At 67.4% G+C, this 55,844-nt stretch carries 55 protein-coding genes and 1 pseudogene (1 of these 56 running past the window's edge); 26 read left to right on the forward strand and 30 right to left on the reverse strand.

Going from position 1 to position 55,844, the window contains the following annotated elements:
- Positions 1–1,521 (reverse strand): annotated as a pseudogene (locus FHD67_RS13630) (hypothetical protein); the annotation flags it as partial.
- Positions 1,522–1,722: 201 nt separating this feature from the next.
- Here FHD67_RS13630 and FHD67_RS13635 point away from each other — a divergent pair.
- On the forward strand, positions 1,723–2,733 hold the full coding sequence (locus FHD67_RS13635; RefSeq protein WP_139599010.1) for an SIMPL domain-containing protein: 1,011 nt from the start codon (positions 1,723–1,725) through the stop codon (positions 2,731–2,733).
- Between the two features lie 50 nt (positions 2,734–2,783).
- Here the strand turns inward: FHD67_RS13635 and FHD67_RS13640 are convergent, their stop codons facing one another.
- Both FHD67_RS13640 and FHD67_RS13645 read right to left on the reverse strand, forming a co-directional pair.
- Entirely contained in the window at positions 2,784–4,070 is a 1,287-nt protein-coding gene (locus FHD67_RS13640; RefSeq protein WP_176695133.1) for an O-acetylhomoserine aminocarboxypropyltransferase/cysteine synthase family protein, read from the reverse strand.
- Positions 4,071–4,175: 105 nt separating this feature from the next.
- Positions 4,176–5,018, reverse strand: coding sequence for an AAA family ATPase (locus FHD67_RS13645; protein ID WP_045999093.1), 843 nt, complete (start codon positions 5,016–5,018; stop codon positions 4,176–4,178).
- Positions 5,019–5,192: 174 nt separating this feature from the next.
- Between FHD67_RS13645 and dksA the strand changes: the two genes are divergently transcribed.
- Together dksA and FHD67_RS13655 are read left to right on the forward strand one after the other, a co-directional pair.
- Positions 5,193–5,615 (forward strand): RNA polymerase-binding protein DksA, encoded by a 423-nt coding sequence (gene dksA, locus FHD67_RS13650; protein ID WP_045984066.1) that lies wholly within the window; start codon positions 5,193–5,195, stop codon positions 5,613–5,615.
- Between the two features lie 67 nt (positions 5,616–5,682).
- A complete protein-coding gene (locus FHD67_RS13655; protein WP_139599012.1) occupies positions 5,683–6,801 on the forward strand; it encodes an FAD-dependent oxidoreductase in 1,119 nt (372 codons plus the stop codon).
- 72 nt (positions 6,802–6,873) lie between these two features.
- On the opposite strand, the gene glmM is transcribed toward FHD67_RS13655, so the two are convergent.
- The 7 genes from glmM to FHD67_RS13690 all read right to left on the reverse strand — a co-directional run bounded on the left by glmM (position 6,874) and on the right by FHD67_RS13690 (position 14,867).
- The gene (glmM, locus tag FHD67_RS13660; RefSeq protein WP_139599013.1) at positions 6,874–8,217 is read right to left on the reverse strand and encodes a phosphoglucosamine mutase; all 1,344 of its coding nucleotides are present in this window, start codon (positions 8,215–8,217) and stop codon (positions 6,874–6,876) included.
- Positions 8,214–9,203, reverse strand: coding sequence for a dihydropteroate synthase (gene folP, locus FHD67_RS13665; protein ID WP_139599048.1), 990 nt, complete (start codon positions 9,201–9,203; stop codon positions 8,214–8,216). The genes glmM and folP overlap by 4 nt, the downstream gene beginning before the upstream one ends.
- Positions 9,204–9,212: 9 nt before the next feature.
- Complete coding sequence (locus FHD67_RS13670; RefSeq protein WP_246071299.1) at positions 9,213–10,010, reverse strand: dihydroneopterin aldolase; 798 nt, start codon at positions 10,008–10,010, stop codon at positions 9,213–9,215.
- A 41-nt stretch (positions 10,011–10,051) separates the two neighbouring features.
- Entirely contained in the window at positions 10,052–10,648 is a 597-nt protein-coding gene (locus FHD67_RS13675) for a cell wall hydrolase (protein ID WP_052714635.1), read from the reverse strand.
- A 324-nt stretch (positions 10,649–10,972) separates the two neighbouring features.
- Entirely contained in the window at positions 10,973–13,516 is a 2,544-nt protein-coding gene (locus FHD67_RS13680; RefSeq protein WP_127898610.1) for a putative PEP-binding protein, read from the reverse strand.
- Positions 13,517–13,690: 174 nt separating this feature from the next.
- Positions 13,691–14,368 (reverse strand): peptidylprolyl isomerase, encoded by a 678-nt coding sequence (locus tag FHD67_RS13685; RefSeq protein ID WP_139599016.1) that lies wholly within the window; start codon positions 14,366–14,368, stop codon positions 13,691–13,693.
- The gene (locus FHD67_RS13690) at positions 14,361–14,867 is read right to left on the reverse strand and encodes a peptidylprolyl isomerase (RefSeq protein WP_042251774.1); all 507 of its coding nucleotides are present in this window, start codon (positions 14,865–14,867) and stop codon (positions 14,361–14,363) included. Before FHD67_RS13690 ends, FHD67_RS13685 begins: the two co-directional genes overlap by 8 nt.
- 176 nt (positions 14,868–15,043) lie before the next feature.
- Between FHD67_RS13690 and FHD67_RS13695 the strand changes: the two genes are divergently transcribed.
- Positions 15,044–16,246, forward strand: coding sequence for a phosphoglycerate kinase (locus FHD67_RS13695; RefSeq protein ID WP_139599017.1), 1,203 nt, complete (start codon positions 15,044–15,046; stop codon positions 16,244–16,246).
- 28 nt (positions 16,247–16,274) lie between these two features.
- Here FHD67_RS13695 and FHD67_RS13700 read toward each other — a convergent pair whose 3' ends face one another.
- The gene (locus FHD67_RS13700; protein ID WP_127898607.1) at positions 16,275–16,535 is read right to left on the reverse strand and encodes a hypothetical protein; all 261 of its coding nucleotides are present in this window, start codon (positions 16,533–16,535) and stop codon (positions 16,275–16,277) included.
- A gap of 204 nt (positions 16,536–16,739) precedes the next feature.
- On the opposite strand from FHD67_RS13700, the gene FHD67_RS13705 reads away from it, so the two are divergent.
- The gene (locus tag FHD67_RS13705) at positions 16,740–17,672 is read left to right on the forward strand and encodes a class I fructose-bisphosphate aldolase (protein WP_045999101.1); all 933 of its coding nucleotides are present in this window, start codon (positions 16,740–16,742) and stop codon (positions 17,670–17,672) included.
- An 82-nt stretch (positions 17,673–17,754) separates the two neighbouring features.
- Here FHD67_RS13705 and FHD67_RS13710 read toward each other — a convergent pair whose 3' ends face one another.
- The 4 genes from FHD67_RS13710 to scpA all read right to left on the reverse strand — a co-directional run bounded on the left by FHD67_RS13710 (position 17,755) and on the right by scpA (position 22,750).
- Positions 17,755–19,044: a homoserine dehydrogenase gene (locus FHD67_RS13710; RefSeq protein ID WP_045999102.1), complete on the reverse strand. Its 1,290-nt coding sequence runs from the start codon at positions 19,042–19,044 to the stop codon at positions 17,755–17,757.
- Between the two features lie 107 nt (positions 19,045–19,151).
- Entirely contained in the window at positions 19,152–19,670 is a 519-nt protein-coding gene (locus tag FHD67_RS13715) for a hypothetical protein (protein ID WP_139599018.1), read from the reverse strand.
- Complete coding sequence (locus FHD67_RS13720) at positions 19,667–20,491, reverse strand: hypothetical protein (RefSeq protein WP_045999103.1); 825 nt, start codon at positions 20,489–20,491, stop codon at positions 19,667–19,669. The genes FHD67_RS13715 and FHD67_RS13720 overlap by 4 nt, the downstream gene beginning before the upstream one ends.
- Positions 20,492–20,617: 126 nt before the next feature.
- Positions 20,618–22,750: a methylmalonyl-CoA mutase gene (scpA, locus tag FHD67_RS13725; RefSeq protein ID WP_139599019.1), complete on the reverse strand. Its 2,133-nt coding sequence runs from the start codon at positions 22,748–22,750 to the stop codon at positions 20,618–20,620.
- Between the two features lie 57 nt (positions 22,751–22,807).
- Here scpA and FHD67_RS13730 point away from each other — a divergent pair, with 57 nt between their 5' ends.
- Both FHD67_RS13730 and FHD67_RS13735 read left to right on the forward strand, forming a co-directional pair.
- Positions 22,808–23,395, forward strand: a complete 588-nt coding sequence (locus tag FHD67_RS13730; protein ID WP_246071300.1) for a DUF4174 domain-containing protein — start codon at positions 22,808–22,810, stop codon at positions 23,393–23,395.
- Positions 23,396–23,488: 93 nt separating this feature from the next.
- Entirely contained in the window at positions 23,489–23,680 is a 192-nt protein-coding gene (locus FHD67_RS13735) for a hypothetical protein (RefSeq protein WP_045984253.1), read from the forward strand.
- Here FHD67_RS13735 and FHD67_RS13740 read toward each other — a convergent pair.
- On the reverse strand, positions 23,646–24,323 hold the full coding sequence (locus FHD67_RS13740; RefSeq protein WP_139599020.1) for a hypothetical protein: 678 nt from the start codon (positions 24,321–24,323) through the stop codon (positions 23,646–23,648). The genes FHD67_RS13735 and FHD67_RS13740 overlap by 35 nt on opposite strands.
- Before the next feature lie 47 nt (positions 24,324–24,370).
- Between FHD67_RS13740 and FHD67_RS13745 the strand changes: the two genes are divergently transcribed.
- The gene (locus FHD67_RS13745; RefSeq protein ID WP_139599021.1) at positions 24,371–24,757 is read left to right on the forward strand and encodes a DUF4174 domain-containing protein; all 387 of its coding nucleotides are present in this window, start codon (positions 24,371–24,373) and stop codon (positions 24,755–24,757) included.
- Positions 24,758–24,767: 10 nt separating this feature from the next.
- Here the strand turns inward: FHD67_RS13745 and FHD67_RS13750 are convergent, their stop codons facing one another.
- The 7 genes from FHD67_RS13750 to FHD67_RS13775 all read right to left on the reverse strand — a co-directional run bounded on the left by FHD67_RS13750 (position 24,768) and on the right by FHD67_RS13775 (position 30,330).
- Positions 24,768–25,136: a hypothetical protein gene (locus FHD67_RS13750; protein WP_139599022.1), complete on the reverse strand. Its 369-nt coding sequence runs from the start codon at positions 25,134–25,136 to the stop codon at positions 24,768–24,770.
- A complete protein-coding gene (locus tag FHD67_RS13755; RefSeq protein WP_139599023.1) occupies positions 25,133–27,178 on the reverse strand; it encodes an acetyl-CoA carboxylase biotin carboxylase subunit in 2,046 nt (681 codons plus the stop codon). Before FHD67_RS13755 ends, FHD67_RS13750 begins: the two co-directional genes overlap by 4 nt.
- 99 nt (positions 27,179–27,277) lie before the next feature.
- On the reverse strand, positions 27,278–27,490 hold the full coding sequence (locus FHD67_RS13760; protein WP_042246739.1) for a hypothetical protein: 213 nt from the start codon (positions 27,488–27,490) through the stop codon (positions 27,278–27,280).
- A gap of 75 nt (positions 27,491–27,565) precedes the next feature.
- On the reverse strand, positions 27,566–27,808 hold the full coding sequence (locus FHD67_RS13765; protein WP_045999109.1) for a hypothetical protein: 243 nt from the start codon (positions 27,806–27,808) through the stop codon (positions 27,566–27,568).
- A 127-nt stretch (positions 27,809–27,935) separates the two neighbouring features.
- Entirely contained in the window at positions 27,936–28,349 is a 414-nt protein-coding gene (locus tag FHD67_RS13770) for a hypothetical protein (RefSeq protein ID WP_139599024.1), read from the reverse strand.
- Between the two features lie 87 nt (positions 28,350–28,436).
- Positions 28,437–28,592: a hypothetical protein gene (locus tag FHD67_RS20480; protein WP_157001723.1), complete on the reverse strand. Its 156-nt coding sequence runs from the start codon at positions 28,590–28,592 to the stop codon at positions 28,437–28,439.
- A gap of 205 nt (positions 28,593–28,797) precedes the next feature.
- Positions 28,798–30,330, reverse strand: a complete 1,533-nt coding sequence (locus FHD67_RS13775) for an acyl-CoA carboxylase subunit beta (protein WP_139599025.1) — start codon at positions 30,328–30,330, stop codon at positions 28,798–28,800.
- A 170-nt stretch (positions 30,331–30,500) separates the two neighbouring features.
- Here FHD67_RS13775 and alr point away from each other — a divergent pair, with 170 nt between their 5' ends.
- From alr to FHD67_RS13805, 6 genes are all read left to right on the forward strand, one after another.
- Positions 30,501–31,517: an alanine racemase gene (gene alr, locus FHD67_RS13780; protein ID WP_139599026.1), complete on the forward strand. Its 1,017-nt coding sequence runs from the start codon at positions 30,501–30,503 to the stop codon at positions 31,515–31,517.
- Entirely contained in the window at positions 31,514–32,272 is a 759-nt protein-coding gene (locus FHD67_RS13785) for an MlaE family ABC transporter permease (protein ID WP_139599027.1), read from the forward strand. Before alr ends, FHD67_RS13785 begins: the two co-directional genes overlap by 4 nt.
- Positions 32,269–32,991 carry an ABC transporter ATP-binding protein gene (locus FHD67_RS13790; RefSeq protein ID WP_139599028.1) on the forward strand — a complete coding sequence of 241 codons (723 nt, stop codon included), beginning with the start codon at positions 32,269–32,271 and terminating at the stop codon, positions 32,989–32,991. The genes FHD67_RS13785 and FHD67_RS13790 overlap by 4 nt, the downstream gene beginning before the upstream one ends.
- 135 nt (positions 32,992–33,126) lie before the next feature.
- On the forward strand, positions 33,127–34,203 hold the full coding sequence (locus FHD67_RS13795) for a PhoH family protein (protein ID WP_045999114.1): 1,077 nt from the start codon (positions 33,127–33,129) through the stop codon (positions 34,201–34,203).
- The gene (gene ybeY / locus FHD67_RS13800; RefSeq protein WP_246071301.1) at positions 34,196–34,693 is read left to right on the forward strand and encodes an rRNA maturation RNase YbeY; all 498 of its coding nucleotides are present in this window, start codon (positions 34,196–34,198) and stop codon (positions 34,691–34,693) included. Before FHD67_RS13795 ends, ybeY begins: the two co-directional genes overlap by 8 nt.
- Entirely contained in the window at positions 34,690–35,619 is a 930-nt protein-coding gene (locus tag FHD67_RS13805; protein WP_084693645.1) for a hemolysin family protein, read from the forward strand. The genes ybeY and FHD67_RS13805 overlap by 4 nt, the downstream gene beginning before the upstream one ends.
- A 37-nt stretch (positions 35,620–35,656) precedes the next feature.
- Here FHD67_RS13805 and FHD67_RS13810 read toward each other — a convergent pair whose 3' ends face one another.
- A complete protein-coding gene (locus tag FHD67_RS13810; protein ID WP_139599029.1) occupies positions 35,657–36,595 on the reverse strand; it encodes an alpha/beta fold hydrolase in 939 nt (312 codons plus the stop codon).
- An 8-nt stretch (positions 36,596–36,603) separates the two neighbouring features.
- Positions 36,604–36,888, reverse strand: a complete 285-nt coding sequence (locus FHD67_RS13815; protein WP_042246766.1) for an SCP2 sterol-binding domain-containing protein — start codon at positions 36,886–36,888, stop codon at positions 36,604–36,606.
- A 130-nt stretch (positions 36,889–37,018) separates the two neighbouring features.
- Between FHD67_RS13815 and FHD67_RS13820 the strand changes: the two genes are divergently transcribed.
- The 11 genes from FHD67_RS13820 (at position 37,019) to FHD67_RS13870 (ending at position 46,884) form a co-directional block, all read left to right on the forward strand.
- Complete coding sequence (locus FHD67_RS13820) at positions 37,019–37,531, forward strand: tetratricopeptide repeat protein (protein WP_232303246.1); 513 nt, start codon at positions 37,019–37,021, stop codon at positions 37,529–37,531.
- 9 nt (positions 37,532–37,540) lie between these two features.
- Positions 37,541–40,471 (forward strand): helicase-related protein, encoded by a 2,931-nt coding sequence (locus FHD67_RS13825; protein ID WP_139599030.1) that lies wholly within the window; start codon positions 37,541–37,543, stop codon positions 40,469–40,471.
- A 1-nt stretch (position 40,472) separates the two neighbouring features.
- A complete protein-coding gene (locus tag FHD67_RS13830; RefSeq protein ID WP_045999117.1) occupies positions 40,473–40,766 on the forward strand; it encodes an RNA-binding S4 domain-containing protein in 294 nt (97 codons plus the stop codon).
- Positions 40,767–40,797: 31 nt separating this feature from the next.
- A complete protein-coding gene (fdxA, locus tag FHD67_RS13835; RefSeq protein ID WP_045999118.1) occupies positions 40,798–41,136 on the forward strand; it encodes a ferredoxin FdxA in 339 nt (112 codons plus the stop codon).
- A 292-nt stretch (positions 41,137–41,428) separates the two neighbouring features.
- Positions 41,429–41,938, forward strand: coding sequence for a CarD family transcriptional regulator (locus tag FHD67_RS13840; protein WP_042246772.1), 510 nt, complete (start codon positions 41,429–41,431; stop codon positions 41,936–41,938).
- A gap of 138 nt (positions 41,939–42,076) precedes the next feature.
- Entirely contained in the window at positions 42,077–42,994 is a 918-nt protein-coding gene (locus FHD67_RS13845) for a manganese-dependent inorganic pyrophosphatase (RefSeq protein ID WP_139599031.1), read from the forward strand.
- Positions 42,994–43,863, forward strand: coding sequence for a TIGR01459 family HAD-type hydrolase (locus FHD67_RS13850; RefSeq protein WP_139599032.1), 870 nt, complete (start codon positions 42,994–42,996; stop codon positions 43,861–43,863). The genes FHD67_RS13845 and FHD67_RS13850 overlap by 1 nt, the downstream gene beginning before the upstream one ends.
- Positions 43,864–44,004: 141 nt before the next feature.
- Complete coding sequence (locus FHD67_RS13855) at positions 44,005–44,448, forward strand: MaoC family dehydratase (RefSeq protein WP_045999618.1); 444 nt, start codon at positions 44,005–44,007, stop codon at positions 44,446–44,448.
- Positions 44,449–44,477: 29 nt separating this feature from the next.
- Positions 44,478–45,407, forward strand: a complete 930-nt coding sequence (locus FHD67_RS13860; RefSeq protein WP_127898587.1) for a bifunctional riboflavin kinase/FAD synthetase — start codon at positions 44,478–44,480, stop codon at positions 45,405–45,407.
- The gene (locus tag FHD67_RS13865; RefSeq protein ID WP_139599033.1) at positions 45,407–45,847 is read left to right on the forward strand and encodes a YcgN family cysteine cluster protein; all 441 of its coding nucleotides are present in this window, start codon (positions 45,407–45,409) and stop codon (positions 45,845–45,847) included. Before FHD67_RS13860 ends, FHD67_RS13865 begins: the two co-directional genes overlap by 1 nt.
- A complete protein-coding gene (locus FHD67_RS13870) occupies positions 45,844–46,884 on the forward strand; it encodes a threonine aldolase family protein (RefSeq protein WP_139599034.1) in 1,041 nt (346 codons plus the stop codon). Before FHD67_RS13865 ends, FHD67_RS13870 begins: the two co-directional genes overlap by 4 nt.
- On the opposite strand, the gene FHD67_RS13875 is transcribed toward FHD67_RS13870, so the two are convergent.
- From FHD67_RS13875 to FHD67_RS13895, 5 genes are all read right to left on the reverse strand, one after another.
- Positions 46,881–47,351 carry a CinA family protein gene (locus tag FHD67_RS13875; RefSeq protein ID WP_139599035.1) on the reverse strand — a complete coding sequence of 157 codons (471 nt, stop codon included), beginning with the start codon at positions 47,349–47,351 and terminating at the stop codon, positions 46,881–46,883. The two genes, FHD67_RS13870 and FHD67_RS13875, sit on opposite strands and share 4 nt — an antisense overlap.
- Positions 47,348–47,845 (reverse strand): phosphatidylglycerophosphatase A family protein, encoded by a 498-nt coding sequence (locus FHD67_RS13880; protein ID WP_127898585.1) that lies wholly within the window; start codon positions 47,843–47,845, stop codon positions 47,348–47,350. Before FHD67_RS13880 ends, FHD67_RS13875 begins: the two co-directional genes overlap by 4 nt.
- Positions 47,842–48,984, reverse strand: coding sequence for a bifunctional 2-C-methyl-D-erythritol 4-phosphate cytidylyltransferase/2-C-methyl-D-erythritol 2,4-cyclodiphosphate synthase (locus FHD67_RS13885; protein ID WP_139599036.1), 1,143 nt, complete (start codon positions 48,982–48,984; stop codon positions 47,842–47,844). The genes FHD67_RS13880 and FHD67_RS13885 overlap by 4 nt, the downstream gene beginning before the upstream one ends.
- The gene (gene purL / locus FHD67_RS13890) at positions 48,981–51,161 is read right to left on the reverse strand and encodes a phosphoribosylformylglycinamidine synthase subunit PurL (protein WP_139599037.1); all 2,181 of its coding nucleotides are present in this window, start codon (positions 51,159–51,161) and stop codon (positions 48,981–48,983) included. The genes FHD67_RS13885 and purL overlap by 4 nt, the downstream gene beginning before the upstream one ends.
- Before the next feature lie 303 nt (positions 51,162–51,464).
- Positions 51,465–52,370 (reverse strand): LysR family transcriptional regulator, encoded by a 906-nt coding sequence (locus tag FHD67_RS13895; protein ID WP_139599038.1) that lies wholly within the window; start codon positions 52,368–52,370, stop codon positions 51,465–51,467.
- Between the two features lie 161 nt (positions 52,371–52,531).
- On the opposite strand from FHD67_RS13895, the gene FHD67_RS13900 reads away from it, so the two are divergent.
- On the forward strand, positions 52,532–55,844 hold the 5' portion of the coding sequence (locus FHD67_RS13900; RefSeq protein ID WP_139599039.1) for an indolepyruvate ferredoxin oxidoreductase family protein. Its footprint extends 77 nt past the window's final position; only the first 3,313 of its 3,390 coding nucleotides appear in the window; it begins with the start codon at positions 52,532–52,534; its stop codon lies beyond the right edge, outside the window.

Below are 55,844 nucleotides of genomic sequence, written 5' to 3' on the forward strand. Positions count from 1 at the left end.
CGGGACCGTCGGCTGGCGGTCGGGCGTGGCAGGTACGGAGGCCGCAGCCGGGGTCGCCCGGGGCGGACGGGCCGACCGCGCCAACTGCTCGGCCTGCGCGGCGGCGGTTTGCGCGGCGGACGGGGTCGGCGCGGTTGCAGCGGGTGTCGGCGTCGCGGGTGCCGCGGCGGTCGCCATGGTCTCTGCGGGTGCAGGTTCGGCGGGCGTCGGCTCCGCGGCGGGCGCAACTTCGGTGGTCGCGGTTGCAGCCGGGGTGGCCGTCAGATCGGCGATCATCGATGCTGCGGGCGGCACGGCGACTGGTGTCGATGCAGGGGCAGGCGCACGGGCCTGGGCCAGCGCCTCGGCCAGGGCCTGATCCAGGGCGTCGGGCTGTTCGGGCGTCGTCTGCGCGGTCTGCGGTTCCTGTGCCACAGGGACGGGGTCGACCGGCGTCGTGGTCGTAGGTGCAACCGGGATGGCTGCTTGCGGGGCGGGTGCCGTCTGCTGCGGCTCTGCCGCGACGGGAGCCTGCTGGACAGGTGCCTGCTGAACGGGGGCCTGCGGAACGGGGGCTTGGGCCAGTTCCTCCTGCGGCGCGGGGCGGCCAAGGAACAGCAGCGCCATGACCAGCAGCAGGGCCAGCCCGCCCAACAGGACAGGCAGACGCGCCGGGTCCAGGGCGCGTAGGCGGTCGGACAGCGTCGGCGCGACGTCTTCGGCGGGTGCGGCCGCGTCGCGTTCCGCCCGGGCGGCGGCGGCGCGGCTGTGCACGGCCTCGGCCCGCGGCGACAGGCGCTTTGCGGTCAGCGGCCCGCTGCCGTGGCGGATCACCGCGGCAGGCGTCTCACCCGTCGGGGGCGCGACGGTGTCGGTGGCGGGCGGGACCGAGACCGCTGCCGGGACCGCGACCACATGCGGGATGATGCGCGAAATGACCGGCACCGCCGCGACGACGGGCTGTTCGATCTCGATCTGCGGGGCGGTCACGCGCGCCTGGCTGAGGACCGGCTCGCTGAAGGGCCGGCGGTTGTACTGTTCCTGCACCAGCCGCGAGGGGCCGAAATCGGGATTGCCCTGGAACCGGTCGTCGCCCGGCCGCGCCTGAAATCCGGATGGGCGAAAGCCCTGGGCGCGGGCGAAATCCTCGGCCTCGTGCAGGGTGCGGCGGGCGACGGCGGCCACGCGCAACGTCTCGATGTCGCCGTTCGTGGCGGGGCACCAGTCGAAGGCCAGATCCTCGGCGCGATAGGGGGTCGACGCCTCCAGCGCGCGCGCAATGGTTGCAGCGGTGTCCGAGCCGAAGGGGACCGTCAGCACCGTGTACAGGATCTGATCGTCGGGGATCACCAGGACCGTGTCCAGTTCCCCGGCCTGGCCGCCCGCCTGCTCGCGCAGCCCGTTCAGCACGGCGGCCATGTCGCCGCCGGCGAAGCGGGCATGGCCCAAGGGCCGCCAATCCGGGCCGTTGCGGCATTCCAGCCGGACCGCCTCCTGGGTGAAGCTCATGGCGAATTCGGGTGGCGCGGCGTGCTGGTTCATGGCTGTCTTCACTGCTCGGGGTGCGTCGCGTGGTCGTGCCCGCGACGTCATTGTTCACCAATCACCACTACCGCAAATTGTGGAACGTTGAAAGAAGAACTGCCATATCTGTGATCGGTTTTGCGCGTGAAAGGGCTAGGAAGCGGGCATCGGGCAGGGCATCAACGCCTGAGCGAACACGCGATCAGAAAGGATCCCCTGATGCGACCGATCTTCCGTGCCCCCCCTGCAAGACGGCTGGCCCTGTCCGTGGCCATGACCGCCCTGATGGCCGCACCCGTCCTTGCCGCGCCCATGGCCTGCGGTCCGGCCGGTCCGTCGCGCCTGACCGTCACCGGCGAGGGGCAGTCGCGCATCGCCCCCGACATGGCGACCGTCCAGCTGGGCGTGACCACGCAGGCCGACAGCGCCGCCGCCGCGATGGAGCAGAACAGCACCCAGCAGAGTGCCGTGATCGAGGCGCTGACCGGTGCCGGGATCGACGAGGCGCAGATCCAGACCTCGGGGCTGAACCTGAACCCGCTGATGCAGTATGGCGAGAACCAGGCCCCGACCGTCACCGGCTATCAGGCGACGAACACCGTTGCGGTGCGCGTGTCCGACCTGGCCCGTCTAGGCGAGGTTCTGGATGCCATCGTCACCGCGGGCGCCAATGAGATCAACGGCATCACCTTCAGCCGCGAGGATGGCACCGAGGCGCAGGATCAGGCCCGCCGCGATGCCGTGACCGACGCACGCCGCAAGGCCGAGCTGCTGGCAGAGGCCGCGGGCGTCGACCTGGGCCCGGTGCTGACGCTGCGCGACATTCAGACCGGCACGGGCGGACCGCGCCCGATGATGCGCATGGAGGCCGCGATGGCCGATGCCGTGCCCGTCCAGGCCGGAGAGGTCGAGATGGCCGCCCAGGTCGAGATCGAATACGCGCTGGCCGGAGAGGATGCCTGTGCGCCGATGCCGCCGCACGGTATGGGCATGCATCACGGCGACCGCGGTCATGGCGGCCCCGAGCATGGTGGGCCTGAGCATGGTGGGCCTGAGCATGGTGGCCCCGAACATGGAGGTCGGGAGCATGGCGGCCCCGCCGGTGGTCCGGCGAGCGGGCCTGACGGCAGCCCCGTTCATCCGCCGATGCCCGGCGACGGTGCGCCTGCGCCGGACGAACCGATCGTGCCCGGCATCGTCGAGCCACTGCCCGAGACCCCGGCGAACTGATCGGATGACATTGCAGAGACGGGCCGGGGGGCGACCCCCGGCCCGTTTCGTCAGGCCGTGGCCTTGGTCAGGGCCTGATCCAGGTCGGCGATCAGGTCGTCCGCATCCTCGATGCCCACCGACAGGCGAACGACCTCGGGGGCGGCACCGGCGGCGCGCTGCTGATCCTCGGTCAGTTGGCGGTGGGTGGTGGAGGCCGAATGGATCACCAGCGACCGCGCATCGCCCAGGTTCGCCACATGGCTGAACAGCGACAGCGCATCGACCAGCTTGACCGCCGCCGCATAGCCGCCCCTGATCGCGAAGGTGAACAGCGCCCCGGCGCCCTTGGGATACAGCCGGCGCGCCGTCGCGTTCCACGGAGAGCTGTCCAGGCCGGCATAGGTCACCCGCTCCACCCGGTCGTCGGCCTCCAGCCAGGCGGCGACCTTCTGCGCGTTGGCGACATGGCGTTCCATCCGCAGGCCAAGCGTCTCGATCCCCATCAGCGTGTAATGCGCGCCCTGCGGGTTCATGGTCATGCCCAGATCGCGCAGCCCGATGGCGATGCCGTGGAAGGTGAAGGCCATGTTGCCGAAGGTCTCGTGGAATTTCAGCCCATGATAGGCGGGTTCCGGGGCAGACAGGCTGGGGAACTTGTCGCTGGCGGACCAGTCGAAGGTGCCGCTGTCCACGACCACGCCGCCGGTGACCGTGCCGTTGCCGGTCATATATTTCGTCAGGCTGTGCACGACCAGCGTCGCGCCCATTTCGATCGGGCGGCACAGATAGGGGGTGGCCAGCGTGTTGTCGACGATCAGCGGGATCCCCGCCGCATCCGCGATGGCCGCGACCGCCGGGATGTCGGTGACCGACCCGCCGGGATTGCTGATCGATTCGCAGAAGACCGCGCGCGTGTCGTCGTCGATCGCCGCGCGCAGCGCCTCGGGGTCGTCGAAATCGACAAATTTGGCCGACCATCCGAATCGCCGGATCGTGTGGCTGAACTGGGTCACGGTGCCGCCATAGAGCCGGGTCGAGGCCACGATGTTGCGCCCCGGCGCCATCAGCGGAAACAGCGCCATGATCTGCGCCGCATGGCCCGACGAACAGCAGACCGCGCCCGCACCCCCCTCCAGCGCCGCGACGCGCGCTTGCAGCGCCGCGACGGTCGGGTTGGTCAGGCGCGAATAGATGTATCCGACCTCCTGCAGGTTGAACAGGCGCGCGGCGTGGTCGGCGTCGCGGAAGGCATAGGCCGTCGTCTGATAGATCGGCACCTGCCGCGCCCCGGTCGCCGGGTCGGCAGCCGCCCCCGCATGGATCGCCCGCGTGTCGAAACCCTGTTGATCGCTCATGATGTCCTCCCTCCGATGTGGCGCAAGCCTAGTCGCCGGGCCGGGCGGGCGGCAATCGGGAAAAGGCTTCCCCGACGGGGGACCGGGGCAGGGGAAATCCTCTCCTCAGCGGCCCTGGCGGCGCGCCATGAAGGCCAGCTTCTCGAACAGGGCCACGTCCTGTTCGTTCTTCAGCAGCGCGCCGTGCAGCTTGGGCAGCATCGTCGCAGGATCGCGGGCCAGATCCTCGGGCGACAGGTCCTCGGCCAGGATCAGCTTCAGCCAGTCCAGGAATTCGCTGGTCGAGGGCTTCTTTTTCAGCCCCGGCACGTCACGCAGTTCCATGAACTGGGACAGCGCGCTGTCCAGCAGGCGCGGTTTCAGCCCCGGGTGGTGCACCTCGACGATGGCGCGCAGGGTCGCGGCATCGGGAAACCGGATGTAATGGAAGAAGCACCGCCGCAGGAACGCGTCGGGCAGCTCCTTTTCGTTGTTCGAGGTGATGATGACCACGGGCCGGTGCGCGGCGCGCACTGTCTCTCCGGTTTCGTAGACGTGGAACTCCATCCGGTCCAGTTCCTGCAGCAGGTCGTTCGGAAACTCGATATCGGCCTTGTCGACCTCGTCGATCAGCAGCACGACCCGCGCGGGGGCGGCAAAGGCCTGCCACAGCTTGCCCCGCCGGATATAGTTCGACACGTCGTTCACACGCGCGTCGCCCAGCTGGCTGTCGCGCAGCCGACTGACCGCATCGTATTCGTAAAGCCCCTGCTGCGCCTTGGTCGTGGACTTCACGTGCCATTCGATGATGGGCATGCCCAGGCTGGCGGCGACCTGCCGGGCCAGCTCCGTCTTGCCGGTTCCGGGCTCTCCCTTGACCAGCAGCGGGCGTTCCAGCGTGACGGCGGCGTTCACCGCCAGGGCCAGATCGGGCGGGGCCACATAGCGGTCGGTTCCCGTGAACTGCATGAAAACTCTCCTTTAGCGCAAGGTGCTTGCCCGCAACTGCCCGCAAAGTTGCGGCGAATTGCACGCCGCGCATCATTAGCGCCCTGAACCCTAGTGACAAGCAGCACGTCATACTTTAAGGGACCGCGCAAGGTGCCGGTAATTTTGCTCCGCCCGGCGCCGCCGGAGGACGTAATGAAAGCCCAGACCTTCCTTCCCCAGGATTATCGTCCCGCCGAGGACGAACCCTTCATGAACGAGCGTCAGCTCGAATATTTCCGGCGGAAGCTCGAGGCCTGGAAGCAGGAACTGCTCAGCCAGTCGGCCGAGACCCTGGAAGGACTGCAGGACAGCGCCCGCAGCGTTCCCGACCTGGCCGACCGCGCCAGCGAGGAGACCGACCGCGCGCTGGAACTGCGTACCCGCGACCGTCAGCGCAAGCTGGTCAGCAAGATCGACGCCGCGCTGCGCCGCATCGAGACAGGCGATTTCGGCTATTGCGAGATGACCGGCGAGCCGATCAGCCTGCGTCGTCTGGATGCCCGTCCCATCGCCACCATGACGCTGGAAGCGCAGGAGCGTCACGAGCGCAAGGAACGCGTTCACCGCGACGACTGATCCATCCGTCAGCGCCGCGCCAGGCCCCGCCCGGTGCGGGGCCTTGTCATATCCGGAGGTCCGATCCATGTCCGCGCTTGAGAACCGCCCCGTGACCGTCATCGGCGCCGGAATCGGCGGCCTGACGGCGGCGCTGGCCCTGGCGCGACGCGGGGCGCAGGTCACGGTCCTGGAACGCGCGCCCGAACTGGGCGAGGTCGGTGCGGGGATCCAGATCTCGGCCAATGCGGTGCGGGTGCTGGATGCGCTTGGCCTGGGAACCGCGCTGGATGGCGCCGCGCTGCGCACGGACGCGGTGCAGCTGAACGACGAACGCGGGCGGCGCGTGCTGCGCATGGACCTTCGGGCGCATCGCCCGGAGGCGCGCTTTCTGCTGATCCACCGCGCCCGCCTGATCGGTCTGCTGGCCGATGCGGCACGGCAGGCGGGCGTGACGATCCAGCTTGGCGTGACGGCGGCTGATGCCGATGGCCTGACCATCGCCGCCGATGGGCTGCGCAGCACGTATCGGGCAGCGCTGAACGGCCAGCAGGTGCCATTCTTCACCGGCCAGACCGCATGGCGCGCCCTGATCCCCGATCCCGGAGGCGCGCCCGTCGCGCAGGTCTTCATGGCCGCGCGCAGGCATCTGGTCAGCTATCCGCTGCCCGGCGGCCTGCGCAACATCGTGGCCGTCGAGGAACGCCCGGACTGGCAGGACGAGGGCTGGTCCCACCCCGGCGACCCCGACCGCCTTCGCGCGGCCTTTGCGGGCATGGGCGGGCCGGTGCCGGGCTGGCTGGCCCAGGTGGACCATACGCATTTGTGGGGTCTCTTCCGCCATCCGGTCGCGGCGCGCTGGCATGACGACCGGCTTGCCCTGCTGGGCGATGCGGCCCACCCGACGCTGCCCTTTCTGGCCCAGGGCGCGGGCATGGCCATCGAGGATGCCTGGACGCTGGCCGCCTGCCTGCACACGATCCCGGATCAGCCACAGGCCCTGGCCCGCTATCAGGCGCTGCGCCAGCCGCGCGTGACCCGGATCGTCGATGCGGCGAACGCCAATGCCCGCAACTATCATTTCGGGGGTGTCATGCGGATCGGCGCGCATTCAGTGCTGCGCGTGGCGGACCGCCTGGCGCCGTCGCTGATGCCCGGCCGTTTCGACTGGCTCTATGACTTCGATCCGGCGGAACAGATACCCTGACCTACCATCGGCACCCCTCCGCGACTGGGGGTCCGGGGGGCGCATAGCCCCCCGGCCGCCGCGGGACGCAAATCAGGCCGCGCGTTCGACCGCCGCGACGATGCCGTCGACGACCTCGCGCAGGACGGCCTCGTCGTCCGCCTCGGCCATCACCCGGATCAGCGGCTCGGTCCCCGATTTCCGGATCAGCACCCGGCCAGACCCGGCCAGCCGCGCCTCGGCATCTGCGATCATGCGCTTGACCGGCTCGGCCGCCAGCGGATCGGCACCCGCGGCATAGCGGACGTTCTTTAGCATCTGCGGCACGGGTTCGAACTGCGCGACCAGTTCGCTTGCCGCCCGACCCGTCTCGGCCATCGCGCCCAGCACCTGCATCGCGGCCACCAGCCCGTCGCCGGTGGTGGCATAGTCGGTCATCACGATATGACCCGACTGTTCGCCGCCCAGGTTGAACCCGCCCTCGCGCATGCGCTCGACCACATAGCGGTCGCCGACCTGCGTCCGCTCCAGCCGCAAGCCGCGCGCGGTCAGGTAATGCTCCAACCCCAGGTTAGACATGACCGTGGCGACCAGCGCGCCGCCTGCAAGCCGGCCCTGTTCGGCCCACCGCCCGGCCAACAGCGCCATGATCTGGTCACCATCCGCCACGCGGCCCGTCTGGTCCACGATCACCACCCGGTCGGCATCGCCGTCCAGGCTGATTCCCAGATGCGCGCCATGGGCACGGACCGCATCGGCGCAGGCCTGGGGATGCGTGCTTCCGACGCCGTCGTTGATGTTGAATCCGTCCGGCTTGACGCCCAGGGGGATCACATCCGCGCCCAGTTCCCACAGGACGTCGGGCGCGGCGCGATAGGCGGCGCCGTTCGCGCAGTCCAAGACCACCTTCAGCCCGTCCAGCCGCAGCTTGGCCGGGAAGGTCGTCTTGGCATATTCCATGTAGCGGCCCCGACCGTCGTCGATCCGCTTGGCCCGGCCGATGCTGGCCGGGGCGACGGGGTCCAGCGCGCCCGCGACCAGCGCCTCGATCTCGGCCTCGGCCTCGTCGGACAGCTTGAAGCCGTCGGGACCGAAGAACTTGATGCCGTTGTCCTCGGCAGGGTTGTGGCTGGCCGAGATCATGATCCCCAGATCGGCCCGCATCGACCGCGTCAGGAACCCGACGGCCGGCGTCGGCACCGGGCCCAGCAGCAGCACGTTCATCCCCGTGCTGGTCAACCCCGCCGTCAGCGCGTTTTCCAGCATGTAGCCCGACAGGCGCGTGTCCTTGCCGATCACCACGCGGTGCCGGTTGCGCCCGTCGCGGCGAAAGTAACGGCCGGCGGCGGCGCCAAGGCGCAGCGCCATCTCGGCGGTCATCGGATAGGTGTTGGCGCGCCCGCGGACCCCGTCGGTGCCGAAAAGCTTTCTGCTCATGTCCCTGCCTTCCCGTTCTTGTTGAGGGCCGCGATCAGGCGCAGCCCCTGTGCGTGTTCCGCGACATCGTGGACGCGGTGGATCTGGACCCCCTGGGCCACGGCCGCGACCGTCAGGGCCAGCGTGCCGGGCATGCGCTCTGCCGCCAGGTCGGCCCCGCCGATCCGGCCGATGAAACGCTTGCGCGACACGCCCAGCAGGATCGGGCAGCCCAACCCATGATACAGCGAAATCCGCCGCAGGATCGCCAGATTATGCGCCTCCGTCTTGCCAAAGCCGATGCCCGGATCGATCACGATGCGATCAGCGGGAATGCCCGCCCGGACCGCCCGGTCGATGCGTGCGGCCAAGGCATCATAGACGTCCAGCAGCACGTCGTCGTAACGCGGGTCGTCCTGCATCGTGGCGGGCAGCCCCTGCGCATGCATCAGGCAGACAGGCACCCCGGCACCGGCCACCAGGGGTGCCAGTCCCGCATCGAAATCGAAGCCCGACACGTCGTTGACCATACCGGCCCCGGCGGCAAGCGCCGCCTGCGCGACCGCGGCCTTGCGCGTATCGACCGATATCGGCAACAGGCCGCGGGCAGCCTCGATCGCGGGCAGGATGCGGGCAATCTCGTCCGGGACGGCGATCTCCTCGGCTCCGGGACGGGTGGATTCGCCGCCGATGTCCAAAAGGTCCGCCCCATCCGCCGCCAGGGCACGCACGTGGGTTGCAGGATCGTACCGGCCGCCGTCCGAGAAGCTGTCGGGGGTCGCATTGACGATGCCCATCAGCCGCGGCCGGTCCAGCGTCAGGCCCAGAACGGGCGGCCGCGGGGCCGTCAGAGCCGCCATCACGCGATCGGGTGCGCTGTCGACGATGCGCGGCGCCGCGCCGCGCTGCAGGCATTCCAGATGCGTGAACCCCGTCCACCCCCCGGCGAGGGGCCAGCGGCCGCACTGATCCTGCGGTATCGGGCGATAGTAGAGGCCGTCCTGCATCATCGGATGTCAGGCGGTGCGCAGATGCGCGACGCTGACCGCCAGCCCGTCCGGTACAACCGGCAGCGGCCTGTGGGCGGGGCCAGCGAAATCAATGTGATGGGCCCCAAGACGCCCCGCAAGCCACAGCGCAAGGTTGTCGGGACCATCGCCTGCATCCGGGGCATCGGCGGCAAGACGCGTGGGCGCCCAGATCACCGGCTGGCGCAGCTGGATCGCGGCGTCCAGTTCGGTACGGGTCTCTGCCACCTCGATGCCCAGGTCGCCGCCAAGCCGCCATGCGGCCTGATCCAGCGACAACAGCGCCAGGCGGCGGGCATGCGGGCCGTTATCGGTGATGGGCAGGGCGCCCGGAACGATCACGACCGCCCCCGGGGCCAGCGTAGCGCCGGGGGCGTGCACCAGGATCGCCACCTGTGCCGCCACGCCCGTGGCGGGAACGCGGCCCCGATGACGGATGATCGACACGCCAAGGGCGCCCGGACCGCGGTCCAGCTTTTCGACGCTGACGGTGATGCGGGCGGCGCGGGGATGGGCCAGAACCTCGGCGGCGATGCGTTCGGCCAGCGTCTCGACCAGGTTGTAGCGCTGATCGGCCAGCGCCGTATCCACCGCCTGCGTCAGTACGTCATAGGACAGAACGGCGTCGACATGATCGCCGCTGCCTGCAACGGTCTCTCGCAGATCCACGGTCAGGTTGAAGCGCAGGCGCTGATCCAGGCCGCGTTCCGATTGAAAGGCGCCGATCTCGGCCGAAAGGACGTGGTCGCGCAGAAAGATGCGGTCGGGATGTTCCATATCCGCCATTCACAGCAAATCCGCGGCGCGGGCAACCCCCGCCGCAGACCTCAGTTCGAGGCGACGCGCTGATTGGTGCGATAGAAGATGTGGCGGCCGATCTGGACGGTGCGCTGGAAACGGCGCGACCAGGACGGGCTGACCGCCGGGGTGTGGAAATAGGTGGCGCCACCGGTCAGCTGGCGCGGTGCGCCGGCCAGGGCTTCGGCCGCGATGTCCTGGGCACGCAGATAGGCGGCCTTGTTGCGGATCGGCTTGGCGCCGCCGATGGTATAGCTGAACTGGCTGGGCTGGTTGATCACGCCGCAGACGGTGCGGGGAAAGGCGCCGCTGTCGACGCGGTTCAGGATGACCTCGGCCACGGCCATCTGACCCTGGCGGCCCTCGCCGCGGGCCTCGTGGTAGAGGGCCTCTGCCATGCAGTCCAGATCGGCGCGGGAAATCACCTTGCGCGTGTTGGCCAGATGCAGGGTTTCGACGGGCTCATCGGGAGTGATCTCGACCGTGACGGGCATCGCGTCGGTATAAAGCAGCGGCGTGGGCCGCGGCGCGTTCGCGGCGGCTTGCAAAGCGCCGAACATGCCGGTATCGGCGGAAAAAAGCGATCCGTTTCCCCCGGCAAGGGCAGTGGTCGTCAGAAGGGGCATGGCTGTTGCCGCACATAAAAGAGCGTGCGCCAGCCGTTTCGACAGCTTGGGCATGTACAGTCCTATACAAGGTCCCGTGTTGACGGGGCATTAATGCCCGGTCGACAGGGATGGTCTGTCACGCCGGGCGGGCTGACGATGTGATTAGGATTTTCGGCATCTGCTGTGCCATCCCACTTCGGCGTGAGGCCCGGAACCGGCCCGTTCGGGGCAGTTTTGGGCAGCAATCCGCCACGCCGTTGCGCGGAAACCGGCAACTTCCGGCACATGGGTGTAGGGGTCAGATGTTATGTCCAGCCAAATCAGCAACTTGCAGTTGCAGAATCACGACCGGGGCACAGGCGGGCGATTTCTGATGGCCGATTGCGCCGCCGCAAGCCGCGCGACCGGCACGCGGAAGGGTGAACAGGACACGTAATCCACGCCCGCCTGATGGCAGAACGCGATGGATTCGGGGTTGCCGCCATGCTCTCCGCAGACGCTCAGGGTGATGCCCGGAGCCTGCGCGCGGGCGCGCTGCACGCCGATCAGCAACAGCTCTCCGACCCCGTCCTGATCCAGGACATGGAAGGGATCCTCGGCATAGACCCCCTGGCCCACATAGGTCCCCATGAAGCGCCCGGCATCGTCGCGCGACAGGCCATAGGTCATCTGCGTCAGATCGTTCGTGCCGAAGGACAGGAAGGCGCTGTGGGCCGCGATGTCGCCGGCACGCAGGGCGGCACGCGGCGTTTCCACCATCACGCCGAGGCGATAGGTGAAATCGGTGCGCATCTCGTTCCTGACGGCGGCCGCGACGGCGTCGATGCGGGTCTTGACCAGCTCGACCTCGCGCATGGCGCTGACCAGCGGGATCATGATCTCGGGGACGACGGGGTCGCCCTTGCGGCTGGCCTGGACGGTCGCCTCGAAGATCGCACGGGCCTGCATGTCATAGATTTCTGGAACGGTGATCCCAAGACGGACCCCCCGCATGCCCAGCATCGGGTTGAATTCGGTCAGCGCCTCCACGCGCCGGGTCACGTCCGACAGCGGCAGGTCCAGCGATTCTGCCAGTTCGCGCAGCCCCTCGCGGTCATGGGGCAGGAATTCGTGCAGTGGCGGGTCGAACAACCGGATGGTGACGGGAAGTCCTGCCATGATCTCGAACAGGCTGGCGAAATCCTGGCGCTGCATGGGCAGGATGCGGTCCAGGGACAGGCGCCGGTCCTCGGGCGTGTCGGCAAAGATCATCTCGCGCATGGCGGGCAGGCGTTCGGCGTCGAAGAACATGTGCTCCGTGCGGCACAGGCCGATGCCCTGGGCCTGGAACCGCCGGGCGGCGCGGGCGTCCTCGGGGGTGTCGGCATTGGCGCGCACGCCCATGCCGCCCGCATCCGCGGCCCAGTCCATCAGCTGTGTGAACGCATCGTCCAGCGCGGGGGGCAGCAGGACGGCCGCGCCTGCCAGAACCTCACCAGAGCTGCCGTCGATGGTGATCTCATCACCCTCGTGCAGGATGCGGGATCCGGCACGCACGGTGCGGGCGCGGGCGTCGATGGTCAGGCCGCTGGCGCCCACGATGCAGGGCAGGCCCAAGCCGCGGGCGATCACCGCCGCATGGCTGGTCGTGCCGCCCCGCTCGGTCAGCACCGCGACCGAGGCGTGCATGCCGCGGATGTCCTCGGGCACGGTTTCGCGCCGCACCAGGATACAGGGTTCTCCCCGTGCATGGGCAGATTGCGCGCTGGCGGCGGAAAAGACGATGCGCCCGGTGGCGGCCCCGGGGCTTGCATCAATGCCGCGCGCGATCACGTCGCGGGGCGCGCGCGGGTCGACCTGATGGTGCAGCAGGTCGGCCAGGGCGCGCGGCTCGACGCGCATCAGCGCCTCCTCGGGGGGGATGATCCCGTCGCGCGCCAGGCTGACCGCGATGCGGACGCCGGCGCGGCTGCCGCGGGCCACGCGGGTGGCGTCGATGACGCTGATCCGGCCCTCGGTCACGACGAACTCGATCTGCATCTCCTCGCGCAGGCGCTCGCGGGCGGCAATGCCGAAGCGGACCAAGTCGGCAAAGATCTCGGGCGCAGTGTCCTCCAGCGCGGGGCCGCGGTCGTCGCGGGTCAGGAACAGCGTCTCGGCACCCGCCCCGACGGTCGCGCCGTGGCGCTGGCCTCGAAAGCGTCCGGTGACGCGCGGGGTGCCGGTGACGGGGTCGATGAACTGGATCGTGCCCGATCCGCAGATGCCCGGACCAAGCGCCAGCGCCATTTCCTGCACCACCAGACCCAAGGGCGCATCGGCGGGCGCACCCTTGGCCTGACGCAGCAGGCGGGCGGTTGGCCCGTCCCATGCACGCGCCATGCTGCGCAGCACCTCGGACAGCTGTTCCGTGGGGTCCTGGGGGAAGGGCTGGTCCATCTCGTCCTGGTAGTGGCGCAGGCTGGCCGCCAGGGCATCGGGGCCATCCTGCGTGAACAGGTCTGGGTCCAACCGCGCGATATGGATCGCATAGCTTTGGACGAAGGACAGATAGACCGCGTCAGCATTATCGCGCCCGATCACCTCGGCCAGCCGCGCGTGCAGCGCATCGTTGATGCCGACGTTCAGGACGGTTCCGGGCCCGCCCCATTCCGGCATCGCGGCCGAGGGGCGCACGCTGACCAAGCCGCTGCCCGCAAAGATGTCCAACAGGGCGTCGGGCTGGATGCGCCGCCCCTGGGCGATCATGCGGACGGTGTCGGCAGGGATCGCAAAGCTGCGCGGGACGGGAAGCTGCATCCGGACCAGCCGCTGCAGGCATTTCGCACGCCACCCATGCAGCTCGCGGCTGATCGGGGCCGAGGGCGTGATCTGCAATGCGGTGGCGGGTGGGGGTGCGCTGGTCATGACCCCGGCATCCTAGGGGCGGCGACCGCAGTCCCGCAAGGCCATTATGCGGCAGTGCAGCAGAGGACCATGCGGCGCGTCCGCGCATGGCGCCGGATCGTCGATAAAAGAAGGAATATCCCCGCAAGGAGAGGGATCAGGGGACCGGGGCCCCCTGATCGGATCGCATGGGGATCAGCCCTCGGCGTCTTCCGCAGGGGCTTCCTCGGCCGGGGAGTCGGCAGCGGGTGCCTTCTCAGCGGGGGCGGCCGTGTCACCGTCCGCGATGGTCACGGTCATCATGTAGTCGGGCTCGGTCACCGATCCATTGGTGGCGGCGTCGCCCTTCTTGATGGAGTCCAGCACGTCCCAGCCTTCGATCAGCTGACCCACGACAGTATATTCACCGTCCAGGAACGGCGCCGGGGCCAGGTCGATGAAGAACTGGCTGTTCGCGCTGTTGGGGTCCATGGCACGGGCCATGCCAACCGTTCCGCGGTCGAAGGTCTGTTCGGTGAACTCGGCCTCCAGGTCGGGCAGGTCGGAACCGCCCATCCCGGCCATCGCCGTGTCGCCGTCCTGACGGCCGTTCTCGACGTCGCCGGTCTGAGCCATGAAGCCGTCGATGACGCGGTGGAACACCACGCCGTCATAGGCACCCGAATTCGTCAGCTCGACCAGGCGGGCGACGTGGTTGGGCGCCAGATCCTCGCGGAGGTCCAGCACGATCGTGCCCTTGGACGTGCCTTCGGCATCGGCAACCTCGATGACCATGTTCGGGCCGTCGGTATCCTCGACCTGCGGGTTGGTCCCCTGCGCGGTCGCGGCGGTGCCCAGCATCAGCAAGGCCGGGATCAGCGCGGCCTTACGCATCGGCGGCCACCTTGACGCTGATCATGCGGTCCGGGTTCACCGGCGGCTCTCCGCGGGCGATCTTGTCGACATGCTCCATCCCCTCGATGACGCGGCCATAGACGGTGTACTGGCCGTTCAGGAAATGGTTGTCCTTGAAGTTGATGAAGAACTGGCTGTTTGCGCTGTTCGGGTTCTGCGACCGCGCGGCGCCGATGGTGCCACGGTCATGGGGCAGCTTGGAGAACTCGGCCGGTAGGTCCGGCTTGTCCGATCCGCCCGTGCCGGCGCGGCCGGGGTTGTAGTCCTTTTCCATGTTCGCATGGGCTACGTCGCCCGTCTGGGCCATGAAGCCCTCGATGACGCGGTGGAAGGCCACGTTGTCATAAGCGCCGGCGCGGGCCAGTTCCTTCATGCGCTCGGCATGCTTGGGGGCCACGTCGGACAGCAGCTCGATGACGACGGGGCCGTCCTTGAGCTGGATGACGATGGTGTTTTCCGGGTCCTTGATCTCGGCCATGAGGCCCTCCTTTGTCAGGTGCGACCCCTGATCTAGGGTCTGTCGCTGCCCTGCGCAACGCGCGAAACCGTTATGGGGTCCGACCGGCAGGGCGGCGCGCATCCACCGGGCGCGGTTGACGCCGCGCCTGCCATGCGGGACAAGTTCGCCAACTCTTGGACCCTGAAGGATGCGACATGGCAAAGTTCAACACCATCGACGACATGGATCTTGACGGAAAGGTCGTGCTGACCCGGGTCGACGTGAACGTCCCCGTCGAGGACGGCCAGGTCACCGACACCACCCGCATCGACAAGATCGTACCGACGGTCAAGGACATCCAGGCCAAGGGAGGCATCCCCGTGCTGCTGGCACATTTCGACCGCCCCAAGGGACAGCGCGTCGAGGGCATGAGCCTGCGCCAGATCGTTCCAGCGCTAGAGGCGGCGCTGGGCCAGCCGGTCGTCTTTGCCGACGACTGCATCGGCGGTCCAGCCAAGCGCGTCGTCGCGGCGCTGCAGCCGGGGCAGGTGGCCCTGATGGAGAACACCCGCTTTCATGCAGGCGAGGAACAGAACGATGGCACGTTCGCCGCATCGCTGGCGGCGCTGGGCGGTGCCTATGTGAACGATGCCTTCTCGGCGGCCCATCGCGCCCATGCCTCGACCGAGGGGCTGGCGCGGCTGATGTATGCAGGTGCGGGTCGCCTGATGGAAGCGGAGCTGAAGGCGCTGGACGCGGCGCTGGGCGATCCGCAACGGCCGGTGATGGCGGTCGTGGGTGGTGCCAAGGTCTCGACCAAGCTGGATCTGCTGACGAACCTGGTCGAGAAGGTCGACCATCTGGTGATCGGCGGGGGAATGGCCAACACCTTCCTGGTGGCCAAGGGCGTCGAGGTCGGCAAGTCGCTGGCCGAGCGCGACATGGCCGATACCGCCCGTGCCATTCTGGAAAAGGCCGATGCCACCGGATGCAAGATCCACCTGCCGGTGGATATCGTCGTGGCACGCGAGTTCAAGGCAGGCGCGGCATCCGAGACGCTGCCCGTCGATCAGTGCCCGGCCGATGCGATGATCCTGGATGCCGGCCCCGAGACGGTCGAGGCGTTGCGTCAGGCGATGACCGCCTGCAAGACGCTGATCTGGAACGGCCCGCTGGGGGCCTTCGAGATCGAGCCCTTCGACGCCGCCACCAATGCCGCCGCGCGCGCCGCGGCCGAACTGACCGCGCAGGGACAGCTGGTGTCGGTCGCGGGCGGGGGAGACACCGTCGCGGCGCTGAACAAGGCGGGTGCGGCGGAGGGCTTCACCTTCATCTCGACCGCCGGAGGCGCGTTCCTGGAGTGGATGGAGGGCAAGACCCTGCCGGGCGTCGCAGCACTGGAAGCCGCCAAGCGCTGAGCGAATGGCGCGCCGGTGGCGGCGCGCCTCAGCCTCCGGTCTGGGCGGCCTTGGCGCCGTCCTCATAGGCCCAAAGCATCTTGAGCCACTGGGCATAGGCCATCGGCGGGGTGACGCGTTCCGCCGATTGCACCGTGGACGCGGGCAGCAGTTCGGTCTGGCTGGCACCCGCCGTGATGGGGCGCATCCAGACCGTCCGCTGGTCCGCGCCGATGCGGGTTTCCAGCGCGCTGGACCCGATGCCGAAGATCGGCAGCTGATAATGCGCCAGGGTCGTGGTCATGAACATGGCATCCTCCTGTCGGGGTCTGTCCCTGCCATGCAGGATGCGGACAATTCGTCAGAAAATCGATTCATCTGTGATTAAGCTTTTAGGGATCGCCCGCGCCGCGACGCGGCGGAAAACCGCATCTGCCTGAATTTGTTAGCGTAACCAGCATTGCCGCGGGTCCGGCGCATGCTATCCAGCACCCGACAATGATAGGAGAGACCCATGCAGATGACCGACACGGTGCGCCGCATCCTGGCCAATTACGAGGGCGAGACGCCGGGCGTGAAGGCGCAGCTGGCCCGCATGATGATGACCGGAAAGCTGGCCGGCACCGGCAAGATGATCATCCTGCCCGTGGACCAGGGGTTCGAGCATGGTCCCGCACGGTCCTTTGCGCCGAACCCGGCCGGCTATGACCCGCATTACCATTATCAGCTGGCGATCGATGCCGGGCTGAACGCCTATGCCGCGCCGCTGGGGATGATCGAGGCGGGTGCGGACACCTTTGCAGGCCAGATCCCCACCATCCTGAAAGTAAACAGCGCCAACAGCCTGATGTCGGGCACGGCGGGCAAGAACCAGGCGATCACCGCATCGGTGGATGACGCGCTGCGGCTGGGCTGCGCGGCGATCGGCTTCACGATCTATCCGGGGTCGGACATGGCACTGGACATGTTTGAGGAGATCGTGGCCATGCGCAAGGAAGCCGCCGCCAAGGGCGTGGCGACCGTCATCTGGTCCTATCCGCGCGGCGAGGCGATCACCAAGGACGGGGAGACCGCCATCGACGTGGCTGCCTATGCCGCCCAGATCGCGGCACTGATCGGCGCGCATATCATCAAGATCAAGCTGTCGACCGACCACCTGATGCTGCCCGAGGCCAAGAAGGTCTACGAGGAGAAGGCGATCGACGTGTCCAGCCAGGCCAAACGGGTCGAGCATTGCATGCAGGCCAGCTTTGGCGGACGCCGCATCGTGGTGTTCTCGGGCGGGGCGGCCAAGGGGACCGATGCGGTCTATGACGACGCCCGCGCGATCCGCGACGGCGGCGGCAACGGCTCGATCATCGGGCGCAACAGCTTTCAGCGGTCGCGCGAGGATGCGCTGGCGATGCTGGGCAAGCTGGTCGACATCTATCTGGGCAAGGACGCCTGACCAAACGGACGCGCCCCCGAAAACGGGGGCGCGACGCGATCAGCGCCTTGCGGCGCGGGACGGGGGCCGGTGGCCCCCTTTTTCATACTTCCTCGATGCGCAGCTCGACCGGGTCGCTGACCAGGACTCCGGTGCGGGGCAGGGCCTCGATGGCGTAGTCGATGGCTTCGGGCGTGGTCTTGTGGGTCACGACCAGGACCGGGACGCTGGCTGGGCTGTGCTGGCCGTACTGGCGCATCCGGTCGATCGAGATGCCGGCATCGCCCAGGACCGTCGCGACCTTGGCCAAGGCACCGGGTTTGTCCTGCAGCTCCAGACGGATGTAATAGGCTGCGGGCACGGCCGTGCGGGCGGGCTGGGCCGCGGTCAGCGATCCGGCAGGCTGTCCGAAGACCGGCATGCGGACGCCGCGCGCGATCTCGACGATGTCGGACATGACCGCGCTGGCGGTCGGGCCTTCGCCCGCGCCCGCGCCGCGCAGGACGATCTGGCCCACGCTGTCGCCCTCGATCACGACCATGTTGGTGCCGCCCACCAATTGCCCCAGGGGGCTGTCGGCGGGCACCAAGCAGGGCGACATCCGCTGTTCCAGGCCGCGGGCGGTCATCTGCGCAACGCCCAGCAGCTTGATGCGGTAACCCATGTCGCGGGCGCGGTGGATGTCATCGATGCTGACGCGCTCGATCCCCTCGATCTCGACCGCGTTGAAGTTGACCTGGGTGCCGAAGGCGATCGACGACAGGATCGCCAGCTTGTGGCCGGCGTCGATCCCGCCTACGTCCAGCGTCGGGTCGGCCTCCAGATAGCCCAGCTGGCGGGCCTCTTCGAAGACGGCGTCATAGGGCAGGCCCGCGCTCTCCATCCGGGTCAGGATGTAGTTGCAGGTGCCGTTCATCACGCCCATCACGCGGGTGATGCGGTTGCCGGCCATGCTCTCGGTTATCGACTTGATCACCGGGATGCCGCCCGCGACGGCGGCCTCGAACCGGATCACGCGGCCCAGATCCTCGGCCAGCTTGGCCAGGTGCTGACCGTGCATGGCCAGCAGCGCCTTGTTCGCGGTCACGACATCCTTGCCGGACCGCAGTGCAGCCTCGATGCTGTCGCGCGCGACGCCCGCATCCCCGCCGACCAGTTCGATGAAGACATCGACGTCATCGGCGGTGGCGACCGCCATCGGGTCCGCCTCCCACCGATAGGACGACAGGTCCGCGTCGCGGTTCTTCATGCGGTCGCGTGCGCTGACGGCGGTGATCGCCACCGGGCGACCCGACCGCATCGCCAGCAGGTCGGCGTGTTTCTGAACGATCTTGACGACACCGATCCCGACGGTGCCAAGCCCGGCGATGCCGAGGCGGAGGGGGGACGACATGAGTGCCTCTCATCCTTGATTTTGCGGGTGTTAGCGCGCCGGGCCGCGTGTTGCAACGCGCGATGCGGTCGCGGCGCGGTCCTGTGGCATGCGTGCCGACGAACCGATCACGGGTCGGCGCCCGCCCATTCCCCATCGATCCCGGTCCGCCGCATCACCGACACGACCTGACGTGCCGCCTGCAGGGTCCGGTCGCGGACCTGCAGGACGTCTTCTGCCCCCATGTCATGAGGATGGCGTTCCCCGCGGGTGTTGATGAAGGTCGGGTGCCACATGCCGGGCCGTGCCCCCGGCCGCCAGGACGCATGGCACAGCAGGTTGCGCATCCGCCGCAGGTCGGTCAGCGTCGATGGCAGCGCGCCCAGCTCGACCCCCTCGCTGCGGCGGGCGGCGGCCAGAAAGCTGTCGATCAGCGTGCCCAGGGTGTCGTCGGCGATTTCCTCCATGCGGCGCAGCCAAGCCTCCAGGGCGTGGTCCTGCGCATCCTGGCCCAAACCCTTGCGGGTCAGCGAAAAGATCGCGCGCTTCAGCGCCTCCTCAAGAAAGCCGAAGGCCGCGACGGCATGGCCCAATGCCGCGGCCATCTCATCGGGCAGACGATCGGGCGCGCGGGGCAGGGGCATCATTCACGCCAAAGCTGCGCCACCCACGGGGTCGGCCGGACATAGTGGCGCAGATGCTTCAGGAAACCCTCGCGCCGCTGGCCGGTGAAGGCCGCGCGCAGGTGATCCAGCGGGGCGCGGGCCTCGTCGGCCTCGTCCCATCGGCCAAGGATCGCATCGGGCGGGTTCAGGCTGCCGGGGAACATCACGATGCGCGTCCCGCGCGGAATCTTGGGATCGCGCAGATAGTTCAGCGGGAATGTCGGCACGCAGTGAAAGCGGAAATGGGCCAGCCACCCGCGCGGCCAGAACTTGACCCCGCCCGGCGCGTTGCGGGTGACAAAGCGCTGTTCGTACTTGTACTTGTCAGCGGCGGCCTGTGGGTCGGCGGCAAAGATCTTCTGCAGCGGGGCCAGGTTGCCGACCCGCATCCGATAGACCGAGGTCTGGCCCATCTTCTCGAACGGCGTGTTGGGATTCAGGCCCAGGATCGTGTCGTCCGGATCGCCATGTTCGAAGAACGCGTCCAGGCTGCCGGTGACGATCACGTCCAGGTCCAGGAACAGCACGACGCCCGTGACGTCGCCCAGATCCCCCCACAGCCGCGACTTGGGCCACTTGCCGCGGGTGTTGACCGGGGCCTGATAGGCGAAATCGGGCAGCGGGCGCACAGCGACATCCGGATGCAGACCTGTCCCGTCATCGGTGAAACAGAACAGCCGGAAAGGCGGCGTAATGTTGCGGGCGATCATCGCATGCAGGCGGTTGACATATTCGGGACCGAACTTGGCACCCCACTTGATGCAGATGATCTGCTTGACCGATCCGTTGCGCCCGTCGTCCATGTCTCACCCATTCGCTTTGGGTGCAGGGTTTCACAGCCCGCACCGCGAGGCAAGCAGGCCTCACGGTTCCGCGCAGGCCACGGGGGGTGCGGGGGGCTGGCCCCCCGCCGTCGCGGGACGCAAATCTCAGGGTCGCGTCTCTCGGATCAGCCGCAGGATGTCAGCGGCCGCGGATGGGATGTTCGTGCCGGGGCCGAAGATCGCCTTGACCCCCGCACGGCGCAGGAAGTCGTAATCCTGCTGCGGGATCACGCCGCCGCAGATGACCAGGATATCGCCGGCGCCCGCATCCTTCAGGGCCTGGATCAGCTTGGGTGCCAGCGTCTTGTGGCCGGCGGCCTGGCTGCTGATTCCGATCACGTGGACGTCGTTGTCGATGGCGTCCTGGGCGGCCTCTTCGGGCGTCTGGAACAGCGGTCCCACGTCCACGTCGAAGCCGATATCGGCAAAGGCCGTGGCGATCACCTTGGCACCGCGGTCATGACCGTCCTGGCCCATCTTGACGACCAGCATGCGCGGGCGTCGGCCTTCCTCCACGGCGAATGCCTCGACGTCGCGCTGGATCTGGGCAAAGCCCTCGTCCCCCTCATAGGCCGCGCCATAGACGCCGGCCAGGGTGCGCACCTCGGCGCGGTGGCGTCCGAATTCGTCTTCCATTGCCATGCTGATCTCTCCGACGGTGGCGCGGGCGCGGGCAGCCTCGACGGCGGCCTCCAGCAGGTTGCCGCCCTCGCGGGCGCGGCGGGTCAGCTCGGCCAGGGCGGCGGTGCAGGCCGCCTCGTCGCGGGCCGCGCGGATGCGGGTCAGGCGGGCGATCTGGCTGTCCCGGACGGCGACATTGTCGATGTCCAGGATGTCGATCGGGTCCTCCTTCTCCTTGCGGTACTTGTTGACGCCCACGATCACGTCCTCGCCCCGGTCGATCAGGGCCTGACGCCGGGCGGCGGTCTCCTCGATGCGCAGCTTGGGCATGCCCGAGGCCACGGCCTTGGTCATGCCGCCCATCTCCTCGACCTCCTCGATCAGGGCCCAGGCCTTCTGGGCCAGCTCCGCCGTCAGGCTCTCGATGTAATAGCTGCCCGCCAGCGGATCGACGACATGGGTGATGCCCGTCTCCTCCTGCAGGATCAGCTGGGTGTTCCGCGCGATGCGGGCGCTGAAATCCGTAGGCAGGGCGATCGCCTCGTCCAGCGCGTTGGTGTGCAGCGACTGCGTGCCGCCAAGCGCCGCCGACATCGCCTCATAGGCGGTGCGGATGACGTTGTTGTAGGGGTCCTGCTCCTGCAGGCTGACGCCCGAGGTCTGGCAATGCGTGCGCAGCATCAGGCTGGACTGCTTCCTGGGCTGGAATTCCGACATGATCCGGTGCCACAGCAGGCGCGCGGCGCGCAGTTTCGCGATCTCCATGAAGAAGTTCATGCCGATGGCAAAGAAGAAGGACAGCCGCCCCGCGAAGGCGTCCACGTCCATCCCCGCCGCGATCGCCGCGCGCACATATTCGCGCCCGTCGGCCAAGGTATAGGCCAGTTCCTGGACCAGGTTCGCCCCGGCCTCCTGCATGTGATAGCCCGAGATCGAGATCGAGTTGAACTTGGGCATCTCCGATGAGGTGTATTCGATGATATCCGCGATGATCCGCATGCTGGGTTCGGGCGGATAGATATAGGTGTTGCGGACCATGAACTCCTTGAGGATGTCGTTCTGGATGGTCCCGGACAGCACGGCACGGGAATGGCCCTGCTCCTCCCCGGTGACGATGAAGTTTGCCAGGATCGGGATGACCGCGCCGTTCATGGTCATCGACACCGAAACGCGGTCCAACGGGATGCCGTCGAACAGGATCTTCATGTCCTCGACCGAATCGATGGCGACGCCGGCCTTGCCCACATCGCCCTCGACCCGCGGATGGTCGCTGTCATAGCCCCTGTGGGTGGCCAGATCGAAGGCCACCGACACGCCCTGCTGCCCCGCGGCCAGCGCACGGCGATAGAAGGCGTTCGATTCCTCGGCCGTGGAAAATCCAGCATATTGCCGGATGGTCCAGGGGCGGCCCGCATACATCGTGGCGCGCGGGCCGCGGGTGAACGGCGCGATGCCGGGCAGGCCATCCAGGTGGTCCATCCCCTCCAGGTCGTCGCGGGTATAGACCGGCTTGACGGCGATCCCCTCCAGCGTGTCCCAGGTCAGGCTGTCGGGGTCGCGCCCCTTCAGTTCGCCCTGTGCCAGCTTGCGCCAGTCCTCCAGCGTGGGTTTTGTCATGATCCATCCTTTCCTGCCGACGGTCCTGCCCTATATTCAAGACATGACGAGGTGCCGATGAAGTTGAAATTTATGATATTCGTGATGGCGCTTGCGGCGATGGGCCCCGCACGCGACGCCCCCCCGCCGGATGGCGCCGCCGTCCGGGCACCGGACGGGGCGGCGGCCGCGACGCAGCCGCGCGACACGGTGCCGCAACGCAACCCCGCCCGTCTGCCGCCGGTCGCGCAGCGGGTCGAGCCCGACCCGCTGCCGGACGCGTCCCCCCTGGACGACGGCTCTCCGCAGGTGCTGGACGCCGCCACGGTCGACCCGGACCAGTTCCTGTGGACGGCGCGCCCCGTGGTGATCTTTGCCGACACGGCGGACGACCCGGCCTTTGTCGACCAGGTGGCATCGCTGCGCCGTGACGGTCGGGCATTGGCGTCGCGCGACGTGGTGCTTGTCCTCGACAGCGACCCGTCGGCCAACAGCGCGTGGCGACAGCAGCTGCGCCCGCAGGGGTTTTCGCTGGTGCTGATCGACAAGGACGGACAGGTCAAGATCCGCCGCCCCGTCCCATGGGATGCCCGAGAGATCGGCCGTGCCATCGACCGTCTGCCCCTGCGCCGGCAGGAAATCGGGCGCGGCAGCGTGATGCGATAAGGCGCAGGGCCGCGAAACTTGTGGATTTGCGGCGCGTTCCCTATATCATGACCGGTATCCGGCACGGTTGCCGGATCAGCAAGAGGGTTGATCATGGCCAATTCGCGTTCCGACCGCAGCCTGTCGCAACCGCGCGCGCCCAAGGCGTCCGCCCGACCCGACGCACCCGTGCTGCGCAGCGAAGCCAAGCCGAAACCGACCGCCGTCAGCCGTGCGAACGAAATCGTGCGCGCCATCGGATTGCGTCCCATCACCGGCCTTTCGGGTCCGAAGATCGGTTACTGACCTCGGTCGCCGACAGACGCTCGCGCATTTGCGCCAGTTCCTGCGGCAGGCGCGCACCGATCTGTGCCGCGGCTTGCACCTCGTCCTCGTCCAGCATCGCCTCGACTGCCTCGGCGCCGCCACGCAGGCATTCGGTCAGGACCCGCATTGCCTGCAGGCCGGTATCGCGGGTTTCCTCCATCAGCTCTAGGTAGTCGGCCATCATCTGCGCCGCCCGCTTTCCGTCGCTGCGCGCGATCCGGCGCAAATCGGTGGCCAGCGCGCCCATGATCGACAGCAGCCGATAGTACAGCACGATCGGGTCGATGACCGGCGCGGGCAGGATATGAATGTCGGAAATCACGGCCGCAAAGATTCGGTCGTTGGCCTGCTGCGGCAGGGTCGGCACGAAATCTCCCGACTCGATGCGCGACACCAGCAGGGCCGCGTCCTGCGGCGACGGCACCTGCTGCTCCAGGGCAAAGACATGCGCCCGGATCTCTGCCAGCAGGGCGCGCTGCAGGTCGGTCTCGCGCGCGCGGCGCAGCGTGGCGTCGCGGCGGCGGGTCTGGGACGCGACGACGATCCAACCGATGGCCACGAAAAGGCCGGTGACGACCGCCTGCTGCAGCTGCGGGCTGAGCCATTGGTCAAGCGGTGCCATGGGAACCCGTCCCGCGACATGCGCGTCCTGTTTCGGAAGGAGCGATCATGCACCGATTCTGCCTGTCTACCGTCTTGGCCCTGTGGCCTGCCATGGCACCCGCCGACACCACCCGCGGCCCCGCGCCGCTGCAGGCGGATACGCTTGCCGCACTGCGTTGGCAGGCGCGCCCTGTCGTCGTCCTTGGACCCGAGGCGCAGGTCGCACGGCAGATCGCCGACCTCCAGGCACACGCGGAGCAGTTGGCAGAACGCGAGGTGGTCATCCTGACCGACGGACCTGGTGCAAACGCGCTGCGCGACGGGCAGGGGTTCCAGGTTCTGCTGATCGGCAAGGATGGCGGGGTCAAGATGCGGTCGGCCACGACCGTCGCGGCAGAGGACATCCTGTCCCTGATCGACAGCATGCCGATGCGCCAGCAGGAGATGCGATAGCCCCCGCGCATCATGCCACGCGCCCCCGTGTCAGCGACAGCGCCGCCAGACCTGCGGCGACGTGACCGACAGCAGCTACGCCAAGCGCGGCCTGCCATGACGCATGACCGCCCAGCAGCGCCATCAATGCCGCACCCCAGATGACCGCCGACAGCGGGATGGCCGCTGCCCAGAACCACCACCCGCGCCAGCGCCCGGTGCATGCCCCGAAGACCAGTTGGAACAGAGCCAGCCCGACGATCGGCGGCAGCAGATAGGCCAGCGGCACCTGCGTGCCGAGCAGGGGCACGGTCTGCGCCGCCACCGCCGACAGGATGCCCGCCGCGCCCGCCAGCCCAAGTCCGGCCGACAGCAGATAGGCGGGCAGGGCGGGAATCATTCGAACTCCATGATCACGTCGTCGACCTTCAGGCTTTCGCCCGGCGCGGCATTGACGGATTTCACGATGCCCCGGCGTTCGGCGCGCAGGATGTTCTCCATCTTCATGGCCTCGACGGTGGCCAGCGCCTGACCCTCCTGAACCTCGTCCCCCTGGGCGACATTGATCGTCACGATCAGGCCGGGCATCGGGCAAAGCAGGAACTTGGACGTGTCGGGCGGAAGCTTTTCGGGCATCAGCCGTGCCAGCTCCGCCGCACGGGGCCGACGCACATGCACGCGCAGGTCCGCCCCGCGCGCACGCAGGCGCAGCCCGGCGGCGATCTTGTCCACCTTCAGCACCAGGGGGCGTCCCTCGACCTCCAGCCGCGCCAGTGACTGGCCGGGGCGCCAATCGCCCTCGACCCGGATCGTGCGCCCCGCGATGGCGACATTTGCGCCATGGGCATCGGCGGTGATGCGGACGGGCCAGTCCTGCTTGTCCGCGAACACCACCCAATCGTCGCCCACATGGCGTTCGTGGTTGTTCAGGCGGCCGCTGATACGGGTGCGCCGGATCTCGGCCACGCGGTGCATGGCGGCGGCGGCGGCGGCAATGCGGTGCATCTCGTCCTCGGGCAGGGCCGCGCCGTGGAACCCGTCGGGATACTCCTCGGCGATGAAGGCGGTGGTGATGTCGCCCGCGACGAATTTCGGGTGATCCATCACCGCCGACAGGAAGGGCAGGTTGTGCCCGATCCCCTCGACCTCGAAGGCGTCCAGCGCGGTGCGCATCGCCTCGATCGCCTCACCGCGGGTCGGTGCCCAGGTGCACAGCTTGGCGATCATCGGGTCATAGAACATGCTGATCTCGCCGCCCTCATAGACGCCGGTGTCGTTCCTGACCGCGGCCGCATCCGTGGGGGCGCCATGGGCCAGCCACTTGCCCCCGGTCAGCATCGGCCCCGCCGCCACCTCGACCGGTGGGCGGTACCGGGTCAGGCGCCCGATGGAAGGCAGAAAACCGCGATAGGGGTCCTCGGCGTACAGCCGGCTTTCCATCGCCCATCCGGCGATCGTCAGGTCGGACTGCGCGAAGGGCAGCGGCTCTCCGGCCGCGACGCGGATCATCTGCTCGACCAGATCGACGCCGGTGATCAGTTCGGTCACCGGGTGTTCCACCTGCAGGCGGGTGTTCATCTCCAAGAAATAGAAGTTGCGGCTTCCGTCCACGATGAACTCGACCGTCCCCGCGCTGGTGTATCCGACGGCCCTGGCCAGGGCCACGGCCTGCTGACCCATCGCGGCGCGGGTGGCCTCGTCGAGGAAGGGGGACGGCGCCTCCTCGATGACCTTCTGGTTGCGGCGCTGGATCGAGCATTCGCGTTCGTGCAGATAGACCGCGTTGCCGTGCTGGTCGGCCAGGACCTGGATCTCGATATGGCGCGGCTGCGTCACGAATTTCTCGATGAAGATCCGGTCGTCGCCGAAGCTGTTGGCGGCCTCGCTTCTGGAGGACTGGAAACCCTCGCGTGCCTCGTCGTCGGACCAGGCGATGCGCATGCCCTTGCCGCCGCCGCCCGCGCTGGCCTTGATCATCACCGGATAGCCGATCTGGGCACTGATGGCCGCGGCCTCGTCCGCGTCCGCGATCAGGCCCATGTGACCCGGAACCGTGCTGACCCCCGCGGCCTGCGCAAGCTTCTTCGAGGTGATCTTGTCGCCCATCTGCTCGATCGCGCCGGACGGGGGGCCGATGAAGACGACGCCCTCGGCCTCCAGCGCCTCGGCGAACTTCATGTTCTCGGACAAAAAGCCGTATCCGGGATGGACGGCCTCGGCGCCGGTCCGGCGGATCGCGTCCATGATCTTGTCGATCACGATATAGGACTGGTTGGCGGGGGCCGGGCCGATATGGACGGCCTCATCCGCCATGCGCACATGCAGCGCATTGCGGTCGGCGTCGGAGTAGACGGCGACGGTGGCGATGCCCATCTTGCGGGCGGTCTTGATGACACGGCAGGCGATCTCGCCCCGGTTGGCGATCAGGATCTTCTTGAACATGGGCTCCCCCCCAGGACGGAACGTGAAAAAGCCGCCCGAAGCGCAAGGCTTCGGACGGCTTTGCAGACGGTCGGCGCGACGGGCGCGCCGATCAGCAGGTCACTGGCACAGACGGAAGTCGTTGCACAGCGCGCCAGCGGCGCCGCCGATGGCCGCGCCCTTGACGACGTTGGTGCCGCCGACCGATGCGACGGTCGCGCCGACGCCGGCGCCGATGAGCGCGCGGTCAGTGTCGGTCGGGTTGATGCCTTGGGTGCAGCCGGCGATGGCCGTGGTGCCGACCAGGGCAGCGATGGCAAGGAATTTTGACATGGTGAAGATCCCGTGGGTTGGGCGGCAGCCGCGCCGGGCGCGGGCTGCCGATAGGGTGAGAGGTTGCCGCAGCGATCAGTAGCGACGCTGGCAGACACCGGCGTCGTCGCACAGCGCGCCGCCGACGGCACCGATCGCGGCGCCGGTTGCCAGGTCTTCGTCCAGGGCCTTCGCGATGACGGCACCGGCAACGGCACCGCCTGCGGCGCGCTGCGCGTCGGGCGAGATGCCGCCGCCCTGATAGCCGGGGGCGCAAGCCGAAAGACCGGCGGCAACCAGGGCCAGGCCGGCAACGCGAAGCGAGAAGAATTTCTGCATGATAAGAAACCTGTCGTAATGGGCCCGTCGGGGGCCGATGGGAGGTGGTAAGGGGTTATCGCATAGCTGATGCCTGCGTCAAACTGACATGCGTGTGACTTCAAGGGGTTCAGCATCAACCTGCGCATCAGTCGTCGTCGGCCTCGTCGTCGTCCCAGCCGTCCTGGTCGTCCCAGCCGAACTCCTGGGGCGCATCCTTGACGAACAGCTCGGGGAAGGCGGCCTCCGCCTCGGCCATGTCGACCTGCAGCAGTTGGTCGTAATCGGCAGGGTCGAACTGGCCCACCGGCTTGACCTCGCGGCCGATCAGCCAGGACAGCCGACCGGCATCAAGATTGCCGCGGGGAAAGGGTTCGTCGCCGAAATGCGCGATCAGCGCCGAAAGAAAGCCCGCATCGGCGCGCTTGTCGGCGGGCCTGCGGTCCTTGAACCGTTCGCGGCGCGTGATGGGCGTGGCGCCCTTCTTGCGATTCTCGCGCCGGATGACGAACTGGAAATCGGTGCCGGGCAGACGCCCGGGAAAGCCGCGATGCTTCAGCATGGCAGGGCCCCTGTGCTGGGGCGCGCGGGCCGGATCGCTGCGCACGGGCAGGCTGGCCGCCCGCGCGCAATTGTCGGACGTCTCGTCTTAGCCGAATTTGCTGTTGTAGACAGGCTCGGTCGTGACGGGGTTGACCATGGGCGCGGCCGGGGCGGTCGGGACATAGACGTCGGCAGGCTGCTGGCGCTGGCACGCGGCGAAGGCGGAAACCAGCACGAGGCCGAGGATGATCTTTTTCGACATGGAAACATGCTCCTGTAGGGCGGGCGGTGTTGCGCCCGGCTGCTCGGGTTGTGGTCGGCTTGTTGATCTGCCGGCCTGCGCGGCATGATAGAGAAGCCCGCTGCGATCAGACAGGGACGCAGGAAGGCGGGCGCCAAAGCGCCGCCCCCCTGTGGCCCGGCTGCATCATTCACGACCTTGTGCATCGCGCGCCCGTCCCCGTCCGTCACAGCGGAATGTTGTCGTGCTTTTTCCACGGGTTCGTCAGCCGCTTGCCGCGCAGGCTGGCAAAGGCGCGGGCCACCCGGCGACGCGTCGACCGGGGCTGGATCACCTCGTCGATGAAGCCCTTTTCGGCGGCCACGAAGGGGTTGGCAAAGCGGTCCTCGTAATCCTTGGTGCGGGCGGCGATCTTGTCGGCATCGCCCAGTTCGCTGCGATACAGGATCTCGACCGCGCCCTTGGCGCCCATCACCGCGATCTCGGCGGTGGGCCAGGCATAGTTGAAATCGCCGCGCAGATGCTTCGACGCCATCACGTCATAGGCGCCGCCATAGGCCTTGCGGGTGATGACCGTGACCTTGGGCACCGTCGCCTCGCCATAGGCGAACAGCAGCTTCGCCCCATGCTTGATGACGCCGCCATATTCCTGGCCGGTCCCCGGCAGAAAGCCCGGAACGTCGACCAGCGTCAGGATCGGGATTTCGAACGCGTCGCAGAACCGCACGAAGCGCGCGGCCTTGCGCGAGCTGTCGATGTCCAGGCAACCGGCCAGCACCATCGGCTGGTTCGCGACGACCCCCACCGTCTGTCCCTCGATGCGGATGAAGCCGATGATGATGTTGCCCGCGAAATCCTTCTGGATCTCGTAGAAATCGCCCTCGTCCGCGACCTTGGCGATCAGCTCTTTCATGTCATAGGGCTGGTTCGGGTTGTCGGGGATCAGCGTGTCCAAGCTGGGCTCGATCCGCGCCGGGTCGTCGAAGAAGGGCCGGGTCGGGGCCTTTTCGCGGTTGTTCAGCGGCAGGAAATCGAACAGCCGGCGGATCTCCGACAGCGCCTCGACGTCGTCCTGGAACGCCCCGTCCGCGACGGAGGATTTCCGGGTATGCGTGGACGCACCGCCCAGCTGTTCGGCAGTCACGACCTCGTTCGTGACCGTCTTGACCACGTCGGGCCCGGTCACGAACATGTAGGACGTGTCGCGCACCATGAAGATGAAGTCGGTCATCGCGGGCGAATAGACCGCGCCACCCGCACAGGGGCCCATGATCACGCTGATCTGCGGCACGACGCCCGATGCCAGCACATTGCGCTGGAACACGTCGGCGTAACCCGCAAGGCTGGCCACGCCCTCCTGGATGCGCGCGCCCCCCGAATCGTTCAGTCCGATCACCGGCGCGCCGTTCTGCATTGCCATGTCCATGATCTTGCAGATCTTCTGGGCATGGGTTTCCGACAGCGACCCGCCGAAGACGGTGAAGTCCTGAGAGAAGACATAGACCATGCGGCCGTTGATCGTGCCCCATCCGGTCACCACCCCGTCGCCTGCCGGGCGGTCGTCCTGCATGCCGAAATCGGTGCTGCGATGGGCGACGAACATGTCGAACTCCTCGAAGCTGTCCTCGTCCAGCAGCAGGTCGATGCGTTCGCGGGCCGTCAGCTTGCCGCGGGCGTGCTGGGCGTCGATGCGCCGCTGGCCTCCGCCAAGCCGGGCCTGCTGTCGGCGTTCTTCCAGCTGCTGCAGAATGTCCTTCATCGCGCCCTCCTGATCCGGTGTCCCAGGCTAGACTGCGATGCAGGTGCAGCAAAGACAATTCGGGGGAATTTGCAAAATACAGAAGCGGCCGTTCATGCTAAGTGCATATGTGCAAACGCATGTTGCGGCAGCCTCTTGACGCGGGCCGGGCAGGGGGGCAAGCCACGCATATGGGATTGCAGATCGACATCGCGGCCATCGTGGCCAATCACGCGGCGCTGGCCGCACTGGCGCCTGGCGCGCGTGCCGCCGCCGTGGTCAAGGCCGATGCCTATGGCCTGGGCGCCGACCGCGTCGCCCCGGCCCTCTATGCCGCCGGCGTGCGCGATTTCTTCGTGGCCCTGGCGCATGAGGGACGGGCGATCCGGCCGCTGCTGCCGCAGGACGCGCGCATCAACGTGCTGTCGGGGCACATGGAGGGCGCGGACCTGACCGGGCTGACCCCGGTCCTGAACAGTCCTGCGCAATTCTTTCGTGATCGCGCCATGCGCCCCGGCCAACCCTTCGCCATCCAGCTGGACACCGGGATGAACCGCCTTGGCATGGAGGCCGCCGAATGGGGCGCCATCCGGGACGAGGCGCTGGCCGCCGGACCGGCCTTCATCATGTCGCACCTGGCCTGCGCGGACGAGCCCGACCACCCCGCCAATGCGGCGCAGCTATCCGCGTTCTGCGCAATGACGGATGGCTGTAACGTGCCGCGGTCGCTGGCCGCGACCGGGGGCATCCTGCTGGGACCGGATTATCACTTCGACATGGTGCGCCCCGGCGTGGGTATGTACGGCGGGCTGCCCTTTGCGCAGGCCCGCGGCGTCGTCACGCTGTCGCTGCGCGTGATCCAGACCCGTGACGTGCGGAGGGGAGAGATGGTCGGTTATGGCGCCAGTTGGCACGCGCCGCGCGACTGTCGCATCGCCACCGTCGATGCCGGCTATGCCGACGGCATCCTGCGTTCGCTGTCGGGCAAGGGCGCGCAGCTGTTCGCCGCCGATGTGGCCTGTCCGGTCGTCGGGCGCGTGTCGATGGACCTGATCACGGTGGACGTCACCGATCTGGATGCGGTGCCCGACCGGCTTGACCTGATCTGCGCGCATCAACCCATCGACCGCCTGGCCGACATCGCCGGCACCATCGGATACGAGGTGCTGACCTCGCTTGGGCTGCGCTACCAGCGGACCTATCTGTGACGCCCATCCGGGCGATCGGACGACCCGCCCTGCGCGTCACCCGGACCATCGGGGCGGTGGCGCTGTTCGCAATGCGGGGGCTGTCGGGGTTCGGGACACCCCGTATGATCCTGCGCCAGGTGATGCAGATCGGCTGGCTGTCGCTGCCGGTCGTGGGGCTGACGGCATTGTTCACCGGGGCGGCGCTGGCCCTGCAGATCCATTCGGGCGGAGAGCGGTTTCAGGCCGGCGACGTCGTCCCGGCCATCGTGGCCATCGGGATGGTTCGCGAACTGGGCCCCGTCCTGGGCGGCCTGATGGTTGCCGCCCGCGTCGCCAGCAGCATCGCCGCCGAGATCGGGACCATGCGCGTCACGGAACAGATCGACGCGTTGGTGACACTGTCGTCCGACCCGGTCCGCTGGCTGGTCACGCCCCGGCTGTGGGCGGCGATCCTGTGCATGCCGGTGCTGGTGGCCACGGGCGACATCATCGGCATCATGGGCGGCTGGCTGGTGGGCACGACCTCGCTTGGGTTCAATTCGGTTAGCTACATCGCGAACAGCTGGGCGTATCTGGAGCCGTGGGACGTCACCTCTGGACTGATCAAGGGGGCGGTCTTCGGGCTGGTCGTCGCGTTGTCGGGATGCTGGTTCGGCATGCGGTCGGGGCGCGGCGCGGCAGGCGTCGGACGGGCCACGACCAATGCGGTCGTCGCCGCCGCCGTCGGCATCCTGGCTGCGAACTTTGCATTGACCGGGCTGTTCTTCGAATGATCCGGACCTGCGGCCTCAGCAAATCCTTTGGCGCCAAGCGGGTCCTCGACAGCGTCGATCTGACCGTCGCCACGGGCGAGAGCCTGTGCGTGATCGGCCAGTCCGGCACCGGCAAGTCGGTCCTGCTGAAATGCATCCTAGGGCTGGAACGCCCCGATGCGGGGCAGGTGCTGTGGAACGGCCAGCCGCTGGACCGGGCACGCTTCATGGCGCGGTTCGGGATGCTGTTTCAGGGGGCGGCCCTGTTCGACAGCCTGTCGGTCTGGCAGAACGTCGCCTTCCGCCTGCGCCAGCGGATGGACGACCGCCGCGCCCGTGCCATCGCGCTGGACAAGCTGGCGCGCGTGGGGCTGGCTTCGGACATCGCCGACCTGATGCCCGCGCAGCTGTCGGGCGGCATGGCCAAGCGCGTCGGCCTGGCCCGCGCCATCGCCGACGACCCGGCGGTGATCTTCTTCGACGAACCGACCACCGGGTTGGACCCGATCCGCGCGCGGGCCATCGATGCGCTGATCCGCGGCATCGTGACCGAAACTGGGGCCACCGCGATCACCATAACCCATGACATGGCCAGCTGCCGGATCATCGGCGACCGGGTCGCGCTGTTGGCGGATGGTCGCATCGCGCATGACGGCCCGGTGGCGGACATGGATCGTGCGCCCGCCTTGGCTGGTTTTCTGGGCATCCCGTCCGCCGGGGTCGGTGATCATGCGCGATAAGGATGCAACTTTTGCACAGGCTTGGCCGTTCTGCCACAAACGGGGGCAGTTGCGCCCCATTTACCACGAGCATGAACTTGTGCGAATCCGACCGGCTTGCCACCATGGACCGACCAGATTGACCAGGAGAGACATTTGGGCCTGACCCCGACGCCACCCGTCACCGCGGCTTCTGCCGAAACCCTGCTTGAATTTCCCGACAACCGGCTGTTGATCGACCTGTGCGGTCCCAACGACCGCCATCTGGCCCGGATTGAGGAGGCACTTGGCGTCCATATCCTGCGTCGCGGCAACCAGATCGCCGTGGTCGGCGGCCCCGAGGCCCAGTCCGAGGCCGCAAACCTGCTTCGTGGCCTATATGCGCGGCTGGAACAGCACCGCCCCGTCGGCCCCGATGAGGTCGAGGCCGCATTGCGCATGGGGGTCGAACCTGCCGCCGACGTGACCCCGGCTGAACAGCTGGAGATGTTCGCTCAGGGCAACTACGAACTGCGAACCCGCAAGAAATCGGTCGAGCCGCGCACGGATGCACAGAAGGCCTATGTGCGGTCACTGTTCCAGAACGAGCTGGCCTTCGGGATCGGGCCTGCGGGCACGGGCAAGACCTATCTGGCGGTGGCCGTGGGCGTGACCATGCTGATCGGCGGCCATGTCGACAAGATCATCCTGTCGCGCCCCGCCGTCGAGGCCGGGGAGCGGTTGGGTTTCCTGCCGGGCGACATGAAGGAGAAGGTCGATCCGTACATGCAGCCGCTCTACGACGCGCTGAACGACTTTCTTCCCGGAAAGCAGATGCAGAAGCTGATGGAGGAAAAGCGCATTGAGATCGCGCCCCTGGCCTTCATGCGCGGGCGCACCCTGTCGCGCGCCTTCGTCGTGCTGGACGAGGCGCAGAACGCCAGCAGCATGCAGATGAAGATGTTCCTGACCCGTCTTGGCGAAGGCTCGCGGATGGTCATCACCGGCGACCGCACCCAGATCGACCTGCCGCGCGGCATGATGTCGGGACTGATGGACGCCGAGCGCATCCTGAAGGACGTCAAGGGCATCAGTTTCAGCTATTTCACCGCCGATGACGTCGTGCGCCACCCGCTTGTCGCGCGCATCATCAAGGCGTATGAGGTCGAGGACAACGCCGCACTTGCCCGCGGTGAAACAGAGGAGCCGCGCGGCCAGTACGTTCCCCGCCGCGCATTCAGAAACGATGCCTGACGAGATTTCCGTCGACTGCGTCATCGAGGATGACCGATGGCAGGCCGCCGGTCTTGAGGACCTGGCGGCCCTTGCCGTCAACGCCGCGCTGGACCACCACCGCTTGGGCGGGGAGGTGGTCGTCATGGGCTGCGACGACGCCCGCATCGCCGCGCTGAACGCCGACTTCCGCGGCAAGCCCCGGGCCACGAACGTGCTGTCATGGCCGTCGGTCGAGCATCTGCCGCATGATCCCGGTCAGGCGCCCGAGATGCCGGACGAGGAGGAACTGGGCGACATCGCGATCGCTTATGATACCTGTGCGGCCGAGGCCGAGGATCAGGGCAAGCCCTTCGACCATCACGTCCAGCACCTGCTGGTCCATGCGACCCTGCACCTGCTGGGTTACGACCACCTGAACGATCCCGATGCCGAACTGATGGAGGCGACCGAGCGCGCCATCCTGTCCCGGCTTGGCATTCCAGACCCTTACCAGGAGAAAGACCGATGAATTCCGAAAGCCGATTATCCGAGCCCGCTCCTCAGCCGGCCATCGAGGAGGTCACGGCGATCGCCGTCGACGGTGGCGCCACCGAGGAGAAGGAGGCCGGTAATGGCAAAGGATTTTTTGGCCGCGTGCTGTCGGCCCTGACAGGGTCCGAAAGCGGCGCGGACGACGATCATCAGGACCGCCATGTCGTAGGCACCCCCGGCCTGGTCAACCTGCGCCGCATGCGGGTCGATGACGTCGCCATCCCCAAGGTCGAGATCGTGGCCGCCCCCGCGAACCTGTCGTTGGAGGATCTGGTCGAGATGTTCCGTGAGCACGGGTTTTCACGGATGCCGGTCTTTCGCGGCACGCTGGACAGCCCGCTTGGCCTGATCCATCTCAAGGACCTGGCGCTGAAGCACGGGTTCGGCGCGGGGGGCAAGTTTACCATGCGCCCGATGCTGCGGCCGTTGCTGTACGTCCCGCCCTCGATGCCCATCGGGGTGCTGCTGCAGCAGATGCAGACCAAGCGCATCCACATGGCGCTGGTCATCGACGAATACGGGGGCGTCGACGGGTTGGTCACCATCGAGGACCTGATCGAACAGGTGATCGGCGAGATCGAGGATGAGCATGACGAGGTCGAGGGCGGCCTGTGGGTGCATGAGAAGACCGGCCAGTGGCTGATCCAGGCACGCGCCGCGTTGGACGATGTCGAGGCTGAGACCGGCCTGCGCCTGATTGGCGACGAGGACGAGGATATCGACACGCTTGGCGGTCTGATCTTCATGCTGGCGGGGCGCGTGCCGCTGCGCGGAGAGGTGATTGCCCATCCCTCGGGCGCCGAGTTCGAGGTCGTGGATGCCGATCCGCGTCGCCTGAAGCGGATCCGCCTGCGCATGCCCAGCATCAGCACGCCGTCCGATCGGAAAAGCGCCCAGTCCTGACGGGGCAGGGGGCGTAAAGCCCCCGGTCCGTTTCGTGTCAGCTGGCCTCGAACCGGGCCAGCATCGCCTCATAGAACAGGTCGCGCAGCGCGTCCTTCTCCATCAGGATTTCGTGCTTGGCCCCCGGAATGGTTAGCAGTTCCGATTGCGGCCAGCGTGCGGCACGGTCCCGGATAGCCTGCGGCGACACGACCCTCTCGTCGCTGCCGACAGACACCAGCATCGGCATGTCGGGCGATGGAATGCGCGACAGGCGGGCGCATTCGTTCAGTGCCTTGCCAACCCAATCGAAGGTGGCACCGCCGATGGTCAGGTCGGGCCAGGCCACGGCCTCGCGCACCAGGCGCGCCCATTCGTCACCGTTGCTGGTCAGCAGATTGGCGTTGAAGCTTTCGTCCAGAGGATAGGTCGTCGCCGCCCCTCCGCTGCCCGGTGCCGTCAGGCCGCCACGCCCCACGCGTCCGGCCAGATAGGCGATGCCCAAGGCCACGCCCTGCTGCATCCGGCGAAGATTGATGCCCCACATGGGCGCGGAGAACGCCGCGCTCTGCACGGCCATGCCGCCCTCCAGCGCGGCCAACCCGATGCAGCCGCCCATCGAATGTGCCAGCAGATGCCACGGCCGGGGCAGGTCAAGCTGTTCCGCCGCCACGATCATCTCGACCACGTCGTGCTGGTAATCCGCGAAATCGCGGATATGGCCGGGGCGGGGATTGGGCTGCAGGCGGTCCGACATGCCCTGACCACGCCAGTCGATCGACAGGACGTCGTAACCCTCGGCCATCAGGCGATGGGCGACAGGGGCGTATTTCTCGATATATTCGGTCCGCCCGGGGAACAGCAGCACGCTGCCGCGTGCCGCATCCGCGGGCCAATGCGCCATGCGCAGGCGGACCCCATCGCCGGCCTGCGCCCAGAAGGCGCGGGCGGGCTGCGACCGGTCGTCCGGAAGCTGATGGAAGGGTGCCTGCTGCACGCGGGCGCTTAGGACAGCTTCTGGCCCAGCTGCATCGCGACGCCCATCGAGCCGTCGATCTTCAGCTTGCCCATCATGAAGGCGGTGGCGGGGTTCACGTCGCCGTTCAGGATGCCCTCGAATGTCTCGCGGCTGGCCGTCAGGGTCACCTCGGCATCCTCGTCGCCGGCGCGCACGCCGTCTTCGTCGATCATGATCGCGCCTTCGCCGGTGATGACGAACTTTGCGACAGAATCGAAGCTGTCGATCTTTTCGCCCAGCTTCTGGACGGCCTTGGTCACGACTTCGCTCATTTCACGTCTCCTGGTGCGCTTTGTCTGGCGCCCGACCTGCGGCCTGGGCTACACCAGACATATGAACGCGGTCCGCCTGAATTTCCACTCTGCCGTCACGGCATTGCGTCACAAAGTTCTGACGATTTTCGTGGTTATTGCAAGCGTGGTACCGATCGCGGCCGCGGGCCAGGGGCTGGACGACGCCTTCGCGCGCCTGGCTCAGCCCGAGGGCGAGGGCTGGCGCATCGCGGAAAGCGACATCCTGCGCGAATGGTCGCGGTCCGGATCCCCGGCGATGGACCTGCTGCTGCAGCGGGGAGAGGCGGCGCTGGACATGGGGGACATCCCCTCGGCCATCGGTCATCTGACCGCGTTGACCGACCATGCCCCCGACTTTGCGGCAGGCTTCCAGACGCGGGCCGCGGCCTATGCGACGGCGGGCCAGTTCGGGCCCGCGCTGGCCGACCTGCGCCGCACGCTGGAGCTGGAGCCGCGCCACTTTGCGGCGCTGACCCAGCTGGGCGCCATGCTGGAGGAGATGGGCGACGACGCCCGCGCCCTGGCGGCCTATCGCGCCAGCCTGGCGATCCATCCCCACCAGCAGGAAGCCATCGATGGCCAGGCACGTCTGGAACACAAGCGCATCGGCACCGATATCTAAGGCATGAACATGACGACGCGCGGGCGGATCACCGCCATCCTGGGCCCGACCAACACGGGCAAGACCCACTACGCCATCCAGCGGATGCTGAACCACCGGTCGGGGGTGATCGGCCTGCCGCTGCGCCTGCTGGCGCGCGAGGTCTATGACCGGATCGTGGCCGCGCGCGGCCCCTCGGTCGTGGCCCTGGTCACCGGAGAGGAGCGGATCGTTCCCGACCGCGTCCAGTACTGGGTCGCCACCACCGAGGCGATGCCCGACATCGCCACGGATTTCGTGGCCATCGACGAGATTCAGCTTTGTGCCGATCCCGGACGCGGGCACGTGTTCACCGACCGACTGCTGCACATGCGCGGCACCGTCGAGACGCTGTTCCTGGGCAGCAGCACCATGCGCCCGACCATCGCGGCCCTGGTTCCCGAAACCCAGTTCGAGCGCAAGGAGCGGTTCTCGACCCTGTCATGGGCAGGATCGAAGAAGCTGTCCCGGATGCCGCCGCGCAGCGCGATCGTGGGCTTCAGCGTCGACGACGTCTATGCGATGGCCGAGCTGATCCGTCGGCAGAAGGGGGGCTGTGCAGTCGTGATGGGGGCGCTGTCGCCGCGCACGCGCAATGCCCAGGTCGAGATGTACCAGAACGGCGAGGTCGATTACCTGGTGGCCACCGACGCCATCGGCATGGGCCTGAACCTGGACATCAAGCATGTGGCCTTCAGCGCCACGCACAAGTTCGACGGCAAACGGGTCCGCCCGCTTTTCCCCCACGAGATGGGCCAGATCGCCGGCCGGGCAGGGCGGCACACCGAATCCGGCACCTTCGGCGTCACCGGAGAGGCCGAACCCCTGGACGAGGGACTGATCGACGCGCTGGAGAACCATCGGTTCGCCCCCATCAGCCGGCTGGTCTGGCGCAACGGCAAGCTGGATTTCGGCAGCATGGACCGGCTGGTCGAAAGCCTGGAGACCGGCCCCGGCCACGAACTGCTGGCCCGCGGGCGCGAGGCCGACGACGTGGCGACGCTGAAGATCCTGCGCGACTTTCCCGAGATCAAGGACCGCATCCGCGGCGGCAAGGACGTGCGCCTGCTGTGGGACGTGTGCCGGGTGCCCGATTTCCGGGGAATCTCGACCATGGAACATGCGACTTTGCTGGCGCGGATCTTCGGTTTCCTGCAGGATGGACATATCCCGGCGGATTGGCTTGGCCGGGCCATCGAACGCATCGACCGGACCGCTGGCGACATCGACGCCATTTCGAAGCGGTTGGCATATATCCGCACCTGGACCTATGTCGCGCAAAGAACGGGCTGGGTGGCGGACGAAAAGCATTGGCGCGGGGAAACGCGCGCTGTAGAAGACCGCCTGTCGGACGCGCTGCACGCGGCCCTGACCCAACGATTTGTGGACCGGCGCACATCCGTGCTTCTGCGCCGGCTCAAGCAGAAGGAGAGCCTGGTGGCCGAAGTGAATGACAAGGGCGAAGTGACGGTCGAGGGCGAATTCGCCGGCCGCCTGGAGGGCTTCCGCTTCCGCCCCGACCAGACCGCATCGGCGGACGAGGCCAGGATGCTGAGCCGCGCCAGCTATGACGCGCTCAAGCCCGAGTTCCATCTGCGTGCGGACCGTTTCTACAACGCGCCCGACACCGAGATGGACTATACCGAACAGGGCGGCCTGATGTGGGGCAGCCAGGCGGTCGGTAAGCTGGTCAAGGGCGCCGATCCGCTGCATCCCGGCGTCGAGGTCTTCGTCGACGAGGAGGCCGGTCCCGAGATCGCCGACAAGGTCCGCCGCCGGGCCCAGCATTTCATCGACCGCAAGATCGCCGCGCTGTACGAGCCGCTGCTGACCCTGCAGAAGGACGAGGCGCTGACCGGTCTGGCCCGCGGCTTTGCCTTCCGGCTGGTGGAGGCGCTTGGGATCCTGCCCCGCGACGGCATCGCCGCCGAGGTCAAGGAACTGGACCAGGAATCCCGGGGCATGCTGCGCAAGCATGGCGTCCGCTTTGGCCAGTTCACCATCTTCCTGCCCGCGCTGCTGAAGCCCGCGCCGACGCGCCTGCGTCTGGTCCTGTGGTCGCTGCACGAGGGGCTGTCCGAATTCCCGGAAAGCCCGCCGCCGGGTCTGGTCACCATCCCGCATCTGCCGGTCGTGCCCGATCAGGTCTATGCGCTGTCGGGCTATCGCCCCGCGGGCGACCGGGCGATCCGCATCGACATGCTGGAGCGGCTGGCCGATCTGCTGCGCGCGCAGGACACCCGCGGCGGGTTCGAGGCCAACCCAGACATGCTGTCGATCACCGGCATGACACTGGAGCAGTTTTCGGGCCTGATGCAGGGCCTGGGCTATTCCGCCGACAAGGGCGAGCGTGCCAAGGTCAAGGCGACCGAGACCCCGGCCGTCGTGTCCACGCCCGAGGCTGACGGCTCTGACGCGCCGATGACCGAGGAGGAATCGGTCCTGGCCGCCGAGACCCGCGCCAAGTGGGAGGCCGAGCAGGCCGAAAAGCGCAAGGCAGACGCCCCTGAGGCCGATGCCGTCGACGCGGAGCCCGAGACCGCCGCCGAGGTCGCACCCCCGGAGATGGAGGTGTTCTATACCTTCAAATGGGCGCCCAAGCCGCGCGGCAACCGTCGCCCGCAGGGGGACCGCGGCCAGACCGAGCGTCCCCAGGGTGATCGCCCGCAGGGCCAGCGCCGCGGCCCGCGCCGCGATGGCGTCCCGCGCGACGGTCAGTCCAAGGATGCGGCCCCGGCAGGGGATCGCCCGCAGGGCGAACGCCGTGATCGCAACGGCAAGCCCGGCGGCAAGTTCGGTGGCCCCAAGAAGGGCGGCAAGCCGTCGCATCAGGGTCCCCAGACCTTCTCCTCGCGTCCCGAGAAGAAGGCCGATCCGGACAGCCCCTTTGCGATCCTGGCCCAGCTGAAGGACAAGACCTGACTTGACCGAGGCCGCCGCCGGCCTTCGGCTGGACAAATGGCTGTGCCATGCGCGGATCTTCAAGACGCGCGGCCTGGCCGCCGCCCGCATCGAGGCCGGCGGCATCCGGGTCAACGGCCAGCCCTGCCGCAAGCCGGGGCGCGCCGTGCGGCCCGGCGACGTGCTGACGGTATCCGCCTATCAGCGTGTGCGGGTGCTGACCGTGCTGGGCCTGTCGGACCGGCGCGGCCCGGCCCCCGAGGCGCAGCTGCTGTATCGCGAAGACTTGATTGATCCCCCGGGAATGTCTAGGTGACAGCCCGAACAGACCAGACGAAAGCGCCCCGATGACCTATGTCGTGACTGACAACTGCATCATGTGCAAATACACTGATTGCGTCGAAGTGTGCCCCGTGGACTGCTTCTACGAGGGCGAGAACACGTTGGTCATCCATCCCGACGAATGCATCGACTGTGGCGTCTGCGAACCGGAATGCCCCGCAGACGCGATCCGCCCGGATACCGAGCCGGCGATGGAAAGCTGGGTCGAGTTCAATCGCAAGTATTCCGAGCTGTGGCCGGTGATCACCCGGAAGAAGGACCCCCTGCCGACCGCCGCCGAGATGGACGGTCAGGAAGGCAAGCTGGAAAAGTATTTCTCGGAAACGCCCGGCGAAGGCGATTGATTCGACCGGGCTGGGCCTGCAAGGTCCTGTTTCGCCGCCATTAAAGGCCTAGACAATGCCAATGCGCCGCCCGAAAGGCGGTGCTTTTTTTGGCGTCATTTTTGTGTTATAGTCCTTTATGTCGCGCCTTGTGCTGCTGCTTGTCAACAGGACTGTGTCGCATCCCAAACTGCCGGATCCGTGCCGACTGCAGGCAGGGGTCGTCAAACATGATCGAAAACGGACCGAGGGTGGCCTTGCCCCCCTGCGGCCCTTTGTGCCCGTCTCGCGGGCGCATGTCAGAGGAAGCCAGATGTCGAAATCGAAGAAGAACGAATTCCGCCCCGATGACTTTGTTGTTTATCCGGCCCATGGGGTCGGTCGTATCGTCTCGATCGAGGAACAGGAGGTCGCGGGCTTGCGGCTGGAGATGTTCGTGATCTCGTTCGACAAGGACAAGATGACCCTGCGCGTGCCCACTGCCCGCGCCAGCGAGATCGGCATGCGCAGCCTGTCGACCCCTGACCTGATCGACCGCGCGCTGGAGACCCTGAAGGGCAAGGCCCGCGTCAAGCGTGCGATGTGGTCGCGCCGGGCGCAGGAGTATGAGCAGAAGATCCATTCCGGCGACCTGCTGTCCATCGCCGAGGTCGTGCGCGACCTGCACCGCTGCGACGATCAGCGCGAACAGTCCTATTCCGAGCGTCAGCTGTACGAGGCAGCCCTTGACCGCCTGACCCGCGAAGTCGCGGCCGTCGGCGGCCTGGACGAAGGCGGTGCGCAGAAGCGGGTGGGCGAGGTTCTGCTGACCCGCGCCGCCTGAGCGCTGACCACGACAACCCCAAGGGCGCCCCAATCGGGCGCCCTTTCGCTTTGGTGGACCGTTGTGCCGAACGTGGACAACGCTGCCCCGCCTGCCTATAAGGCGGCCATCCATACCCAACACCCTTCGAGGCGCATCATGATCAAGGTCTTCGGCCACACTTCCCCCGACACGGATTCCACCGGCTCGCCCATCATCTGGGCCTGGTATCTGAACGAGTGCCGCAAGACCCCGGCCGAGGCCGTGCTGCAGGGAGAGCCGAACACCGAGGCGTTGTGGATGCTGGACCGCTGGAACCTGTCCAAGCCGCGCATCATCGACGACGTGACCGCCGACGACATCTGCGTGATCGTGGACACCAACAACCCCGCCGAACTGCCCGCCAACCTGGAGCATGCCGAGGTGATCGAGATCATCGACCACCATCTGCTGGCCGGCGGCATCAAGACCCGTGCACCGATCAACATCACCATCCGCCCGCTGGCCTGCACCGCGACGATCATGCGCGACCTGATCGGCGACGATCTGGCGCAGGCCCCCGAAGGGATCAAGGGCGCGATGCTGACCTGTATCCTGTCGGACACGCTGGAATTCCGCAGCCCGACTACGACCCCACATGACCGCGCCGTGGCCGAGAAGCTGGCCGCCGACCTGGGCGTCGACATCGCCGAGTTCGCCGCCGAAATGTTCGCCGCGAAATCCGATGTCAGCGCCTTCAGCGAGGCCGCGTTGCTAAAGATGGACAGCAAGGAATACGAACTGGGCGGCAAGCAACTGCGTATCTCGGTCCTGGAGACGACCGCACCGCAGGTGATCCTGGACCGCAAGGATGCCCTGATCGCCGCCATGCCCGCCGTCGCCGCCGAAGACGGTGCGGACGAGGTCATGCTGTTCGTGGTCGACATCCTGCGCGAACAGGCGACGCTGCTGGTGCCCAACGACTATGTCAAGTTCGTGGCCGAGCGCAGCTTTGGCGTCACCGTCACCGGTGACACCGTTGTCCTGCCCGGCGTCATGAGCCGCAAGAAGCAGATCATCCCGGTCTTGGCTGTCTGATGACCCGCATCATTTCGTCGCTGGCCGAGGTATCGGCCAGCTATGACGCGCTGTTCTGCGATCTCTGGGGCTGCCTGCACAACGGCAAGCAGCCCTTTCCGGCTGCGGTTGCGGCGCTGCAGGCGTTCCGCGCGCAGGGTGGCCAGGTCTGCCTGATGACCAACGCCCCGCGTCCGAACCAGTATGTGATCGCTCAGCTGGACCGCATGGGCGTTCCGCGCGATGCCTGGGATCTGGTCGTCAGTTCCGGCGACGCGGCGCAGGACGCGATGTTCGCGGGCGCCGTCGGGCGGAACGTCTGGCATATCGGGATCGAGAAGGACCACGGGTTCTTTACCGACATTCCTGACGCCCATCGCGATGCGGCCCCCATCCGGCGCGTGCCGCTGGAGCAGGCCGAGGGGATCATCGCCTCGGGTCCGTTCGACGAGCTGAACGAAACGCCCGAGGATTACCGCGACCGGTTCCAGGGGGCGGTCGACCGCGGTCTGCCGATGCTGTGCGCGAACCCCGACATCGTCGTCGACATGGGCGAGACCCGCATCTATTGCGCGGGCGCATTGGCCGATTTCTATCAGTCGCTTGGCGGGACGGCGCTGTATTACGGCAAGCCGCATGCGCCGATCTATGACCGGGCGCGGGCGCTGATGGGGCTGGGCCCCGACGCGCGGTATCTTGCGGTGGGCGACGGCATCGCCACCGACATCGCGGGTGCCGAGGCGCAGGGGATCGATTCGATCTTCGTTACCGGCGGTCTGGCCGCGGACGCCTTTGGTCCGGACGTCGAACAGCCCGATGCCGGGATGCTGCCTGAATGGCTGGGATCGCAGGGACGGGCGCCGACCTTCGCGATCGGGCGGCTGCGCTGAGGCGACGCGACTCGCGATGCACGGGTTGCGGCGCAACAATGGATCGCGGATCGAAGACGTTCTGAAATAATGTTGCAATCCATGTGTCGTGCTGCTATGCAGCATGAGGCATGGATCATGGCATTCCGGATGAGCAGCAAGATGTTGGACAATCTTCCACGCGGCACCATCGTCATCGAGGATCTGGAGATCGGCATGGTCCGGCACCTGCAAAAGCAGGTGACCGACCGCGACATCGAGTTGTTCGCCGAGGTGTCGACCGACCGGAACCCGGTCCATCTGGACGACGCTTATGCGCAGGATACGATCTTCGAGGGCCGGATCGCCCATGGCATGCTGACCGCGGGGCTGATTTCTGCGGTGATCGGTGAACAGTTGCCCGGTCACGGCACCGTCTATCTGGGCCAGACGCTTAAGTTCATGGCCCCCGTGCGCCCTGGCGACATGGTCCGCGCCGAGGTCGAGGTTCAGGCCATCGACCATTCGAAACGGCGGGTCACGCTTGCAACCCGCTGCCTCGTCGGCGATACGGTCGTCTTGAAAGGCGAGGCGGTCGTGCTGGCCCCAAGCCGCAAGTTCGACTGAGGGGTGCGTGGCGCCCTGTTGGGGGCGCATTGCAGATCCATCGCGACTGGACCGGGCTGAAGGCCGAGGCACGCGGCGCATCGGTTGCCATGGGCAATTTCGATGGCGTCCACAAGGGTCACCGCGCGGTCATCGACGCCGCCCGCGCCGCCAGCGACGCGCCCTTGGGCATCCTGACCTTCGAGCCGCACCCGCGCGAGTATTTCGCTCCCGACGCGCCGCCCTTTCGCCTCATGAACTCCGAGGCACGGGCCAACCGCCTGTCCCGTCTTGGTGTTCAGCACCTGTACGAACTTCCCTTTGGCCCGGTGCTGGCGGGCCTGACCCCGCAGGCCTTCGCGCAGGAGGTTCTGGCCGACGGACTGGGCATCGCGCATGTTACCGTGGGCGCGGATTTCTGTTTCGGCAAGAACCGCGCGGGCACGGCGCAGACGTTGCAGGATCTGGGCCGGACATACGGCTTCGGCGTGACCATCGTCCCGCTGATCGGCGCGGGAGAGGCCGAATACAGCTCGACCGCGATCCGCACGGCGCTGGCGCAGGGGCTGACCCACGAGGCCGAGCGCATGCTGGGCCATTGGCACCGCATCGAGGGTGAGGTCATCCACGGCGAAAAGCGGGGCCGGGAACTGGGTTGGCCCACCGCGAACCTGGCGATGGACGGGCTGCACCTGCCGCGCCTTGGCGTCTATGCGGTGTTGGTCGATATCCTGACCGGCCCGGACCGCGGCCCGTGCAGGGGCGTGGCCTCGCTTGGGGTGCGGCCGATGTTCGGGGTGAACACCCCGAATCTTGAGGTGAACTTGTTCGATTTTTCGGGCGATCTGTACGGACAGCACCTGTCGGTCGCCCTGGTCGATTTCCTGCGCGACGAGGCCAGGTTCGACAGCCTGCAGGCGCTGATCGACCAGATGGAGCAGGACGGCGCCCAGGCCCGCGCCCTGCTGTCGGGCCGCTGATGCGCGAGCGTTTCTGGGAACTGCCGCTGCCCCGCCTGGCCCCCGACGAATGGGAGGCGCTGTGCGACGGGTGCGGCAAGTGCTGCCTGAACAAGATCGAGTTCGAGGACACGAACGAGCTGGCCTTCACGCGCGTCGCCTGCAAGCTGCTGGACGGGGATGCCTGCCGGTGCAGCAGCTACCCGAACCGCCATGACTATGTCCCGGACTGCGTCGTGCTGACCCCCGCCAAGATCAACGAGGTCGCCTGGTGGCTGCCCGTCACCTGCGCCTATCGCCTGCGCCATGAGGGGCGGCCGCTGTATGACTGGCACCACCTGATCTCTGGCTCGACCGAGACGGTGCACGAAGCAGGCGTCAGCGTCCGTGGCTGGACCGTCAGCGAGCTGTCGGTCACCGAGGACGATTGGGAGGACCACATCATCGAGGATCTGTCATGAATTTCGCCTCGGACAATTCGTATGCTGCGCATCCTGCCGTCCTGACCGCGATGGCCGACGCCAATTCCGGCGCGGTCATGGGCTATGGCGCCGACCCGGTCACCGCGCGGGCCGAAGCCGCGATCCGCGATCTGCTGGAGGCACCCGAGGCTGTCGTCCGCTTTGTCGCCACCGGGACGGCCGCGAATGCGCTGGTCTGTGCGCAGCTGTCGCCGTCCTTCGGACGCATCTACTGCCACGACGACGCGCATATCGAGACCAGCGAATGTGCCGCGCCCGAATTCTTCTCTCACGGGGCAAAGCTGGTGACCCTGCCGGGTGAGGGCGGTCGGATCGATGCGGCCACCTTGGCGCAGACGCTGCAGGTCGGTGCGGGGGTGGGCCTGAACGGTGGGCGCAGTGCGCTGGTGTCGATCACGAACGCCACCGAATGGGGCACGGTCTATGACCCGGACCAGGTCGCGGCGTTGGCTTCCGTCGCCCATGCGGCGGGATTGCCGCTGCACATGGACGGGGCGCGCTTCGCAAATGCGGTCGCGACGCTTGGCTGTTCGCCTGCCGATCTGACCTGGCGCGCCGGTGTCGACGCGCTGTGCCTGGGCGGCACCAAGAACGGCGCGATGGGGGCCGAGGCGATGGTATTCTTCGACCCCGCCCGTGCCGAGGGGTTCGATTACCGTCGCAAGCAGTCCGGCCACGTGATGTCCAAGAACCGCTATCTTGCGGCACAGATGCTGGCCTTGGCGACCGATGGGTTGTGGCTGGACCTCGCGCATCGCGCGAACACCAAGGCGCAGGTCCTGGGACAGGCGGTCGTCGATGGCGGGGGTCGGCTATTGCAGCCGGTCCAGTCGAACGGCGTCTTTGCCGCGATCCCGAAGGCGGCCCATGACCGGGCGCAGGCGGCGGGCGTGCTGTATCACCTGTGGCCCGACAAGACGGTGCAGGGGGCCGACCCCGTGCCGCTGCGCCTGGTCACCGCGTGGGATACGCCCGATGCGGACGTCGCGGCGATGGCCGCGATCCTGCGGAGCTAGTTGCGCAGCGCGTCCAGCAACAGTTGCAGCGCATGTTCGATGGTTGCCGCACGCACGCGGTGACGGCCGATCGCACCGAATTCGACGGTTTGGGTGAAGGTGCCAAAGGGCTGGCTGATGCCAAAGCAGACCCGCCCTTCGGGCTTGTGCTCGGATCCCCCGGGGCCCGCGATGCCGGTGACCGAGACGGCGATCCCGGCATCGGACTGGCGCAGCGCGCCCTGGGCCATCTCGGCCGCGACCTGTTCGCTGACCGCGCCATGCGTATCCAGGGTTTCGGCCCGGACGCCCAGCATCTGCATCTTGGCCGCGTTCGAATAGGTGACAAAGCCCCGGTCGAATCCGTCGGACGATCCCGGAACCTCTGTCAGGGCGCCGGCGATCAGGCCGCCGGTGCAGCTTTCGGCCGTCGCGATCATGACGCGCCGGGCGCGGGCGGCGTCAAGGACCTGCGCCGCCTGGCTCACATCAGCACCGTATGCGCAAAGGCCGCGGCGGCCATCGTGGCCAGCGCCGCAAAGATCCCCGCCCACAGATCGTCCAGCATCACGCCGGCACTGTCATGGCGGCGGTCGGCGCGGCCGACCAGCCACGGCTTCCAGATGTCGAACAGCCGGAAGAACAGGAAGGCCGCGACCCAGCCCGGATAGGGAAAGCTGTCGGCGGGCAGCCCCGCGTGCCAGAACCCGAAGGACGGCGCCATCAGCGCCAGCCACTGGCCCGCGACCTCGTCGATGACGATCTCGCTGCGATCGGGGTCGTCCATGCCGACGGTGTAGCGCGGCACCACCCAGAACCCCAGCAGAATCACCAGCCCCGTGGCCAGCGCCAGCAGCGGAAAATGCCCGATGCGGTGCAGGATCAGCCCCATCGCAACGGCGACGGCCGACCCCCAGGTGCCGGGGGCGGGGCGCAGCAGGCCTGCGCCGAACCAAGTGGCCAGCATGCGATCCATGGTCATTCCTTGATCAGTGTGGCGGTCGCGATGGCGGCGATCCCCTCGCGCCGGCCGGTAAAGCCAAGGCGTTCCGACGTGGTGGCCTTGACGCTGATGCGCGCTTCCTCAACGCCCATGATTTCGGACAGGCGGTGGGCCATCGCCAGCGCATGGGGCCCGATCTTGGGCGCCTCGCAGATCAGGGTCACGTCGGCATTGCCGATGCGGAACCCCTTGTCGCGGGCCATGCTGGCCGCATGGGCCAGAAAGATCTCGCTGTCGGCATCCTTCCATTGCGGGTCCGAGGGCGGGAAATGCCGCCCGATGTCGCCCTGCGCCAAGGCGCCATAGATGGCGTCGGTCAGCGCGTGCATGCCGACGTCGGCATCGGAATGGCCCAGCAGGCCCGCTTCATGCGGCACCTGCACGCCGCACAGGGTGACGTGGTCCCCGGGTCCAAAGGCGTGCACGTCATAGCCATTGCCAAGGCGGATATCCATGTCGGTCCCCAGAATGCGTTCGGCCCGCGCGAAATCGGCGGGAAAGGTGATCTTCAGATTGTCTTCCGAACCTTGGGTGATGGCAACCTCCATCCCCGCGGCAAGTGCCAGCTGGACGTCGTCGGCCGCATCCCCCGGATGATCGCGATGCGCCTGCAGGATCCTGTCCAGAACGAAACCCTGCGGCGTCTGCGCACGGAACAGCCCGTCACGCGGCGCGATGGCCGCGACCCGCGCGCCGTCCCCCCGCCACAGCGCGTCAGACACGGGCAACGCGGGTGCGGCGGCGTCCGCGCCCTCCTGCAGCGCCCGGATCACGTCGTCGATGACCGATGGCGCGACCAGCGGGCGTGCCCCGTCATGGATCAGGACATGGCTGGCCTGGCCCTGCAGGGCGGTCAGGCCGGCGCGGACACTGGCGGCGCGGGTCTCGGCGCCCGCGACGATGGTGATGCCGCCGGCATAGCGGGCGATGGTCTGCCCCATGTCATCGGGGTGAACGACCAGAACGATCCGTTCAAAGCCCCTAAAGGCCGCCAGGGTCCGGTCCAGGACAGGGCGCCCGGCAAGATCGCGCCACTGCTTGGGCAGGCCGTCCCCGGCCCGCGTGCCCCGTCCCGCCGCCGTGATCAGCGCGGCAAAGCCCGCAGGCGCGCGGATCATGCGTGATCGGGCATGTCGCCCTGGATCGCAGCCGCAAAGGCCGTCCGATACAGGCTCGACAGTTCGGCCAGCGGCGCGCTGTCGTCGCCCAGGGTCACGCTGTCGCCACCAAAGCGGCCCACGGTGGCGATGGTCACGCCCGCGGCCCGGGCCGCGGCGGTCAAGGCTTCTGCAGCGTCCGGGCGGCAGGCGACCAGATAGCGGGCCTGATCCTCTCCGAACAGTTGGGCGATGTCACCGCTGTCCAGCGTGACGCCCAGGCCCGCGGCCTCGGCCATCTCGAAGGCGGCAAGCGCCAGGCCGCCGTCCGACAGGTCGGTCGCCGATGCCAGGTGGCCCCGGTTGGCGCGCAGGAAGTCGCCGTTGCGGCGTTCGTCGTCCAGATCGACATGCGGCGCATCGCCGGATTCGATGCGGAACGCCTCCCACGCCAGGGCCGACTGTTCAAGGTGACCGCGCGTGGCACCGATCACCAGGGCCAGGTCACCCTGCGCGGGCAGGCCCGCGATCAGATCGTCCAGATCAGCGATCAGGCCGACGCCGCCGATGGTCGGCGTGGGCAGGATGCCCTTGCCGTCGGTTTCGTTGTACAGCGACACGTTGCCCGACACGATGGGAAAGTCCAGCGCGCGGCAGGCCTCTCCGATGCCCTTGATGGCACCGACCAGCTGGCCCATGATCTCGGGCTTTTCGGGGTTGCCGAAGTTCAGGTTGTCGGTCGTGGCCAGGGGCAGGGCACCCACCGCGGTCAGGTTGCGATAGGCCTCGGCCACGGCCTGCTTGCCGCCCTCGAACGGGTTCGCCTTGACATATCGCGGGGTGACGTCGCTGGTGAAGGCCAGCGCCTTACGGGTTCCGTGCACGCGAACGACGCCCGCGCCCATGCCGGGACGGCGGATCGTGTCGGCCCCGACCTGCGTGTCGTACTGTTCCCAGACCCAGGCACGGTGCGCATGGTTCGGGCTGCCGACAAGCGCGCGCAGGCCGGCGATGGGTGCGATCGGGGGCAGGGCCGGCGCGGGCGTGGCCGCAGGCGTCTCGACCCAGGGGCGGTCGTATTCCGGCGCGCTGGAGGACAGCTTGGACAGCGGCAGGTCGGCCATGACCACATTGCGATGAACGATCAGGAAGCGGTCCTCGGCGATGGTCTCTCCGACGATGGCGAAGTCCAGGTCCCATTTCTGGAAGATCGCCCGCGCCTCGGCCTCCTTCTCGGGCTTCAGCACCATCAGCATCCGCTCCTGGGATTCCGACAGCATCATCTCGTAGGCGGTCATGTTGGTTTCGCGTTGGGGCACGTTGTCCAGGATCAGCTTAATCCCCAGGCCGCCCTTGTCGCCCATCTCGACCGCCGAACAGGTCAGGCCCGCGGCCCCCATGTCCTGGATCGAGATCACCGACCCCGACGCCATCAGCTCAAGGCACGCCTCCAGCAGGCATTTCTCGGTGAACGGATCGCCGACCTGCACGGTGGGACGCTTGTCCTCGATCGTGTCATCGAACTCGGCGCTGGCCATGGTCGCGCCGCCGACGCCGTCGCGGCCGGTCTTGGCGCCCAGATAGACGACGGGCATGCCCACGCCCGAGGCCGCCGAATAGAAGATCTTGTCGGCATCGGCCAAGCCCGCCGCAAACGCGTTGACCAGGCAGTTGCCGTCATAGCTGGGGTGGAAACGAACCTCCCCGCCGACGTTCGGCACGCCGAAGGCGTTGCCATATGCGCCGATCCCCTCGACCACGCCCTTGACCAGATGCGGGGTCTTCGAGTGATCGGTGCGCCCGAAGGACAGCGCGTCCATCGCCGCGATCGGGCGCGCGCCCATGGTAAAGACGTCACGCAGGATGCCGCCCACGCCAGTCGCCGCGCCCTGATGGGGTTCGATATAGCTGGGATGGTTGTGGCTCTCCATCTTGAAGACCACCGCCTGACCGTCGCCGATATCGACCACGCCCGCGTTCTCTCCGGGACCGCAGATCACCTGGGGGCCGTCGACGGGCAGGGTACGCAGCCATTTCTTGGACGACTTGTAGGAACAGTGCTCGTTCCACATGGCGCTGAAGATACCCAGCTCGGTGAAGGTCGGTTCGCGTCCGATGATCTGCAGGATGCTGGCATACTCGTCCGGCTTCAGCCCATGGGCCGCGATCAGTTCCGGGGTAAGCTGTGGTTCCTGCATGACACGACCCTTCCTGCGCATGAAATCACGCGTCTTCTAGGCGCTGACGGCGTCCATGGAAAGGCCGCAGAACCCGGGCGCGGGACAAAAAAAAGCCGGGCACAAGGCCCGGCCTAAGTCCAACAGGGAGGTAGAAGGTGATGAGCGATTACGCTGATCATCGCCTTCTAAGCCCGATCTATGTGCAGTCTGTGAACTCTTCAAGACAAATGGCGCTGCGGCTGCAGCATAGCCGCCATGCGCTGCCGTAATGGCTGCACGCGGCGCGTGCATCATCCCGGTTTTGCCTGCGGTTTGGGCAGGTCAGACCTGCCCGGCCTCGCTTTGATGGCGTCGATAGGCCTGGATCTCTTCCAGGACAAAGTCGCGGAACACCGCGACGCGGCGCGTCTGGCGCATTTCCTCGGGATAGGCAAGGAAGACCGGCACCTCTCCCGACTCGGTGTCCGGGAACACGCGGATCAGGTTCGGGTGGTCGGCGGTGAGATAGTCGGGCAGGACGCCGATGCCCAGATTGGCCAGCACTGCCTGCAGCACGCCGAAATAGTTGTTCACCGTCAGGGTCGATCCGACGTTCTGGGACATCAGTTCCTGCACCAAGCGCGCGCCGGCCGCCACCTGAGGCTGGTCGGGCTTCTGGCAGATCAGACGATGGTTCGACAGGTCGGCCAGCGATCCCGGCGCCCCATGCGCCGCGATGTAATCCGGGCTGGCGTACAGGCGCATCCGGATGTTCAGCAGCCGGCGGCGGATCAGGTCGGACTGGCTCGGCTCCTTCATGCGGATGGCCACGTCGGCCTCGCGCATGGGCAGATCCAGGACGCGCTCCTCCAGCAGCAGGTCGATGCGCAGGTCAGGATACTTTTCGTACAGCTTGACCAGGCGGGGTGCCAGCCACAGCGTGCCGAAGCCCACGGTGGCCGTCACCTTGAGTTCGCCGAAGACGTTTTCCTCGCTGTCGCGGATGCGGGCCGAGGCACTGTCCAGCTTGCGCGACATGGACGAGGTCGCCTCGAACAGCAGCTCTCCCTGTTCGGTCAGAATCAACCCCCGCGCGTGCCGGTGGAACAGCGTCGTGCCAAGCGACTCCTCCAGCGCGCGGATCTGGCGGCTGACCGCCGATTGCGACAGGTGCAGCACGTCGCCCGCATGCGTCAGGCTGCCGGCATCGGCCACAGCGTGAAATATTCTAAGCTTGTCCCAGTCCATCCCTGTTACAATCCTGTCATGACAGCCATGCGAATTTTGCAGACCTAACCTTCCCCTGCGATTCCGGCAAGGTCACGTCAAGGAAAGAATTTCCGCTTCGTTGGTCAGCATTTCTGACCTATAATGACCGCGGAGGCCTTTGGTCATGGGAGGAGAGGGTGATGAGCAAGCAGGAATTTTCGCTAGCCGATCGGTTCGATCTGTCGAAACGTCACGTGTTGTTGAACGGGACGCAGGCACTTGTCCGGCTGATGCTGATGCAATCAGCACGCGACAAAGCCGCGGGGCTTGATACGGCGGGACTGGTCACCGGGTATCGCGGCTCTCCCCTGGGCAGTGTCGATCTGCAGATGACGCGCGAGGCCAAGCGCCTGGCGGCAGCGCAGGTCCTGTTCCAGCCCGGTCTGAACGAGGATCTGGCCGCGACCGCCATCTGGGGCAGCCAGCAGGCCGAACTGCGCGGTGAGGGGCGTCACGACGGTGTCTTTGCGCTGTGGTACGGCAAGGGTCCGGGGGTGGACCGGTCGGGCGACGTCATGCGCCACGGCAACATGGCCGGATCGTCGCGCCATGGCGGCGTCGTGATGGCGATGGGCGACGATCACACGGGCGAAAGCTCGACCGTGCTGCATCAGTCTGACTGGGCGATGATCGACGCCTATATCCCGGTGCTGTCGCCTGCCGGGGTGCAGGAGATCCTGGATTACGGCCTGTATGGGTTCGCACTGTCGCGCTATGCAGGGGTCTGGACGGGTCTGAAGACGATGAAGGACACGGTCGAGGCGACATCGGTCGTCGACGGCGATCCGCATCGGATGGCGTTCACCCTTCCGGAGCGCGTGCTGCCCGAGGGGGGGCTGAACATTCGCCTTGGCGACACGCCCGTCGCACAGGAAGCCCGGATGATCGACCACAAGCGGTGGGCGGCCGAGGCGTTCAGCCGTGCGAACCGCATCGACCGCAAGGTCTGGGGCAGGTCCGGCGCGCGGATCGGCTTTGTCGCCGCCGGCAAGAACTGGCTGGATCTGGTCCATGCCCTGTCGCTGCTGGGCATCGACGAGGCCGAGGCCGAGCGGTTGGGCCTGACCACCTACAAGGTCGGGCAGACATGGCCCATGGACATGAAGTCGATCCAGGAATGGTCCGAGAACCTGGAACTGATCATCTGCGTCGAGGAGAAGCGCAAGCTGATCGAGGTGCAGCTGAAGGAGGCGATCTTTGACAACCGCCATGGGCGTCGCGTCCACGGCTGGAAGCACGACCGCACCGGAGAGGAGCTGTTCCCGACCCGCTATGCGCTGGACCCTGTGATGATTGCCCAGAAGATCGGCGGCATCCTGATCGAGGAGGGTCGCGGCACCGAGCGTCTGCGCGCCGGGCTGGAGCGGCTGAACGAGGTGCGCCGCAACGACAACGCCCCCGAGATTGCGACCAGAACCCCTTGGTTCTGTTCGGGTTGTCCGCATAACAGCTCGACCAGGCTGCCCGAGGGCAGCCGCGCCTATGCCGGGATCGGTTGCCATTACATGGTGCAGTGGATGGGCCGTGAGACCGAGGGTTTCACCCATATGGGCGGCGAGGGTGCGAACTGGATCGGAGAGGCGCCGTTCAGCACAAGAGGGCATGTTTTTCAAAACCTTGGCGATGGAACCTATAATCATTCCGGGTCTTTGGCGATCCGTGCGGCCTTGGCGGCCGGTACGAACATCACCTACAAGATCCTGTACAACGATGCCGTCGCCATGACCGGCGGGCAGCCGAACGAGGGCGGCCTGACCGCCCCGCAGATCGCCCGCGAACTGGTGGCGATGGGCGTCGGCACGGTCGTCGTGGTTCACGATGAAAAGGAGGACGTCGATCAGGCGCAGTTCCCCAAGGGCCTGCGGTTCGAGGAACGCGCGCAGATGATGACCGTCCAGCGCGATCTGGAAAAGGTCGCGGGCGTCAGCGCCATCCTGTATGTCCAGACCTGCGCGGCCGAGAAGCGCAGGCGGCGCAAGAAGGGACAGTTCCCTGACCCGGACCGCCGAATCTTCATCAATCCCGACGTCTGCGAGGGCTGCGGAGATTGTTCGGTCCAGTCGAACTGCGTCTCGATCGTGCCGTTGGATACGGAACTGGGCCGCAAGCGGCAGATCGACCAGTCCAGCTGCAACAAGGATTACAGCTGCGTCAACGGGTTCTGCCCCAGCTTCGTGTCGGTCAAGGGCGGCAAGCTGCGCAAGCCCAAGGCCGAAGCGTTCGACCTGCCCGATCTGCCGCAGCCCACGCTGCCCACGATCAACGGGACGCATAACGTCGTCATCACGGGCGTCGGCGGCACCGGTGTCGTGACAATCGGCGCTGTGCTGGCGCAGGCCGCCCACATGGACGGCAAAGGCGCCGGCATGATGGAGATGGCGGGCCTGGCGCAGAAGGGCGGCGCGGTGCATATCCACCTGCGCCTGGCTGAACGCCCCGCCGACATCAGCGCGATCCGCGTTGCCGTGGGCGAGGCGGACTGTGTCATCGGCGGCGATCTGGTGGTGACGGCGGGGGCCAAGACCGTGGGCCTGATGACCCAGGGCCGCACCGGCGCAGTCGTGAACGACCACGAGATCATTACCGGCGACTTTACCCGGTTCCGCGATTTCCAGGTGCCGTCGGACCGGCTGCGCCTGTCGCTGCAGGCCCGTTTGGGCGACCGGGTGGCGTTCTTCGATGCGAACGATCTGGCGCTGCGGCTGCTGGGGGATTCGATCTATTCGAACATGCTGGTGCTGGGTGCGTGCTGGCAGCGTGGCCTGATCCCGCTGTCGCTTGAGGCGATCATGGAGGCGATACGCCTGAACGGCGCGCAGGTCGACGCCAACCAGCGTGCATTCCAGATCGGCCGTTGGGCGGTGGTCTATCCCGAACAGACGCGCAAGCCCGCCGAGGTCACGCAGCTGCCGGTCGATCCCGTGGCCTATCGCGCTGAACGGTTGGTCGGCTATCAGAACAAGCGGCTTGCCGCCCGGTACCGCAAGCTGGTCGATGCCGCGCCCGCACCGCTTCGCGACAGCGTCGCAAGAAGCTATTACAAGCTGTTGGCGTACAAGGATGAATACGAGGTTGCACGGTTGCATCTGACCACCGCCGAACAGGTTGCGGCACGGTGGGAGGGGGACGTGACCCTGTCCCTTCATCTGGCGCCGCCGATGCTGACCGGCAAGGACGCGAACGGCCGCCCCAGAAAGCGGGAGTTCGGTCCGTGGATGCTGCGCGCGTTTCGGGTTCTGGCCAGGATGAAGGGGCTGCGGGGGACGCCGCTGGACCCCTTCGGCTACAGCGCCGAACGCCGGCGCGAGCGGGCGATGATCCGCGAATACGAGGCCGACATGACCCGCGTCTTCGCCTCGGTCACGGATGCGATGATGCCGGTGGCAATCGAACTGGCGGAACTGCCCTTGGGCGTGCGCGGCTTTGGTCCCGTCAAGGACAAGGCTGCCGATC

The organism is Paracoccus haeundaensis (assembly GCF_006239215.1).
GTDB lineage: Bacteria > Pseudomonadota > Alphaproteobacteria > Rhodobacterales > Rhodobacteraceae > Paracoccus > Paracoccus marcusii.

Coding starts and splice junctions, on each gene's coding strand:
- FHD67_RS13635 (WP_139599010.1), top strand. CDS start 1,723: ATGCGACCGATCTTCCGTGCCCCCCCTGCAAGACGGCTGGCCCTGTCC.
- FHD67_RS13640 (WP_176695133.1), bottom strand. CDS start 4,070: ATGAGCGATCAACAGGGTTTCGACACGCGGGCGATCCATGCGGGGGCG.
- FHD67_RS13645 (WP_045999093.1), bottom strand. CDS start 5,018: ATGCAGTTCACGGGAACCGACCGCTATGTGGCCCCGCCCGATCTGGCC.
- dksA (WP_045984066.1), top strand. CDS start 5,193: ATGAAAGCCCAGACCTTCCTTCCCCAGGATTATCGTCCCGCCGAGGAC.
- FHD67_RS13655 (WP_139599012.1), top strand. CDS start 5,683: ATGTCCGCGCTTGAGAACCGCCCCGTGACCGTCATCGGCGCCGGAATC.
- glmM (WP_139599013.1), bottom strand. CDS start 8,217: ATGAGCAGAAAGCTTTTCGGCACCGACGGGGTCCGCGGGCGCGCCAAC.
- folP (WP_139599048.1), bottom strand. CDS start 9,203: ATGCAGGACGGCCTCTACTATCGCCCGATACCGCAGGATCAGTGCGGC.
- FHD67_RS13670 (WP_246071299.1), bottom strand. CDS start 10,010: ATGGCGGATATGGAACATCCCGACCGCATCTTTCTGCGCGACCACGTC.
- FHD67_RS13675 (WP_052714635.1), bottom strand. CDS start 10,648: ATGCCCCTTCTGACGACCACTGCCCTTGCCGGGGGAAACGGATCGCTT.
- FHD67_RS13680 (WP_127898610.1), bottom strand. CDS start 13,516: ATGACCAGCGCACCCCCACCCGCCACCGCATTGCAGATCACGCCCTCG.
- FHD67_RS13685 (WP_139599016.1), bottom strand. CDS start 14,368: ATGCGTAAGGCCGCGCTGATCCCGGCCTTGCTGATGCTGGGCACCGCC.
- FHD67_RS13690 (WP_042251774.1), bottom strand. CDS start 14,867: ATGGCCGAGATCAAGGACCCGGAAAACACCATCGTCATCCAGCTCAAG.
- FHD67_RS13695 (WP_139599017.1), top strand. CDS start 15,044: ATGGCAAAGTTCAACACCATCGACGACATGGATCTTGACGGAAAGGTC.
- FHD67_RS13700 (WP_127898607.1), bottom strand. CDS start 16,535: ATGTTCATGACCACGACCCTGGCGCATTATCAGCTGCCGATCTTCGGC.
- FHD67_RS13705 (WP_045999101.1), top strand. CDS start 16,740: ATGCAGATGACCGACACGGTGCGCCGCATCCTGGCCAATTACGAGGGC.
- FHD67_RS13710 (WP_045999102.1), bottom strand. CDS start 19,044: ATGTCGTCCCCCCTCCGCCTCGGCATCGCCGGGCTTGGCACCGTCGGG.
- FHD67_RS13715 (WP_139599018.1), bottom strand. CDS start 19,670: ATGATGCCCCTGCCCCGCGCGCCCGATCGTCTGCCCGATGAGATGGCC.
- FHD67_RS13720 (WP_045999103.1), bottom strand. CDS start 20,491: ATGGACGACGGGCGCAACGGATCGGTCAAGCAGATCATCTGCATCAAG.
- scpA (WP_139599019.1), bottom strand. CDS start 22,750: ATGACAAAACCCACGCTGGAGGACTGGCGCAAGCTGGCACAGGGCGAA.
- FHD67_RS13730 (WP_246071300.1), top strand. CDS start 22,808: ATGAAGTTGAAATTTATGATATTCGTGATGGCGCTTGCGGCGATGGGC.
- FHD67_RS13735 (WP_045984253.1), top strand. CDS start 23,489: ATGGCCAATTCGCGTTCCGACCGCAGCCTGTCGCAACCGCGCGCGCCC.
- FHD67_RS13740 (WP_139599020.1), bottom strand. CDS start 24,323: ATGGCACCGCTTGACCAATGGCTCAGCCCGCAGCTGCAGCAGGCGGTC.
- FHD67_RS13745 (WP_139599021.1), top strand. CDS start 24,371: ATGCACCGATTCTGCCTGTCTACCGTCTTGGCCCTGTGGCCTGCCATG.
- FHD67_RS13750 (WP_139599022.1), bottom strand. CDS start 25,136: ATGATTCCCGCCCTGCCCGCCTATCTGCTGTCGGCCGGACTTGGGCTG.
- FHD67_RS13755 (WP_139599023.1), bottom strand. CDS start 27,178: ATGTTCAAGAAGATCCTGATCGCCAACCGGGGCGAGATCGCCTGCCGT.
- FHD67_RS13760 (WP_042246739.1), bottom strand. CDS start 27,490: ATGTCAAAATTCCTTGCCATCGCTGCCCTGGTCGGCACCACGGCCATC.
- FHD67_RS13765 (WP_045999109.1), bottom strand. CDS start 27,808: ATGCAGAAATTCTTCTCGCTTCGCGTTGCCGGCCTGGCCCTGGTTGCC.
- FHD67_RS13770 (WP_139599024.1), bottom strand. CDS start 28,349: ATGCTGAAGCATCGCGGCTTTCCCGGGCGTCTGCCCGGCACCGATTTC.
- FHD67_RS20480 (WP_157001723.1), bottom strand. CDS start 28,592: ATGTCGAAAAAGATCATCCTCGGCCTCGTGCTGGTTTCCGCCTTCGCC.
- FHD67_RS13775 (WP_139599025.1), bottom strand. CDS start 30,330: ATGAAGGACATTCTGCAGCAGCTGGAAGAACGCCGACAGCAGGCCCGG.
- alr (WP_139599026.1), top strand. CDS start 30,501: ATGGGATTGCAGATCGACATCGCGGCCATCGTGGCCAATCACGCGGCG.
- FHD67_RS13790 (WP_139599028.1), top strand. CDS start 32,269: ATGATCCGGACCTGCGGCCTCAGCAAATCCTTTGGCGCCAAGCGGGTC.
- ybeY (WP_246071301.1), top strand. CDS start 34,196: ATGCCTGACGAGATTTCCGTCGACTGCGTCATCGAGGATGACCGATGG.
- FHD67_RS13805 (WP_084693645.1), top strand. CDS start 34,690: ATGAATTCCGAAAGCCGATTATCCGAGCCCGCTCCTCAGCCGGCCATC.
- FHD67_RS13815 (WP_042246766.1), bottom strand. CDS start 36,888: ATGAGCGAAGTCGTGACCAAGGCCGTCCAGAAGCTGGGCGAAAAGATC.
- FHD67_RS13825 (WP_139599030.1), top strand. CDS start 37,541: ATGACGACGCGCGGGCGGATCACCGCCATCCTGGGCCCGACCAACACG.
- fdxA (WP_045999118.1), top strand. CDS start 40,798: ATGACCTATGTCGTGACTGACAACTGCATCATGTGCAAATACACTGAT.
- FHD67_RS13840 (WP_042246772.1), top strand. CDS start 41,429: ATGTCGAAATCGAAGAAGAACGAATTCCGCCCCGATGACTTTGTTGTT.
- FHD67_RS13845 (WP_139599031.1), top strand. CDS start 42,077: ATGATCAAGGTCTTCGGCCACACTTCCCCCGACACGGATTCCACCGGC.
- FHD67_RS13850 (WP_139599032.1), top strand. CDS start 42,994: ATGACCCGCATCATTTCGTCGCTGGCCGAGGTATCGGCCAGCTATGAC.
- FHD67_RS13855 (WP_045999618.1), top strand. CDS start 44,005: ATGTTGGACAATCTTCCACGCGGCACCATCGTCATCGAGGATCTGGAG.
- FHD67_RS13865 (WP_139599033.1), top strand. CDS start 45,407: ATGCGCGAGCGTTTCTGGGAACTGCCGCTGCCCCGCCTGGCCCCCGAC.
- FHD67_RS13870 (WP_139599034.1), top strand. CDS start 45,844: ATGAATTTCGCCTCGGACAATTCGTATGCTGCGCATCCTGCCGTCCTG.
- FHD67_RS13880 (WP_127898585.1), bottom strand. CDS start 47,845: ATGACCATGGATCGCATGCTGGCCACTTGGTTCGGCGCAGGCCTGCTG.
- FHD67_RS13885 (WP_139599036.1), bottom strand. CDS start 48,984: ATGATCCGCGCGCCTGCGGGCTTTGCCGCGCTGATCACGGCGGCGGGA.
- purL (WP_139599037.1), bottom strand. CDS start 51,161: ATGCAGGAACCACAGCTTACCCCGGAACTGATCGCGGCCCATGGGCTG.
- FHD67_RS13895 (WP_139599038.1), bottom strand. CDS start 52,370: ATGGACTGGGACAAGCTTAGAATATTTCACGCTGTGGCCGATGCCGGC.